Annotated in this window: 40 protein-coding genes and 1 pseudogene (1 of these 41 cut by a window edge); 21 read left to right on the forward strand and 20 right to left on the reverse strand. The window is 72.8% G+C overall.

The genetic code is table 11. The features are described 5' to 3' along the window. The 6 genes from ligA to gatB form a co-directional block, all read left to right on the forward strand. On the forward strand, positions 1-1,169 hold the 3' portion of the coding sequence (gene ligA, locus ABFY07_RS30780) for an NAD-dependent DNA ligase LigA (protein ID WP_346177634.1). Its footprint begins 1,018 nt before the window's first position; the window shows 1,169 of its 2,187 coding nt (coding positions 1,019-2,187); its start codon lies off the left edge, out of view; its stop codon occupies positions 1,167-1,169. A gap of 228 nt (positions 1,170-1,397) precedes the next feature. Then, positions 1,398-3,578 (forward strand): putative bifunctional diguanylate cyclase/phosphodiesterase, encoded by a 2,181-nt coding sequence (locus ABFY07_RS30785; RefSeq protein ID WP_346177635.1) that lies wholly within the window; start codon positions 1,398-1,400, stop codon positions 3,576-3,578. Between the two features lie 176 nt (positions 3,579-3,754). Beyond that, the gene (gatC, locus tag ABFY07_RS30790) at positions 3,755-4,051 is read left to right on the forward strand and encodes an Asp-tRNA(Asn)/Glu-tRNA(Gln) amidotransferase subunit GatC (protein WP_065964987.1); all 297 of its coding nucleotides are present in this window, start codon (positions 3,755-3,757) and stop codon (positions 4,049-4,051) included. A 5-nt stretch (positions 4,052-4,056) separates the two neighbouring features. Beyond that, on the forward strand, positions 4,057-5,550 hold the full coding sequence (gene gatA, locus ABFY07_RS30795; RefSeq protein WP_346177636.1) for an Asp-tRNA(Asn)/Glu-tRNA(Gln) amidotransferase subunit GatA: 1,494 nt from the start codon (positions 4,057-4,059) through the stop codon (positions 5,548-5,550). Continuing rightward, the gene (locus ABFY07_RS30800; RefSeq protein WP_065964991.1) at positions 5,547-5,786 is read left to right on the forward strand and encodes a hypothetical protein; all 240 of its coding nucleotides are present in this window, start codon (positions 5,547-5,549) and stop codon (positions 5,784-5,786) included. Before gatA ends, ABFY07_RS30800 begins: the two co-directional genes overlap by 4 nt. Positions 5,787-5,809: 23 nt before the next feature. Continuing rightward, entirely contained in the window at positions 5,810-7,318 is a 1,509-nt protein-coding gene (gene gatB, locus ABFY07_RS30805; protein WP_346177637.1) for an Asp-tRNA(Asn)/Glu-tRNA(Gln) amidotransferase subunit GatB, read from the forward strand. 143 nt (positions 7,319-7,461) lie between these two features. Here gatB and ABFY07_RS30810 read toward each other — a convergent pair whose 3' ends face one another. Then, entirely contained in the window at positions 7,462-9,003 is a 1,542-nt protein-coding gene (locus tag ABFY07_RS30810; protein ID WP_346177638.1) for a M81 family metallopeptidase, read from the reverse strand. Between the two features lie 285 nt (positions 9,004-9,288). On the opposite strand from ABFY07_RS30810, the gene ABFY07_RS30815 reads away from it, so the two are divergent. Further along, positions 9,289-11,583, forward strand: coding sequence for an MMPL family transporter (locus ABFY07_RS30815; RefSeq protein WP_346177639.1), 2,295 nt, complete (start codon positions 9,289-9,291; stop codon positions 11,581-11,583). On the opposite strand, the pseudogene ABFY07_RS30820 reads toward ABFY07_RS30815, so the two are convergent. Continuing rightward, positions 11,471-12,442, reverse strand: a pseudogene (locus tag ABFY07_RS30820) (ArsR/SmtB family transcription factor); the annotation flags it as partial. The gene ABFY07_RS30815 and the pseudogene ABFY07_RS30820 sit on opposite strands and share 113 nt — an antisense overlap. A 60-nt stretch (positions 12,443-12,502) precedes the next feature. Here ABFY07_RS30820 and ABFY07_RS30825 point away from each other — a divergent pair. The 3 genes from ABFY07_RS30825 (at position 12,503) to ABFY07_RS30835 (ending at position 17,311) form a co-directional block, all read left to right on the forward strand. Next, positions 12,503-13,768 carry an MFS transporter gene (locus tag ABFY07_RS30825; RefSeq protein ID WP_346177640.1) on the forward strand — a complete coding sequence of 422 codons (1,266 nt, stop codon included), beginning with the start codon at positions 12,503-12,505 and terminating at the stop codon, positions 13,766-13,768. A gap of 114 nt (positions 13,769-13,882) precedes the next feature. Continuing rightward, positions 13,883-14,077 (forward strand): hypothetical protein, encoded by a 195-nt coding sequence (locus ABFY07_RS30830; RefSeq protein ID WP_346177641.1) that lies wholly within the window; start codon positions 13,883-13,885, stop codon positions 14,075-14,077. A 156-nt stretch (positions 14,078-14,233) separates the two neighbouring features. Then, positions 14,234-17,311 (forward strand): helix-turn-helix transcriptional regulator, encoded by a 3,078-nt coding sequence (locus tag ABFY07_RS30835; RefSeq protein ID WP_346177642.1) that lies wholly within the window; start codon positions 14,234-14,236, stop codon positions 17,309-17,311. A gap of 128 nt (positions 17,312-17,439) precedes the next feature. On the opposite strand, the gene ABFY07_RS30840 is transcribed toward ABFY07_RS30835, so the two are convergent. The 3 genes from ABFY07_RS30840 to ABFY07_RS30850 all read right to left on the reverse strand — a co-directional run bounded on the left by ABFY07_RS30840 (position 17,440) and on the right by ABFY07_RS30850 (position 20,092). Next, positions 17,440-17,619, reverse strand: a complete 180-nt coding sequence (locus tag ABFY07_RS30840) for a DUF6191 domain-containing protein (protein ID WP_065965006.1) — start codon at positions 17,617-17,619, stop codon at positions 17,440-17,442. A 104-nt stretch (positions 17,620-17,723) separates the two neighbouring features. After that, positions 17,724-18,905 carry a PQQ-dependent sugar dehydrogenase gene (locus tag ABFY07_RS30845; RefSeq protein WP_346177643.1) on the reverse strand — a complete coding sequence of 394 codons (1,182 nt, stop codon included), beginning with the start codon at positions 18,903-18,905 and terminating at the stop codon, positions 17,724-17,726. Between the two features lie 188 nt (positions 18,906-19,093). Continuing rightward, positions 19,094-20,092, reverse strand: coding sequence for an aldo/keto reductase (locus ABFY07_RS30850; protein ID WP_076970727.1), 999 nt, complete (start codon positions 20,090-20,092; stop codon positions 19,094-19,096). A 73-nt stretch (positions 20,093-20,165) separates the two neighbouring features. Here ABFY07_RS30850 and ABFY07_RS30855 point away from each other — a divergent pair, with 73 nt between their 5' ends. The 9 genes from ABFY07_RS30855 to ABFY07_RS30895 all read left to right on the forward strand — a co-directional run bounded on the left by ABFY07_RS30855 (position 20,166) and on the right by ABFY07_RS30895 (position 33,336). After that, positions 20,166-21,143: a 2-hydroxyacid dehydrogenase gene (locus ABFY07_RS30855; protein WP_346177644.1), complete on the forward strand. Its 978-nt coding sequence runs from the start codon at positions 20,166-20,168 to the stop codon at positions 21,141-21,143. A gap of 276 nt (positions 21,144-21,419) precedes the next feature. Next, positions 21,420-24,395, forward strand: coding sequence for a putative bifunctional diguanylate cyclase/phosphodiesterase (locus ABFY07_RS30860; RefSeq protein ID WP_346177645.1), 2,976 nt, complete (start codon positions 21,420-21,422; stop codon positions 24,393-24,395). A 213-nt stretch (positions 24,396-24,608) separates the two neighbouring features. Next, the gene (locus ABFY07_RS30865) at positions 24,609-26,465 is read left to right on the forward strand and encodes an acetolactate synthase large subunit (protein ID WP_346177646.1); all 1,857 of its coding nucleotides are present in this window, start codon (positions 24,609-24,611) and stop codon (positions 26,463-26,465) included. 36 nt (positions 26,466-26,501) lie between these two features. Further along, positions 26,502-27,029, forward strand: coding sequence for an acetolactate synthase small subunit (gene ilvN / locus ABFY07_RS30870; protein ID WP_065965017.1), 528 nt, complete (start codon positions 26,502-26,504; stop codon positions 27,027-27,029). A gap of 131 nt (positions 27,030-27,160) precedes the next feature. Then, positions 27,161-28,159, forward strand: a complete 999-nt coding sequence (ilvC, locus tag ABFY07_RS30875; protein WP_065965018.1) for a ketol-acid reductoisomerase — start codon at positions 27,161-27,163, stop codon at positions 28,157-28,159. Between the two features lie 291 nt (positions 28,160-28,450). Then, the gene (serA, locus tag ABFY07_RS30880; RefSeq protein WP_346177647.1) at positions 28,451-30,055 is read left to right on the forward strand and encodes a phosphoglycerate dehydrogenase; all 1,605 of its coding nucleotides are present in this window, start codon (positions 28,451-28,453) and stop codon (positions 30,053-30,055) included. Positions 30,056-30,313: 258 nt separating this feature from the next. After that, positions 30,314-31,030 (forward strand): TetR/AcrR family transcriptional regulator, encoded by a 717-nt coding sequence (locus ABFY07_RS30885; protein WP_346177648.1) that lies wholly within the window; start codon positions 30,314-30,316, stop codon positions 31,028-31,030. A gap of 103 nt (positions 31,031-31,133) precedes the next feature. Then, complete coding sequence (locus ABFY07_RS30890) at positions 31,134-32,633, forward strand: MFS transporter (protein ID WP_346177649.1); 1,500 nt, start codon at positions 31,134-31,136, stop codon at positions 32,631-32,633. A 118-nt stretch (positions 32,634-32,751) separates the two neighbouring features. After that, a complete protein-coding gene (locus ABFY07_RS30895; RefSeq protein WP_346177650.1) occupies positions 32,752-33,336 on the forward strand; it encodes a Uma2 family endonuclease in 585 nt (194 codons plus the stop codon). Here the strand turns inward: ABFY07_RS30895 and ABFY07_RS30900 are convergent. Then, positions 33,314-33,670 (reverse strand): hypothetical protein, encoded by a 357-nt coding sequence (locus ABFY07_RS30900; protein ID WP_346177651.1) that lies wholly within the window; start codon positions 33,668-33,670, stop codon positions 33,314-33,316. The two genes, ABFY07_RS30895 and ABFY07_RS30900, sit on opposite strands and share 23 nt — an antisense overlap. Before the next feature lie 44 nt (positions 33,671-33,714). Next, the gene (locus ABFY07_RS30905) at positions 33,715-34,323 is read right to left on the reverse strand and encodes a TIGR03086 family metal-binding protein (RefSeq protein WP_346177652.1); all 609 of its coding nucleotides are present in this window, start codon (positions 34,321-34,323) and stop codon (positions 33,715-33,717) included. A 69-nt stretch (positions 34,324-34,392) separates the two neighbouring features. Here ABFY07_RS30905 and pdxR point away from each other — a divergent pair, with 69 nt between their 5' ends. Next, positions 34,393-35,817: a MocR-like pyridoxine biosynthesis transcription factor PdxR gene (gene pdxR, locus ABFY07_RS30910; RefSeq protein ID WP_346177653.1), complete on the forward strand. Its 1,425-nt coding sequence runs from the start codon at positions 34,393-34,395 to the stop codon at positions 35,815-35,817. Between the two features lie 13 nt (positions 35,818-35,830). Here pdxR and ABFY07_RS30915 read toward each other — a convergent pair whose 3' ends face one another. The 6 genes from ABFY07_RS30915 to ABFY07_RS30940 all read right to left on the reverse strand — a co-directional run bounded on the left by ABFY07_RS30915 (position 35,831) and on the right by ABFY07_RS30940 (position 41,949). Then, positions 35,831-36,331, reverse strand: a complete 501-nt coding sequence (locus ABFY07_RS30915; RefSeq protein ID WP_346177654.1) for a pyridoxamine 5'-phosphate oxidase family protein — start codon at positions 36,329-36,331, stop codon at positions 35,831-35,833. 50 nt (positions 36,332-36,381) lie between these two features. Continuing rightward, positions 36,382-37,860, reverse strand: coding sequence for an MFS transporter (locus ABFY07_RS30920; protein WP_346177655.1), 1,479 nt, complete (start codon positions 37,858-37,860; stop codon positions 36,382-36,384). Between the two features lie 123 nt (positions 37,861-37,983). Then, positions 37,984-38,463: a MarR family winged helix-turn-helix transcriptional regulator gene (locus ABFY07_RS30925; RefSeq protein ID WP_346177656.1), complete on the reverse strand. Its 480-nt coding sequence runs from the start codon at positions 38,461-38,463 to the stop codon at positions 37,984-37,986. A 53-nt stretch (positions 38,464-38,516) separates the two neighbouring features. Then, positions 38,517-39,017 (reverse strand): hypothetical protein, encoded by a 501-nt coding sequence (locus ABFY07_RS30930; RefSeq protein WP_346177657.1) that lies wholly within the window; start codon positions 39,015-39,017, stop codon positions 38,517-38,519. A gap of 42 nt (positions 39,018-39,059) precedes the next feature. Further along, positions 39,060-40,013, reverse strand: a complete 954-nt coding sequence (locus tag ABFY07_RS30935; protein ID WP_346177658.1) for a glycoside hydrolase family 6 protein — start codon at positions 40,011-40,013, stop codon at positions 39,060-39,062. 265 nt (positions 40,014-40,278) lie between these two features. After that, positions 40,279-41,949: an MFS transporter gene (locus tag ABFY07_RS30940; RefSeq protein ID WP_346177659.1), complete on the reverse strand. Its 1,671-nt coding sequence runs from the start codon at positions 41,947-41,949 to the stop codon at positions 40,279-40,281. Positions 41,950-42,058: 109 nt separating this feature from the next. Here ABFY07_RS30940 and ABFY07_RS30945 point away from each other — a divergent pair, with 109 nt between their 5' ends. After that, positions 42,059-42,715 (forward strand): TetR/AcrR family transcriptional regulator, encoded by a 657-nt coding sequence (locus ABFY07_RS30945; protein ID WP_346177660.1) that lies wholly within the window; start codon positions 42,059-42,061, stop codon positions 42,713-42,715. Positions 42,716-42,743: 28 nt separating this feature from the next. On the opposite strand, the gene ABFY07_RS30950 is transcribed toward ABFY07_RS30945, so the two are convergent. The 7 genes from ABFY07_RS30950 to ABFY07_RS30980 form a co-directional block, all read right to left on the reverse strand. After that, a complete protein-coding gene (locus ABFY07_RS30950; protein WP_346177661.1) occupies positions 42,744-44,096 on the reverse strand; it encodes an activator-dependent family glycosyltransferase in 1,353 nt (450 codons plus the stop codon). Positions 44,097-44,180: 84 nt separating this feature from the next. Next, positions 44,181-45,221, reverse strand: coding sequence for a polyprenyl synthetase family protein (locus ABFY07_RS30955; protein WP_346177662.1), 1,041 nt, complete (start codon positions 45,219-45,221; stop codon positions 44,181-44,183). Beyond that, positions 45,218-46,324 carry a terpene synthase family protein gene (locus ABFY07_RS30960; protein WP_346177663.1) on the reverse strand — a complete coding sequence of 369 codons (1,107 nt, stop codon included), beginning with the start codon at positions 46,322-46,324 and terminating at the stop codon, positions 45,218-45,220. The genes ABFY07_RS30955 and ABFY07_RS30960 overlap by 4 nt, the downstream gene beginning before the upstream one ends. After that, the gene (locus ABFY07_RS30965; RefSeq protein ID WP_346177664.1) at positions 46,321-47,721 is read right to left on the reverse strand and encodes a cytochrome P450; all 1,401 of its coding nucleotides are present in this window, start codon (positions 47,719-47,721) and stop codon (positions 46,321-46,323) included. Before ABFY07_RS30965 ends, ABFY07_RS30960 begins: the two co-directional genes overlap by 4 nt. A 97-nt stretch (positions 47,722-47,818) precedes the next feature. Then, positions 47,819-49,186 carry a cytochrome P450 gene (locus tag ABFY07_RS30970; RefSeq protein ID WP_346177665.1) on the reverse strand — a complete coding sequence of 456 codons (1,368 nt, stop codon included), beginning with the start codon at positions 49,184-49,186 and terminating at the stop codon, positions 47,819-47,821. 172 nt (positions 49,187-49,358) lie between these two features. After that, the gene (locus ABFY07_RS30975) at positions 49,359-49,955 is read right to left on the reverse strand and encodes a hypothetical protein (protein WP_346177666.1); all 597 of its coding nucleotides are present in this window, start codon (positions 49,953-49,955) and stop codon (positions 49,359-49,361) included. 217 nt (positions 49,956-50,172) lie between these two features. After that, on the reverse strand, positions 50,173-50,574 hold a 402-nt coding region (locus ABFY07_RS30980), incomplete at its 5' end, for a PucR family transcriptional regulator (RefSeq protein WP_346177667.1).

Genomic DNA, 50,574 nt, shown 5'->3' on the forward strand with positions numbered 1-50,574 from the left:
TCGGGCGCACCGGGCGGGTCACGCCGTTCGCCGTGGTCGAGCCGGTCACGGTCGCGGGCTCCGAAGTGGAATTCGCGACCCTGCACAATCAGGACGTCGTCAAGGCCAAAGGCGTGTTGATCGGCGACACGGTGGTGCTGCGAAAAGCGGGCGATGTCATTCCGGAAATTGTGGGGCCGGTCGTCGATCTGCGGGAGGGCGATGAGCGGGAGTTCGTGATGCCCGCCGAGTGCCCCGAGTGCGGCACCGCGCTTCAGCCGATGAAGGAGGGCGATGTCGATCTCCGCTGTCCCAACGCCCGGTACTGCCCGGCCCAGATCCGCGAGCGGATCTACTACCTCGCGGGCCGCAAGTGCCTGGACATCGAGAATTTCGGCTATGTCGCCGCCGGGGCGCTCACCCAACCGCTGGAGCCCGCCGAGCCGCCGTTGAAGGACGAGGGCGACCTGTTCGATCTGAAGGTCGAACAGCTTCTGCCCATCACGTCGTACGTATTGGACCCGGACAGCGGACTGCCCAAGCGCGACCCGAAGACCGGCGAGGAAAAGGTCGTCACCTTCTTCGCCAACCAGAAGGGCGAGCCGAAGAAGAACACCCTCGCCATGCTGGCCAACATCGAGGCGGCCAAGCAGCGCCCCCTGGCCCGGGTCATCACCGGTCTTTCGATCCGTCATGTCGGACCGGTCGCGGCGGCGGCGCTGGCCCGCGAGTTCCGCTCGCTCGACCGGATCGCCGAGGCGAGCGAGGAGGCCCTGGCCGCCGTGGAGGGCGTGGGGCCCACCATCGCGGCCTCGGTCAAGCAGTGGTTCGCCGAGGACTGGCACCGCGAGATCGTGGAGAAGTGGCGCCGGGCCGGAGTGCGGCTGGAGGAGGAGGCGGGCGACGACGAGGGGCCGCGGCCGCTCGAAGGGCTCACCGTCGTGGTGACGGGCACCCTGCAATCGCACACGCGGGACGGAGCGAAGGAGGCGCTGCAGAACCGCGGTGCCAAAGTCGCGGGTTCCGTTTCGAAGAAGACCGACTTTGTTGTGGTGGGCGACAATCCAGGATCGAAGTACGACAAAGCCATGCAGCTGAAGGTTCCTGTGCTCGATGAGGACGGATTTGCGGTCCTGCTCGAACAAGGTCCCGACGCCGCGCGAGAGGTCGCCGTCACGCCTTCGGAGTAGTCCCGGTCGAGCGGGTTCCGGTCCAACCTGGCCGGATTACGACTGGGAGCACTTCCCGGGCACAGCAAGCGGGCATCACCCTTACAGCGCATACCAGATGGTTATGGATCGTCGGGCGGCATTCGGGCAACCGTCGCCGATCGCCGCCCGTCAAAGCCATCTGCCGCCTACTGTTGATGGTGTGCGCCTGCCGTGGCGCTGGCACCGCCGGCTGTGAGAGGGACGGGTATGAAACCGACCGAAAGCGCCGCTCCGGCGTCACGGCTGCGCCGGCTCCTGCTGCCGGCGCTGCCCGCCGCGGCGGTCGCGATGGCCGCTTTCGCACTCGGCATCGGGGTATTCCGAGTGCTCGACGCGGGCCATGCGCTCTTTCCCGACGGCACGGTGGGCTGGTCCCTCGCCGTCCTCACCGGAATCATCGTCGGCCATCTGGTGGCCCTGGGCCGCGACCGCTGGTGGGGCGGCACCGGATCCGGCGCCGCGTTAACCCTGGCCGCGCTGCTGCTGTACGGCTGGCTCCCCGCCGGACTCGTCAGCCTCGCCGTGGTCGTCCTGGTCGGCGCCGCCCGGCGGCACCGCTGGCGGCAGGCGGCGCTGCACGGCGCGGTCGACATCCTCGGCGTCGGCACGGCCGCCCTGACCCTCGCCGCCTTCGGCACCGTCCCCACCGTCGAGGACCCCTGGCGGCCGGCGAGCTGGGAGATGTCCGCCGTCCCCCAGACGGTGCTGGCCGCCTTCGGCTATCTGGCGGTGACCCGCGCCCTGTTGTGGTACTCCCTCGCCCCGCCCGGCGCCGGACTGCCGACCCTCGCCCGCACCGCCCTCGTCCGGCAGGCCCTCGTCGGCATCGCGCTGCTCGGCATCGCCCCGCTGATCGTCGTCGTCGCCGACGAGATGCCCCTGCTGCTCCCGCTGTTCGCGGTGCCCCTGATCGCCCTCGACTCCACCCTCTGGATCGCCCGGGTGCGCGCCGAGGAGCAGCTGCGCGACCCGCTCACCGGACTGCCCAACCGCCAGTGGCTGCTGGAGCGCACCTGGACCGCGCTCGACGAGGCCGAGCGGGGCGGCACCCGCACCGCCCTGGTCCTCCTCGACCTCGACCGCTTCCGTTCGGTCAACGACACCCTCGGCCACCTCGCGGGCGACCGGCTGCTGCTGCAGATAGCCGAGCGGCTGCGGCTCGCCCTGCCGCGCGGCGCGGAGGTGGCCCGGCTCGGCGGCGACGAGTTCGCGGTGCTGCTCCCCACCACCGACTCCCTGACCAGCGCCCAGCGGGCGGCCCGCAGCCTCGTCGGCGACCTCGGCTCACCCCTGGACCTGGACGGGCTCACCCTGGTCCTGGAGGCCAGCGCCGGCGTCGCCGTCTACCCCGACCACGCGCTCGACGCCGAGGGGCTGTTGCGCCGCGCGGACGTCGCCATGTACCAGGCCAAGCGCGACCGCAGCGGCGTCGAGCTGTACGAGGCCCGGCGCGACGGCAACACCCCCGACCGGCTCGGCCTGCTCGGCGATCTGCGGCGGGCGCTGGACGCGGGCGAGGTCGAGCTGCACTACCAGCCCAAGGTCGGCTTCGACGGCCATGTCTCCGGCCTGGAGGCGCTCGTGCGATGGGTCCACCCCGACCGGGGACGGGTGCCGCCCGACGAGTTCATCTCCATGGCCGAGAGCTCCGGGCTGATGCCCCGGCTGACCGAGTACGTCCTGGAGACGGCGCTCGGCCAGGTCGCGCGCTGGCGCGCCGACGGCCTCGACGTGCCCGTCGCGGTCAACGTCTCGCCCCGCGATGTGCACACCCCCGGCTTCGCCGGCTCGGTCGCCGGCCGGCTGGCCCGCCACGGCGTCCCGGCGGGCGCCCTCCAGCTGGAGATCACCGAGCACGTTCTGCTCGAGGACCCCCAGCGGGCCGCCGACACGCTGGCCAGCCTCACCGGACACGGCGTGCGGATGTCCCTCGACGACTTCGGCACGGGCTACTCCTCGCTGGTCCACCTGCGGCGGCTGCCGGTGAGCGAGCTCAAGATCGACCGGTCGTTCGTGGCCCGGCTGGCCGTGGACACCGAGGACGCCGAGATCGTCCGCTGCACCGTCGACCTCGCCCATTCCCTGGGGCTGCTGGTCGTCGCCGAGGGCGTCGAGGACGACGAGACCTGGGAGCGGCTGCGGGACCTGGGCTGCGACGCCGTACAGGGCTGGCTGGTCGCGGCGGCCATGCCCCCCGACGAGACCACGGCCTGGCTGCGCGCCCGCGGCGAAGGCGGCTGGCGCCGGGAGGACTCCGCCACGCCCGCCGCGCCCGCCACGCCCGCCGCCCCGGCGGCCGCCCCCGCCCCGCTCACCGCCCCCTCCCCGGCCGCCACCACCGCGACGGCCGCCCCCGCCGAGGAGGACGCGGACCAGCCGGTGACGTGATCCGGCCCGGTGCCTCACCGCCCGCCCACCCCACCTCCGGCACGTGAGGACGCACGCGGCGCGGCCGCGGGCGATGGTGCGGAAGGGGCGGGGCGGGGAAAGCGTTTCGCCCGCAGCGTGGCCGGAGCCATAGGATTGGGGCGAAAACTCTCCACACTCACCCTGAGGATCGCTGCATGCCTGGCATCACGCGCGAGGAGGTCGTCCACCTCGCACGGCTGGCGCGTCTGGAGCTGAAGGACGAAGAGCTCGATCACTTCGCCGGACAGCTCGACGACATCATCGGCGCGGTGGCCCGCGTCAGCGAGGTCGCCGACCAAGACGTACCGCCGACCTCTCACCCGCTGCCGCTGACCAACGTCATGCGCCCGGATGAGGTCCGTCCGTCGCTGACCCCGCAGGAGGCGCTGTCCGGTGCCCCCGCCCAGGAGCAGCAGCGGTTCAAGGTGCCGCAGATCCTGGGGGAGGAGTGACCCACATGGCCGACCTGACCAAGCTCACCGCCTCCGGCCTCGCCGAGAAGATCGCCTCCGGCGAGGCCACCGCCGTCGAGGTGACCGAGGCGCACCTGGCCCGCATCGACGCCGTCGACGAGAAGGTGCACGCGTTCCTCCACGTGGACCGGGAGGGCGCGCTCGCCCAGGCCCGGGCCGTGGACGACAAGCGCGCCCGCGGCGAGAAGCTCGGCCCGCTGGCCGGCGTCCCGCTCGCACTGAAGGACATCTTCACCACCAAGGGGGTCCCGACCACCGTCGGGTCCAAGATCCTCGAGGGGTGGATCCCGCCGTACGACGCGACGCTCGTCACCCGCCTGAAGGCCGCGGACGTGGTCATTCTCGGCAAGACCAACATGGACGAGTTCGCCATGGGGTCCTCGACCGAGAACAGCGCGTTCGGCCCCACCGGCAACCCCTGGGACCTCACCCGCATCCCCGGCGGCTCCGGAGGCGGCTCCTCCGCCTCGCTGGCCTCCTTCCAGGCCCCGCTCGCGATCGGCACCGACACCGGCGGCTCGATCCGCCAGCCCGCCGCCGTCACCGGCACGGTCGGCGTCAAGCCGACGTACGGCGGGGTGTCCCGCTACGGCATGGTGGCCTTCTCCTCGTCCCTGGACCAGGGCGGCCCCTGCGCCAGGACCGTGCTGGACGCGGCCCTGCTGCACGAGGCCATCGCCGGGCACGACCCGCTCGACTCGACCTCCATCGACGCCCCGGTCCCGCCGGTCGTCGAGGCCGCCCGCAACGGCAGTGTGCGCGGCATGCGCGTCGGCGTGGTCAAGGAGTTCGCCGGCGAGGGCTACCAGGCCGGCGTGATGCAGCGCTTCAACGAGTCGGTGGAGCTGCTGCGCGAGCTCGGCGCCGAGGTCGTGGAGCTGTCCTGCCCGTCCTTCGACAAGGCGCTCGCCGCGTACTACCTGATCGCGCCGTCCGAGTGCTCGTCCAACCTGGCCCGCTTCGACGGCCTGCGCTACGGCCTGCGGACCGGCGACGACGGCTCGAGGTCCGCCGAGGACGTCACCGCGCTCACCCGCGCGGCCGGCTTCGGCCCCGAGGTCAAGCGCCGGATCATGCTGGGCACCTACGCGCTCAGCTCCGGCTACTACGACGCGTACTACGGCTCCGCGCAGAAGGTCCGCACCCTGATCAGCCGGGACTTCCAGCGCGCCTTCGAACAGGTCGACGTGCTGGTCTCGCCGACCACCCCCACCACCGCCTTCCCGATCGGCGAGCGCGTCGACGATCCGATGGCGATGTATCTGGCCGACCTGTGCACGATTCCCTCGAACCTCGCGGGAAACGCGGCCATGTCACTGCCCTGCGGCCTGGCGCCGGAGGACGGTCTGCCGGTCGGACTGCAGATCGTCGCCCCCGCCATGGCCGACGACCGGCTCTACAAGGTCGGTGCCGCGGTCGAGGCCGCGTTCATCGACAAGTGGGGCCACCCGCTGCTCGAGGAGGCACCGTCACTATGAGTGCGATCAAGAAGGCCAAGAACTTCAAGAAGTCCAAGGCCGGTACCTACCTGTCCATCGGCTCCTCGCTCTTCGGCGCGCTGGGCGTGGTCAAGCAGGTCAAGAAGGCCCGATCCGAGAACGACACGCTGCAGCTGGTCGACGCGGTGGTCTCGGCCGCCGCGATCGTCACGTCCGTCGCACTGCTCGTCCGCGAGCTCAAGCGCATGGGCGACGACGACATCCTCGCGGGCTGAGCGGACTGAGAGGTTAGTTTTCCGTGACCGTCACTGAACTGGTGTCGTACGAGGACGCCCTCGCCGCCTACGACCCCGTGATGGGGCTCGAGGTCCACGTCGAGCTCGGCACCAAGACCAAGATGTTCTGCGGCTGCTCCACGGCGCTGGGCGCCGAGGCCAACGCCCAGACCTGTCCCACCTGCCTCGGCCTGCCCGGCTCGCTGCCGGTCGTCAACGCGACCGGCGTCGAGTCCGCCATCAAGATCGGCCTCGCGCTGAACTGCGAGATCGCCGAGTGGTGCCGCTTCGCCCGGAAGAACTACTTCTATCCGGACATGCCGAAGAACTTCCAGACCTCGCAGTACGACGAGCCGATCGCCTTCAACGGCTATCTGGACGTCGAGATCGACGGCGGCGAGGTCTTCCGGGTCGAGATCGAGCGCGCCCACATGGAGGAGGACACCGGCAAGTCCACCCACGTGGGCGGCGCGACCGGCCGTATCCACGGCGCCTCGCACTCGCTCCTCGACTACAACCGGGCCGGCATCCCGCTCATCGAGATCGTCACCAAGCCGATCGTCGGGGCCGGGGAGCGCGCCCCGGAGGTCGCCAAGGCGTACGTCGCCGAGCTGCGCGAGCTCATCAAGGCGCTCGGGGTCTCCGAGGCGCGCATGGAGATGGGCCAGATGCGCTGCGACGTGAACCTGTCGCTGCGGCCGCAGGGCGCCGACAAGTTCGGCACCCGCTCCGAGACGAAGAACGTCAACTCGCTGCGCTCCGTCGAGCGCGCGGCCCGCTTCGAGATCCAGCGCCAGGCCGCCGTGCTCAGCGGCGGCGGCACGGTCATCCAGGAGACCCGCCACTTCCACGAGGAGGACGGCTCCACGACCCCCGGCCGGGTCAAGGAGGAGGCGGAGGACTACCGCTACTTCCCCGAGCCGGACCTGGTGCCGGTCGCCCCCTCCCGCGAGTGGGTGGAGAAGCTGCGGGCCGGGCTGCCGGAGCTGCCCCGGGTGCGCCGCAACCGGCTGCGCGAGGAGTGGGGCATCTCCGCCCACGAGATGCGGTCCGTCCTCAACGCGGGCGCGATCGACCTGATCACCGCCACGATCGACGCGGGCGCTGACGCCGCCTCGGCGCGCAAGTGGTGGATGGGCGAGCTGGCCCGCCGGGCCAACGAGGACGGCGTCGAGCTCGCGGCGCAGCCGATCACCCCGGCCCAGGTCGCGCGCGTGTGCGCCCTGGTCGCGGAGGGCTCGCTCAACGACAAGCTGGCGCGCCAGGTCATCGAGGGTGTGCTGGCGGGCGAGGGCGACCCGGACGCGGTCGTCGCGGCCCGCGGCCTGAAGGTCGTCTCGGACGAGGGCGCGCTCGGCGCCGCCGTCGACGAGGCCATCGCGGGCAACGCGGCCATCGCCGACAAGATCCGCGGCGGCAAGGTCGCGGCGGCGGGCGCGCTGGTGGGCGCGGTCATGAAGGCCACCCGCGGCCAGGCCGACGCGGCGCGCGTGCGCGAGCTGATCCTGGAGAGGCTCGGCGTCCAGGGCTGAGCGGTTTCACGGTGACGCGGGCGGGGGGGTGCCAGGCGCACCCCGCCGCCCGCTGATGACTTTGTGGTGAGTATGGGACAGCGACACGCCGACGCCACAGCGTGTCGCTGTCCCATACTCACCACAACTCAGGCTGTGGGCGGCTACAGCAGCTCCGGCGCGAGGTCCGGGGCCGGCATGCCGGGGTCGAGGGGGAACAGTGGGCGTTCGAGGCGGCGGTGGCCGAGCCGGGGGAGGTCCTGGTCGACGGCGCCCGGGGTGCGGGCCAGGCGCCAGTCGGCGGCCAGCTCCCGCAGCTCCGGTTCCGGGCGGCCGGTCTTGACGACGAGCAGGTCGTAGCCGCGCGGGTCCAGGCCGCCGAGGTCCGCGCGGGTGCGGACCGGCTCGCGGCGGCCGGCCAGGACCGCGGTCACCCCGCCGCGGCGTACGACGGCCAGGTCGCCACCGGCCGCGTCGCCCGGGTGGAGGGCCACGACCTCGCCGGTGAACTCGTACGGTTCGAACGGGGCGTATTCCGTGCCGGACCCCGCGCCCCCCTCGCCGTACGCCCCGCCGACCGACACCCTTACCGTCGCGCCGACGCCCGCCGCGAAGCACCGCGCGACCGTCGCCGGGGCGGTGATGCCGGGGAGCAGGGCGGTGGCGCGGCCGGTGGCCAGGGCCTCATGGGCGAGCAGCCGTCCCAGCATGTACGGGAGGTCGCCCGCGCCGCCGGCCGCCGGGTCGTCGCCGGAGTCGCCGATGAGGAACGGGCGGGCGGGGGAGGCCAGGGCCGCCTCGACGCACGCGTCGGCGTCCGCGGCGGGGCCGGGGGAGACGAGGTCGCGGCGCAGATCCCAGTACTCCTTGGCCAGCGAGCGGGCCTCCTCGACGGCGAGGACGGGGTCGTCGCCGGTGACCACCACGGCCGCCTTGCAGCGCGGCTCATCGGCCCAGGGGAAGCCGGCCCACACCGCCGCGTCCACGATGCCGTCCAGCTCCTCGATCGAGGCCGGCCGCCCGTACAGCGACCTGGCGGCCTCCAGCCGGGGGCCGGCCGGCTCGCCAGGCGGTACGGGCGGTAGGGGCGGTACGGGCAGCGAGGGCAGCAGCACCGGCACCTGCACCCAGGCCAGGTGCGGGCGTCCCTTGCCCGCCAGCAGGCGTTGGACGAGCTTGCGGGCGGCGCGCTCGAGGGTCGCGCCGGCGTCCTGGCGCGGGGCGAGGCGGTGCGCGGTGACCAGGTCGAGCCGGCCGGCGAGGCGGCGCGAGACATTGCCGTACGGGTCCATGGCGGCGGAGATCAGCGCGCGCGGGCCGAGGACCTCTCGCACGGCGTCGGTCAGATCGGCCTCGGCGTCGTCCAGGCCGACCACGCTCATCGCGCCGTGGATGTCGAGGACCAGGCCGTCGAGGGGGCCGGCCTGCCGGACCCGGTCGAGCAGCTCGGCCTTGAGCCGGCGGTACGCCTCCGGCTCGACGGGCCCGCCCGGCGGGGCCTCGGCGTGGAGCAGCGGCACCCACTCCACCGGGCCGCCGAGCGCGCCGTCCGGCCGCGCCCAGGGGTAGCGGGCCCGCAGCGCGGCGCCGCGGGTGACGCGGAAGTCGTCGTACCCGGTGCGGTGGAGGGTGAAGGTGCTGGACCGGACGGAGACGCCGCCGACGCCGACGCGCGGCCGGCGGGCGGCGGGGGAGGGCGTGCTCATGCGGTCGCGGAGTCCTTTCCGTCCACGCGGGACACCGACTCTAAGCGAACGGTGAACGGACGCCGGGGAGCGAGTCGCCCGCGCCACGCCGAGTCACGCGTGTGGTGAAGCCCACAAAAGGGACAAAGGATCTCTTCGGGCTGTCAGAGTGCAGGAGAAGTTCGCCGCCGGTCCAGTCGCAGCGCGGCGGCCCTTCACATGTTCAATCAGTGCGTTCGCCGCCACGGTCCCCGGCAGGCCGCCCCCGGGTCCCGCGAGTTCGGCGCGATACCCGGAAAGCAGACCATGGCCGGACTCGCCCGGTGGTGCCTCAGGCGCCGCTTCGCCGTCATCGCGCTGTGGCTGGCCGCCTTCGCGGGCGTATCCGTCGCGGCCGCGGTCACGGGGTCCGCGTACTCGCACGACTACGGCATCCCGGGCACCGACTCGGCGCGGGTCTCCGCGCTGATGGAACGGGAGTTCCCGCAGCGGGCCGGGGACAGCGACACCATCGTCTGGCAGACGGCGCCAGGCGCGGGCACGGTGCGCGCGGTGGACGTCCGGCAGCGCATGACGGCGGCGCTGGAGCGGGTCGGGGAACTGCCCGGCGTCGTCTCCGTCACCGGGCCGTACCAGCCCGACGGGACGGCGCCCGGCGAGACGGCGATGGACACCAGCCGGATCAGCGCCGACGGGCACACCGCCTACGCCACCGTCGTCTTCGACAAACCCGCCTCCGAACTCGGCGCGGCCCAGGTGCGCGAGGTGGTCCGCACCGCCCGCGCCGCGGCGGCCGACGGGCTGCGGGTGGAGATGGGCGGCGCGGGCATCGGCGCGGCGCAGGGGACCGGCTCCGCCCACCTCAGCGAGGCCATCGGAGTCGCGGCGGCCGCCGTCGTCCTCCTCCTCGCCTTCGGCTCGCTCGCGGCCGCGCTCCTGCCCATCGCCACCGCGGTGGTCGGCGTGGGCACCGCCTACGCGGGCGTCGGGCTGCTCGGCCACGCCATGACCGTCGCCGACTTCGCGCCCATGCTCGGCACGCTGATCGGGCTCGGCGTCGGCATCGACTACGCGCTGTTCATCGTCACCCGGCACCGCCAGGGGCTCCTGGCGGGGCTGCCGGTCGAGGAGGCCGCCCGGCGCGCGGTGGCCACCTCGGGGCGCGCGGTGATCTTCGCCGGGGCGACCGTCTGCGTGGCGCTGCTGGGCATGCTGGTGTTGCGTCTGGACTTCCTGAACGGGGTGGCGGTCGCCTCCGCGCTCACCGTCCTGCTCACCGTCGCCGCCTCGATCACCCTGCTGCCCGCGCTGCTCGGGCTGATCGGCACCCGGGCCCTGAGCCGGCGCCAGCGGCGCCGGCGGGCGGCGCGCGGGCCGCGGCGCAGGGCGCCCCGCGGGTTCGCCGTCCGCTGGTCCGCCCTGGTCGAGCGGCGCCCCAAGCTGCTCGGCGCGCTCGCCGCCGTGCTGATGCTGGTCCTCGCGCTGCCCACGCTCTCGCTCCGTCTCGGCACCTCCGACCAGGGCAACGACCCCGCCTCCGCCACCACCCGGCGCGCCTACGACCTGCTCGCCGACGGCTTCGGGCCCGGCTTCAACGGCCCGCTGACGCTCGTCGGCCGCATCGACGGCGCCGCCGACCGGCTCGCCTTCGGCAAGCTCCCCGAGACCCTGCGCGGCACCGAGGGAGTCGCCTCGGTGAGCCGGGCCGAGCCGAGCACCAGCGGCGACACGGCCGTGATCACGGTCGTGCCCACGACCGCCCCCCAGTCGCGGGCCACCTCCGACCTGGTGGCCCGGCTGCGCCACCAGGTGCTGCCCAAGGCCGCGGAGTCCACCTCGCTTCAGGTGTACGTCGGCGGGCTGACCGCGGGCTACGACGACTTCGCGACGGTGATCGTCGGAAAGCTGCCGCTGTTCGTGGGGGTGGTGGTGGGCCTCGGCGGCGTCCTGCTGCTGCTCGCCTTCCGCAGCATCGGCATCCCGGTCAAGGCGGCGGTCATGAACGTGGCCGCCGTCGCCGCGTCGTTCGGCGTCGTCGTCGCCGTCTTCCAGTGGGGCTGGGGGAGCGAGCCGCTGAACCTCGGCCGGGCCGGGCCGATCGAGCCCTTCCTGCCGGTGATCATGATCGCGGTGCTCTTCGGTCTCTCCATGGACTACCAGGTCTTCCTGGTCAGCCGGATGTACGAGGAGTGGCGGCAGACCCGCGACAACCGGGTCGCGGTGCGGGTCGGCCTCGCCGAGACCAGCCGGGTCATCAACTCCGCCGCCGTCATCATGATCGCCGTCTTCTCGGCCTTCGTGCTCAGCGGCGACCGGATCATCGCCATGTTCGGCATCGGCCTGGCCGCCGCCGTCGCCCTGGACGCCTTCGTCCTCCGTACGCTGCTGGTGCCCGCCCTCATGCACCTGCTGGGCGGCGCCAACTGGTGGCTGCCGCGCCGGCTGGACCGCCTGCTGCCGAGGATCAGCATCGAGGCGCCGTGGCCCGCCGGCTCTCCCCCTGAGCCGTCACCAGTACCTCTCCCGCGGCCGTCCGGTAGTACAACACCGACCGCCCGGCACGCCGCCGCCGCACCAGGTGGGCATCGAGAAGGACCTTGAGATGGCGGCCCACCGAGCCCAGGCCCTGGCCGGTCAGCGCGACCAGCTGGGTCGTGCTCTTCGGGGTGTCGAGCAGCACCAGCACCCCCGCCCGGGCCGGGCCGAGCAGCCGCCCCAGGGACTCGGGCACCGACGGCCGGCCCGCCTCGGCCAGCGCGCCCGAGCAGGCGTACACCACGGCGTACCGGTGCGGGGCGTCCCAGGAGACCCACCCCGCGCTCGGGGTGACCGGGACGAACAGCAGCCGCGCCCCCGAGATCTCCTGAGGCGGATAGTCGTGCGCGTTGATCTGGAGCCGGCTCTCCCCGAGCCACCGCATCCCCGGCCGCATGGCGTCCAGCACCGAGGCCCAGCCGCCCTGGCTCAGCTGCGCGGTGCGCGCCACGACGTCCGCCTCGATGATCCGCCGCCGCCGTTGCCAGGTCGGCAGCACCGTCTCGGACCACACCCACTCCAGGAGGTCGGCGGTGCGCTCGGCCACGTCGGAGCGGCGCAGCGGGCCGGGGAGCGGGCCGCGCAGCGATACGGTCAGGTCGGCCCGGGCCCGCTCGGGCGGGGTCGCGCGGACGCGGGCCAGCTCCTCCGCGAAGCCCGGCTCGCCCTCGCCGGTGGGGGTGGGGGTGAGGAAGTCCGCGAGCCAGCGGTGCCCCACAGCGGCCCCTATGGTCAGCGCGGTGAGCGGGTCGCGGGCCAGCCGGTCCCGGTAGGCGGGCAGATGGGCGTCGAGCCAGGCGCGCTCGCCCGGGTGCCCGGCCACGCCCCGCTGCAGGGCGAGCAGACACGCGGTGGCCTCGGCCAGCGGTGAGACGACGAACCGGCTCCCGGCGAGAGTGTCCGCGTTGACCAGCCACCAGCCCATCGTTTCGCCTCCGCGCGAAACTGTAACGCCCCCGGGCGGGGGCCGCCGAGACTCCCGGCCATGCGCACGTACCGAGAACTCTTCGCCGCGCCCGAGTTCACGCCCTTCTTCCTCACCGGCACCCTCCAGGTGGCCGCCCAGGCGGTGAGCGGGCTGGCCCTCGGCACCCTGGTCTACGCGGCGACCGGCTCACCGCTGCTGTCCGCCCTCAGCATGTTCGGCCCCAGCCTGGCCCAGGTGGTCGGCGCGACGGTGCTGCTGTCGGCCGCCGACCGGGTGCCGCCGCGCGCCGCGATGTGTGCCCTGGCGCTGTTCTCCGCGCTGGGCACCGCCGTCCAGGCCGTCCCCGGGCTGCCGGTGCCGGCCGTCTTCGCCGTCCTCCTGGTCCTCGGGGCGACCGCCTCGCTGGGCGGCGGGGTGCGCTACGGACTGCTCAACGAGATCGTGGCGCGGGACGGATACCTGCTCGGCCGCTCCGTCCTCAACATGTCCGCGGGCGCCACCCAGATCTGCGGCTACGCGATGGGCGGCCTGCTGGTGACCGCCCTGTCGCCGCGCGGCACGCTGCTCACCGCCGCCGCCCTCCACCTCGCCGCCGCGGCCGTCGCCCGCCTGGGCCTGCGCCGGCGGCCACCGCGCGCCGCCGGACGGCCGTCGGTCGCCGAGACCTGGCGCGGCAACGCCCGGCTCTGGTCGTCCGCGCCGCGCCGGTACGTCTACCTGGCGCTGTGGGTGCCCAACGGGCTGATCGTCGGCTGCGAGTCCCTCTTCGTCCCCTACGCGCCCGGCCACGCCGGGCTGCTGCTGGCCTGCGCCGCCCTGGGGATGCTCGTCGGCGACACCCTGGCGGGCCGGTTCCTGCCGCCCTGGTGGCGAGAGCGGCTCGGCGCCCCGCTGCGCCTGCTGCTCGCCGCCCCGTACCTGGTCTTCGCCGTGCAGCCGGCGCTGCCGCTCGCGGTGGCCGCGGTCGGCCTCGCCTCGGTCGGCTTCTCCGCCGGTCTGCTGCTCCAGGAGCGGCTGATGGCCCTGACCCCCGACGAACTGAGCGGGCACGCGCTGGGGCTGCACTCCTCGGGGCTGCTCACCATGCAGGGCGTCGGCGCCGCCCTCGCGGGCGCCGTCGCCCAGCGCACCTCGCCGGCGACCGCGATGGCCGTCATGGCGGCGGCCTCGGTCGCGGTCACCCTGGCGCTGGCCCCCGGGCTGCGACCGGAGAAGCCCAGCCCTGAGGTACCGGGCCCCGGGGGCGGCAGGCCGAAGGCCGGGGGTCTAAGTCCCACCGGCCGCCCTAAGGCCCCCGCGGAAGGCGGGGCTCAGGAGGTCTAAGGCCCCCGCACCAGCGGAGATCGGGCACTCGCCCGATGCGCGGCACCCCCCTTGCGGACGAAGGTTGAGGGCGTTGAAAGACACGTCACCCACAGCTCTCTGAAGGAGAAGACGATGTTCCACTACGAACTGCACAAGGTCCGCGAGGCGGAGGCGCTGCGTGAGGCCGCCGAGTACCGGCTGGCCCGCCGGGCCCGGCGCACGGGCGCCGACCGATCCCTCGGCGAGGAACCAGGAAGGCGGGTGAAGACCGTGGACCGGCGGGACGGCGGCCGCCGTTCGCCGCGGGCGTTCGGCACCGCCGCCTGACCTCCGGACCGTGCCGTGCCGCCCCTGCCGAGCACCGCCCCCGGCCGCCGGGTCACCCCGGCGCCCGGCCGTCCCGTCGCCGCGGCACCCGTCCGTGCCCTCGCCCCGGTCCACGGCGCCCCCCGAGCCCGTATCGGGCTGTCGGACCCTTGTGCGATGCTCGACGACGTGCACCACATGTCTGTCAGCCCGGTGTTCGTCGGCCGCGCCGAGGAACTGGCCACTCTCACCGACGCGCTCGCCCGCGCCACCGCGGGCGAGCCGCAGGTGCTGCTCGTCGGAGGGGAGGCGGGAGTCGGCAAGAGCCGGCTGGTGGACGAGTTCCTGACCCGGGCCACCGCCGCCGGGGCCGCCGCCGCCGTCGGCGGCTGCGTCGAGATCGGGGTCGACGGCCTGCCGTTCGCCCCCGTGTCCACCGTGCTGCGCTCGCTGCGCCGCAAGCTGGGGGACGAACTGGACCGGGCCGTCGCCGGACAGGAGGGCGAGCTGGCCCGGCTGCTGCCCGAACTGGGCGAGACTGCCCGCGAATCGCGGGAGGAGGACAGCCGCGCCCGGCTCTTCGAGCTCACCGTCCGGCTGCTGGAGCGGCTGGCCACCGACCGCACCCTGGTCGTCGTCATCGAGGACCTCCACTGGGCCGACCGCTCCACCCGCGAGCTGCTCGGCTATCTCTTCCGCTCCCTGATCAGCTCCCGGCTGCTGGTCGTCGTCACCTACCGCTCCGACGACATCCACCGCCGCCACCCGCTGCGCCCCTTCCTCGCCGAGATCGACCGCATGCGGGCGGTGCGCCGCGTCGAGCTGCGCCGCTTCAACCGCTCCGAGGTCCGCGCCCAGATCGCGGGGATCTACGGCGCCCGGCCGGAGCGGGCGCTGGTCGACCGGATCTTCGAGCGCAGCGACGGAAACGCCTTCTTCGTCGAGGAGATCGCCCGCAGCATCAGCGAGGGCTGCGCCACGGGGCTCAGCGAATCGCTGCGCGACCTGCTGCTGGTGCGGGTCGAGGCGCTGCCCGAGGAGGCCCAGCGGGTGGTCCGCATCCTGGCCGAGGGCGGCTCCACCGTGGAGTACGAACTGCTGCGCGCGGTCGCCCGGCTCGGCGAGGACGATCTCATCGAGGCGCTGCGCGCCGCCGTCGGCGCCAACATCCTGCGGCCCACGGGCGACGACAGCGGCTACCGCTTCCGCCACGCCCTGGTCCGCGAGGCCGTGATGGACGATCTGCTGCCCGGCGAGCGCTCCCGCATCAGCCGGCGCTACGCCGAGGTGCTGGAGGCCGACCCCACGCTGGTGCGGGCCGACGAGCGCGCCGCCCGCCTCGCCAGCTACTGGTACCACGCGCACGACCCGGCCAAGGCCCTGCCCGCCGTGCTGCGGGCCGCCGTCGAGGCCCGTCGGCGGTACGCCCACGCCGAGCAGCTGCGGCTGCTGGAGCGCGCCATGGAGCTGTGGGAGGACGCCCCCCAGGAGATCCGCGAGGTGCAGCGGCCCCTCGACTACGCCGAGGCCTATCCCGCGTGCGCCCGCGAGGACGGCGCGCTGCGCCATCTGGACCTGCTGGCCGAGGTGGTGGTGGCCGCCTACCGGTCGGGTCAGCGGGAGCGGGCGCTGGCCGTCGCCCGGCGGGCGCTGCGCACGCTGGACGAGAGCGAGGACCCGCTGCAGGCCGCGTGGTTCTGGACCCAGCAGTCCAAGCTCATCAGCTCTCTGGGGCGGGGCGACGGCTGGGCCGAGCTCAGCCGGGCCCAGGAGCTGGTGCGCGGCCTGCCGCCGTCCGCCGTGCACGCGGACGTGCTGGCGCAGGCGGCCGGCTGGAACATGGTCCGCCGGCCGGGCCCGGAGGGGTTCGCCGTCGCCGAGCGGGCGGTGGAGCTGGCCCGGCTGGTCGGCGCCCACAGCACCGAGCTGCACGCCCGGCTGACGCTGGGCTACTTCATGGCCGAGTCCGGGGACGTCGAGGCCGGCCTCGCCCAGATGCGGGAGGTCTGCGAGGCCGCGATCGAGATGGGCGACGTCAGCATCGTGGGGCGCTGCTTCGTCAATCTGACCTCCGGGCTCGAGGGGCTCGGCCGGTCCGCCGAGGCGGTGGAGGTCGCCGAGAAGGGCGTCCGGATGCTGGACCACTTCGGCCTGACCGACTCCCTGGCGTGGGTGTTCGGCAACATGGCCGAGTCGCTGCTGTCGCTGGGCCGCTGGGCCGAGGCGGAGGAGGCCGCGGCCTCCACCCGGCGCCTGGCGATCGGCAACAAGGCGCATCGCCTGGCGGTGAACCGGTTGGCCAGGCTGGCGCTGAGCCGGGGCGACTGGGACACCGCGGAGCGCGAGCTGGCGGAGGCCCGCGAACAGCAGCACCTCATCGGCGAGCCGCAGTTCACCATCCCCTTCGCCCACCACTGCCTGGACCTCGCGGCGGCCCGCGGCCGGATCCTGGAGGTCCGCTCGCTTCTCGGCCAGGTCCTGGAGGACGGCTTCCGGGCCGGGATGCATCGCTACACCTGGCCGCTGCTGGTGGCCGCCACCGCGGCCGAGGCGGACGCCCGCGGCCTGCCCGCGGCCGAGCCGGGCCGCGCCGAGGCCCTGGCCCGGATCCGGGCGGCGGCCAAGCGGGTGGCGCAGCCGGTGCCGGTGTGGCAGGCCTACGGCCGGCTGCTGGACGCCGAACTGGCCCGCGCCGAGGGGCGCGACGACGCCGAGCGCTGGGCGGCCGCGGTGGCCGCCCTGGAGCGGCTGGACCGCCCGCACCCCCTGGCCGGGGCCCGCTTCCGCTGGGCGGAGGCGCTGCTGGACTCCGGCGCGCCCCGGGAGCGGGTCGCGGAGCCGCTCGCGGCGGCGCACACCACGGCGGTCCGGCTGGGGGCGCGCCCGCTGCGCGAGGGGATCGAGTTGCTGGCCCGCCGCGCCCGGCTGCCCCTGCCATCCGGCCCGGACGCCACCACCACCGCCCCGCTCGCCGCCCTCCCCGCGACCCGCTCGCCGGAGCCCGCCGCCGAGCCCGCCGACCCGGCCGCGGCCCTCGGGCTCACCCCCCGGGAGCGCGATGTGCTGCGGCTGGTGGCCCTGGGGCGCAGCAACCGTCAGATCGCCGAGGAGCTGTTCATCTCGCCGAAGACGGCGAGTGTGCACGTGTCCAACATCCTGGCGAAGCTGGAGGTGTCGGGCCGTGGCGAGGCGGCGGCGGTGGCGCACCGGCTGCGGCTGGTGGACGGCCTGGTGGACGAGGCGATGGCGCGCTGAGCCGGCTCCGGGGCGAGCCGGCCCCGCGCCGGCGGGACGATGCCCGGCCCGGCGGGGCGGTGTCTTCGACCGTGGCGAGGTTCAGGCCTGGCGGGAAGCTGTGACTCAGGCCTGAGGGAGGCTGGGGCTCAGGCCTGGCGGGGGCGGACGACCACCCGGCCCGAGTCCAGGTCGATCGGCCCCCGCCACGGGTTGTCGCCGTCGCCCACGTCGTCCACGGTCAACTCCAGCCGGTTGCGCTCTTCCTCGGTGTTCCGCCGACCCGGCGAGAACAGTTCCTCGATGATGTTGAACACGGCGACCCCCAAGGGCGAGCGACTCCCGCCAGTCTAGGCGCTGCCCCGCCGATCTCCCCTGGCCGGTCAGGAGATCCTCCCCTCCGGAAGCTTCCCTCTCTGGAGTTCCCCGCCCGTCAGGAGATCTTGAGCCGCAGGATCCGGTCGTCCTCCTTTCCCGGCTTTCCCCGCCCGTCCGTATTGCTCGTCGTCACCCACAGCCCGCCGTCGTCCGTGGCCACCACCGACCGCAGCCGCCCGTACTTCCCGACGAGGAACGACTGCGGCTTCCCCGCCGCCCGGGTGCCGGCCAGGGGGATGCGCCACAGCCGCTCCCCGCGCAGCGCGGCCATCCAGATCGAGCCCTTGGCGTACGCGATGCCGCTGGGCGAGGCCTCCTTGGGCTTCCACTGCTCGACCGGGTCGACGAACCCCTTCTCGCCGGCCTTGCCCTCCGCCTCGGGCCAGCCGTAGTTCTTGCCGGGCCGGATGAGATTGAGCTCGTCCCAGGTGTCCTGTCCGAACTCCGAGGCCCACAGCCGCTTGTCGATGTCCCAGGCCAGGCCCTGCACATTGCGGTGGCCATGGGAATAGACCACGGAGTCCGCTTCGGGATTGCCGTGGGCGGGCTCGCCCTCCGGGGTCATCCGCAGGATCTTGCCGCCGAGCGAGTCCTGGTCCTGGGCGAGCCCGCGCTCGCCGCTGTCGCCCGTGCCCACGTAGAGCATCTTGTCCGGGCCGAAGGCGATCCGCCCGCCGTCGTGAAGCGCGCCCTTGGGGATGCCCTTGAAGATGGTGTCCGGGGCGCCGAGCTGGGAGCCGGCGGGGCGCTTGTCGTCATAGGACATGCGGGCGATGCGGTTGTCCGAGGCGGTGGTGAAGTACGCGTACACCATCGGGTTGGCCCCGTAGTCGGGGGAGACGGCCAGGCCCAGCAGCCCGCCCTCGCCGCCGGGGGAGACGCCCGGGACGGAGCCGACCTCCGTCTTCTTCCCGCTCTCCGCATCCACCTCGAAGATCTTGCCGGTGTCCCGGGAGGAGACCAGCAGGTTTCCGTCGGGCAGGGGGGCCAGCCCCCACGGCGAGTCCAGCTTGGTGGTGAGCGTGCGCACCACCTTCGCCGTGCCCTTGCTGGGGGCGGCCGGGGCCGAGGGAGAGGGGGAGGGCTTGCCCGAGGACGAGGGATCCCGGCCGGGCCCGGTCTTCGCCGGGCCGGAGGTGCTGGGGCGGCGGCCGAAGGAGGGGGCGGTCGCGCCGTCATCGGACGAGCAGCCCGCCACGAGCAGCAACGCGGCAGCGGAAGCGAGCACAGGGGTCACACCAGGACGTCGCACCTTCGGTTCCTCTCCGTGGGCACATGTGCCTCGGCACGGCACTGTTTCTTATACACCGCTGCTCCGCCACCGGTTCCCGTGACCAGTTCCCGCCACCGGTCCCCGCCACCGGCCCCCGCCACCGGTCCCCGTCACCGGTTCTCCGTCGCCGGTTCCGCCACCGGAGCCCGAACCTAGTCCCATGACCCCTGGGCCGGCGGCAGCGCCGCTATCTCCGCGAAGTCCTCGTCCGTCAGCCGCAGTTCGGCCGCCGCGCAGTTCTCCACCGCCCACCGCGCCCGCTTGGTCCCCGGCACCGGGACCACGTGCCGCCCCTGCCCCAGCAGCCACGCCAGCGCCACCTGCGCCGCCGTGACCGAGTCCCCGTGCCGCCGCGCCACCCGGCGCAGCCCGGCCACGATCGGCTGGTTCGCCGCCATCATCTCGGCCGTGAAGCGCGGGTGCCGGGCCCGTACGTCGTCCGGCTCGAAGCCCTGACCCGGCGTCAGGGTCCCGCTCAAAAAGCCGTTTCCCAGCGGCATCGCGGCCAGGAAGCCGACCCCGCGCGAGGCGCACCACGGCACCAGCGCCTCCAGCGCCTCGGGCGACCACACCGAGAGCTCCGCCTGCACACAGCTGACCGGGAAGACCTGCTGCACCCGCTCCAGCTGCCGCACGGTGGCGTCGTGCATCCCCGCCCCGGCCCGCCGCTGTGCCCGTGCCCCCAGCGCGCACAGCCCCAGCGCCCGTACTTTCCCGGCCGCGACCAGCTCCGCCATCGCGCCCCAGGTCTCCTCTATCGGCACCTCCGGGTCGGCCCGGTGCAGCTGGTAGAGGTCGATGACGTCGGTCCGCAGCCGCCGCAGCGAGGCGTCGCAGGCCCGCTTCACATAGCTGGGGTGGCCGTTGGCCACGATGTGGGTCTCGCCCACCAGCAGCCCGCACTTGGTGGACACGAAGGCGTCCTCGCGCCGCTCCTTGAGCACCCGCCCCACCAGCCGTTCGTTGATGAACGGCCCGTACATGTCGGCGGTGTCCAGCAGGCTCGCGCCCGCGTCGAGCGCGGCGTGCACGGCGCGCAGCGAGCCCTCGCCGCTGCGCTGGGAAGCGGTGTACGCCCAGCTCATGGGCATGCATCCGAGGCCTATCGCGCCCACCTCGAGCGTCGCCGCTCCGATTCTCCTGCGCTCCACCTGGCCTGACCCCTCCCGTTTCTCGCACCAAACTAACGTCTGAGTCCGGGTGCTGATCGCATAGCCTCCAGGCATGAGCGCAGATCACAGCGACACCCCCGAGATCCCCGAGCACCCGCGCCCCCTCGCGTGGCTGCCGTTTCCGGCGGACGAGATCGGCGGGCTCCCCGACGGCCTGGAGTACGCCCACTGGGACGGCGAGTCCGACTACCCCACGGACCCCGCCCGCTGCGCGTTCTACTGCCTGCCGTACATGAAGAACAAAGAGGGGGTGCGGCCCCTGCCCGCCATGAGGAACCTGCGCGTGGTGCAGACCCTCACCGCCGGCATAGACCATGTGCAGCCCCACCTCGCGGAGCTGCCGTCCGGGGTGCGGCTGTGCAACGCGCGCGGGGTGCACGACGCGAGCACCGCCGAGCTGGCCCTGACCCTCGTCCTCGCCTCGCTGCGCGGCATCCCCGACTTCGTGCGCGCCCAGGACGCCGGGCGGTGGAGCCAGGGCTTCCGCCCCGCGCTCGCCGACCGGACCGTGCTGATCGTCGGCTACGGGTCCATCGGCGGCGCGATCGAGGACCGGCTCGTGCCGTTCGAGTGCGAGCGGGTACTGCGCGTCGCGCGCTCCCCGCGCACGACCGAGCGCGGTCCGGTGCACCCGATCGACGACTTGCCCCGACTGCTTCCGGAAGCCGACGTGGTGGTGCTCGTCACCCCGCTCACCCCTGCCACCCGGGGCCTGGCCGGGGCGGACTTCCTGGCCCGGATGAAGGACGGCGCGCTGCTGGTGAACGTGGCGCGCGGTCCGGTGGTGGACACCAAGGCGCTCCTCGCCGAGCTGGAATCGGGCCGGCTGCGGGCCGCGCTGGATGTGACCGACCCCGAACCGCTGCCCGCCGGGCATCCGCTGTGGCACGCTCCAGGAGTGCTCATCACCCCGCACGTGGGGGGTCCGTCGTCGGCCTTCCTGCCCCGTGCGAAGCGGCTGCTGCGCGACCAGCTGCGCCGCTTCGCGGCCGGTGAACCGCTCAGTCATATCGTCACAACGACCGGATGAAATGCCCGTGGCACCACATACAGACACGGTATGACTGCACTCCGTATATACAACGCCGTTGTCGGTTACGGTGTGTAGATGACCTATGTCCCTGAGTGACCAGTCTGGTGTATCGTCCCGAGCGGGGGCTGCGCCACTGACCGAACGGCGTCAGCGATGGACCGGAACTCAAGGGGGGCGACGGGCGATGCATGGCCAATGGACCCACGACCCGACGCGGCTCAGGCGTCGACTGCTAGCTTCCCGCGCCCTCGCGCGGCGCTCGAGGGCCGTCCGGTGAGCGCCACCGGAGCGGTGCTCGCCAGGCCGTCGGTCTCCGGCGGCCGGGCGGGGCTGCTGCCCCAGGTCGTCCTCGCCCTGGTCTGCGGGGGGTACGCGGCGGGCGCGGCGCTCGGCTGGGGATCGCCCGAACTGGCCTTGTGCATGGGTGACTTCGGGCTCAGCGCCGCCGCTCTGACCGCCACCGTCTCCTGCCTGTGGCACGGCCGCACGCGCTCCGGGCGGCTGCGCCCCGCCTGGCTGCTGTTCGCGGCCTCCTCCTTCATGGCGGCGCTCGGCAACGGCGTATGGGGCTGGTACGAGGTGGTGCTCGGCCGCCCGGTGCCCAGCCCCTCGGCCGCCGACTTCTGTTTCCTGCTCTTCGCCCCGCCCGCCATCGTCGGGATGCTGGTGCTCGCCAAGCGCCCGGCCACCCGCGCCGGCTGGATCTGTCTGGCGCTGGACGCCTGGCTGATGGCCGGATCGCTGCTGACCCTCTCGTGGAGCCTGGCGCTCGCCCACACCGGCCCGTTCGGCGGGGGCGGCGAGCCCGTGGCGCGCAGGGCCTTCTCGCTCGCCTACCCGCTGCTGGACATCGTGCTGATCAGCATGGTCGTCGCGGTGCACTTCCGGCGGTCCTCGGCCAACCGCTCCGCGATCAACACCGCGATCGCCGCCTTCGCGCTGACCGTGCTGTGCGACGCGCTGTTCACCTCGCCCCTGCTGCGCGAGGGCTACCGCTCCGGACAGATCCTTGACGCCGGGTGGTTCGCGGGCTCCATACTGCTCGCGTACGCCCCCTGGGTGGCCCGGCGCGAGGCCGCCCAGGCCCCGCCGGCCGCGCTCCGCCGCCCCGCCCAGCCCAGCCGGACCAGCGCGGGCTCGCTCGCCGCCCTCGCGCCGTACCTCGCCGCCGCCGTCTGCACCCTGGGGATCCTCTACAACGTGATGGACGGCCGACCGATCGACGGGGTGATGCTCTTCACCGCCTGCGCGGTCGTGCTGGCCCTGGTCGTCCGGCAGGCCATCATGCTGCTCGACAACATCGCCCTCACCCAGGAGCTGGCGGAGAAGGAGAACCACTTCCGCTCCCTGGTGCAGAGCTCCAGCGACGTCATCATGATCGCCGCGCCCACCGGCATACTGCGCTACGTCAGCCCGGCCGCCTCCGGGGTCTACGGCCGCGACGCGGACGAGCTGGTCGGCTCCGAGCTGGCCTCCCTCATCCACCCCGAGGACCTGGGCTCGGTCGTCCACGAGGTGCGGCGCTTCCTCGCCGCCTCGCCGGGGGAGGAGCCCACCACCCGCATCGAGTGCCGCTTCCGCTCCGGCTCCGGCGACTGGCTCAACGTCGAGTCGACGATCAACCGCCACCAGGGCGGCCTCATCTTCAACAGCCGGGACGTCACCGAGCGGGTGCGGCTCCAGGCCCAGCTCCAGCACAACGCCGAGCACGACCCGCTCACCGACCTGCCCAACCGCTCCTTGTTCACCAAGCGGGTCGGCCACGCCCTCGGCGGGCGGCGCCGCACCGACGCGGGCACCGCGGTGCTCTACATCGACCTCGACGGGTTCAAGGCCGTCAACGACACCGTCGGCCACCAGGCGGGCGACGAACTGCTGGTCCAGGCCGCCCGCCGGCTTCAGGAGTCCGTGCGCTCCGGGTCCGGGGACTGCGCGGCCCGCCTCGGGGGCGACGAGTTCGCCGCGCTGATCATCGGCGACGGGGACGGCGACCAGGACGCCGCCGCCCGCGAGTGCCGCATCCTGGAGATCGCCGACCGGCTGCGCCTCAGGCTCTCCCAGCCGTACCAGGTCGTGGGCGGCACCGAGGTGCGGGTGGCCGCCAGCATCGGCGTCGCCTTCGCCGAGCCGGGTGTCAGCCCCGGGGCCCTGATGCGCAACGCGGACCTGGCGATGTACCGCGCCAAGTCCGCGGGCAAGAACCGGGTCGAGCTGTACGCGCCGCAGATGCAGGCCGACGTGGCGCGGCGCGCCGAGTTCGCCTCCCGGCTGCGGACCGCCCTCCACGACGGCGAGTTCGTCCTGCTGCACCAGCCCGTCGTGGAGCTCGCCGGCGGCCGGATCACCGCCGTCGCGGCCCAGCCCCGCTGGCGCTCGGCGCAGGGCATCCTGTTCACCCCGGCGGAGTTCCTGCGGGTCGCCGACAGCGGGCGCGGCGGCGGCGAGGACGCGGCCCGCACCGCCGAGCTGGCCCGCTGGACGCTGGAGACGGCCGTCGAGCAGGCCGCCGAGCGCCGCCGCGACGGATTCCCGGTCCCGGTGTGCGTGCGGCTCCCCGCCGGCCGCCTCGTGGACAAGTCGATGCCGCCCAAGAGCGTCGAGACCCTGCTGGTCCGCCACGGCCTGCCCTCCGGCGCGCTGATCCTGGAGCTCACCGACAGCGACCCCCGGGTGCCGCTGGACGAACTGGAGCACCGCCTGAGCGCGCTGCGGCGCCTCGGCGTGCGCATCGCCCTCGACGGCTTCGGCAGCGGGTACGCCGCCATCCGGGCGCTGCGCAGGCTCCCCATCGACATGCTCAAGCTCGACCGGGGGCTCGTGGAGGGCGTCGTCGAGTCCTCCCGGCTGCACAAAATCACCTCGGGACTGCTGCGGATCGCCGGCGACCTGGGCATGCAGTCCCTCGCGGAAGGGGTCGACCTGCCCGAGCAGATCGCCGCCCTGCGGGCCATGGGGTGCACCCACGCCCTGGGGACGGCCTTCTCCGGTCCGCTCGACGAGCACCGGCTGCGCCGCGCCCTGAACCGCGGCTCGTACCCCGTGCCGCGCTCGGACAGCCCGGTCCTGGTCGGCGGGGCGCTGCCGGCCCGGCACCTCGGCCACATCCCGGCACATGCCTCGGCGCACGGCCCGGGCCATGGCGCGGCTCACAGCGCAGCCCACGGCGGGGGGCACGGGCCGCGACGGGCGGAGTCTCACACCCACCCGGCCTCCCGCTCAAATACTGAGACGCCCGTCCCACCCACTTGACACCCGGTGCGCGCCGGGGGGAGGGTCGGAGCCATGCGCACCCGAATTCTCGTACTTGGAAAGCGCGTCGGCTGAGCAGGGCCCCATACCAGCCCTGCGGACCCCACCGGCGCGCTCCCCTCGCTTGCCTCACGGCACGAGGGGTTTTTTGTTGCACCGACACAAGTCGTACCGCTCTCCCACTCCCCGCACAGACCCTCATCCGAGAAGAGAATGCCGATGACCGAGCAGGCCACCGGGGCCCACCATCCCCAGCCGCGGCCCCGTAACGGCGGTTCCCAGCCCGCCCCCGTCGAGCACGTCACGGGCGCGCAGTCCCTCATCCGCTCGCTCGAGGAGGTCGGCGCCGACACCGTCTTCGGCATCCCCGGCGGCGCCATCCTGCCGGCGTACGACCCGATGATGGACTCCTCCAAGGTCCGGCACGTGCTCGTCCGCCACGAGCAGGGCGCGGGCCACGCCGCCACCGGCTACGCCCAGGCCACCGGCAAGGTCGGCGTCTGCATGGCGACCTCGGGCCCCGGCGCCACCAACCTGGTCACCCCGATCGCCGACGCGCACATGGACTCCGTGCCCATCGTCGCGATCACCGGTCAGGTCGCCTCCAAGGCCATCGGCACGGACGCCTTCCAGGAGGCGGACATCTGCGGCATCACCATGCCGATCACCAAGCACAACTTCCTGGTCACCCGAGCCGAGGACATCCCCAGGACGATCGCCGAGGCGTTCCACATCGCCTCCACCGGCCGCCCCGGCCCGGTCCTGGTCGACATCGCCAAGGACGCCCTCCAGGCGCAGACCACCTTCTCCTGGCCGCCGCAGACCGACCTGCCCGGCTACCGCCCGGTCACCAAGCCGCACGCCAAGCAGATCCGCGAGGCCGCCCGCCTGATCACCCAGGCCGAGCGCCCGGTGCTGTACGTGGGCGGCGGCGTCCTCAAGGCCCACGCCACCGCCGAGCTGAAGGTGCTGGCCGAGCTGACCGGCGCGCCCGTCACCACCACGCTGATGGCGCTGGGCGCCTTCCCCGACACCCACCGCCAGCACCTGGGCATGCCCGGCATGCACGGCACCGTCGCCGCCGTCACCGCCCTGCAGAAGGCCGATCTGATCGTCGCCCTCGGCGCGCGCTTCGACGACCGGGTCACCGGCAAGCTGGACTCCTTCGCCCCGCACGCCAAGGTGGTCCACGCCGACATCGACCCGGCCGAGATCGGCAAGAACCGCACGGCCGACGTGCCGATCGTCGGCGACGCCCGCGAGGTGATCGCGGACCTGGTCGTCGCGGTCCAGGCCGAGCACGACGCCGGCCACGTCGGCGACTACTCCGGCTGGTGGGAGGACCTGGACCGGTGGCGGGAGACCTACCCGCTGGGCTACGAGCAGCCGCAGGACGGCAGCCTGTCCCCGCAGCAGGTCATCCAGCGGATCGGGCAGCTCGCGCCGGAGGACACGATCTTCGCCGCGGGCGTCGGCCAGCACCAGATGTGGGCCGCCCACTTCATCGACTACGAGAAGCCGGCCACCTGGCTGAACTCCGGCGGCGCCGGCACCATGGGCTACGCGGTCCCGGCCGCGATGGGCGCCAAGGCCGGCACCCCGGGCCGTACGGTCTGGGCGATCGACGGTGACGGCTGCTTCCAGATGACCAACCAGGAGCTGGTCACCTGCGCGCTGAACAACATCCCGATCAAGGTCGCGATCATCAACAACGGCGCGCTGGGCATGGTCCGCCAGTGGCAGACGCTGTTCTACAACCAGCGCTACTCCAACACCGTGCTGCACTCGGGACCGGACGCCCCCGCCCCGACCAGCGCCGGCACCCGCGTCCCCGACTTCGTCAAGCTCGCCGAGGCCATGGGCTGCATCGGCATCCGCTGCGAGGACCCGGCCGACCTGGACGCCGTGATCGAGAAGGCCAACGCGATCAACGACCGGCCGGTGGTCGTGGACTTCATCGTCCACGAGGACGCCATGGTCTGGCCGATGGTCGCCGCCGGCACCTCCAACGACGAGATCCAGGCGGCGCGCGGCGTCCGCCCGGACTTCGGCGACGGCGAAGACGACTGAGGCCGGGACAGCAGAGAGAAGAGAGACTTCACGCCCATGTCCACCAAGCACACGCTCTCCGTCCTGGTCGAGAACACCCCCGGCATCCTGGCCCGGATCGCCGCGCTGTTCTCCCGCCGCGGCTTCAACATCGACTCGCTCGCGGTCGGGGTCACCGAGCACCCCGACATCTCCCGGATCACCATCGTGGTGAATGTCGAGGAGCTGCCGCTGGAGCAGGTCACCAAGCAGCTCAACAAGCTCGTCAACGTCCTGAAGATCGTCGAGCTGGAGGACAGCCAGGCGATCCAGCGGGAACTCGTCCTGGTGAAGGTCCGCGCCGACAACGAGACCCGCTCCCAGATCGTCGAGATCGTCCAGCTGTTCCGCGCCAAGACCGTGGACGTCTCCCCGGAGGCCGTGACCATCGAGGCCACCGGCAGCAGCGACAAGCTCGAAGCCATGCTCAAGATGCTGGAACCGTACGGCATCAAGGAGCTGGTCCAGTCCGGCACCATCGCCATAGGGCGCGGCGCCCGCTCCATCACCGACCGGAGCCTGCGCGCGCTCGACCGGACCGCCTGACCAGCGGCACCGGGTGCCGGGCGGCCGATCACGGCAGGCCTGGGGCCCGTATGGCGAGACCCCGAAACCTTCCGTCGCCCGCCCGTCATACGGTGGGACGCACAACCCGAAAAAGCTAGGAGAACCCCGAAGTGGCCGAGCTGTTCTACGACGACGACGCCGACCTGTCCATCATCCAGGGCCGCAAGGTCGCGGTCCTCGGCTACGGCAGCCAGGGCCACGCCCACGCGCTGTCGCTGCGCGACTCGGGCGTCGACGTCCGGGTCGGCCTGCACGAGGGATCCAAGTCCAAGGCCAAGGCCGAGGAGGAGGGGCTGCGCGTGGTCACCCCGGCCGAGGCGGCCGCCGAGGCCGACGTGATCATGATCCTGGTCCCGGACCCGATCCAGGCCCAGGTCTACGAGGAGTCGGTGAAGGCCAACCTGAAGGACGGCGACGCGCTGTTCTTCGGCCACGGCTTCAACATCCGGTTCGGCTTCATCCAGCCCCCGGCCGGCGTGGACGTCTGCATGGTCGCCCCCAAGGGCCCGGGCCACCTGGTCCGCCGCCAGTACGAGGAGGGCCGCGGCGTGCCGTGCATCGCGGCCGTCGAGCAGGACGCCAGCGGCAACGCCTTCGCGCTCGCCCTCTCGTACGCCAAGGGCATCGGCGGCACCCGCGCCGGCGTCATCAAGACCACCTTCACCGAGGAGACCGAGACCGACCTCTTCGGCGAGCAGGCGGTGCTGTGCGGTGGCACCTCCGCGCTGGTCAAGGCCGGGTTCGAGACCCTGGTCGAGGCCGGCTACCAGCCGGAGATCGCGTACTTCGAGTGCCTCCACGAGCTGAAGCTGATCGTGGACCTGATGTACGAGGGCGGCCTGGAGAAGATGCGCTGGTCGATCTCCGAGACCGCCGAGTGGGGCGACTACGTCACCGGCCCGCGGATCATCACCGACCAGACGAAGGCCGAGATGAAGAAGGTCCTCGCCGAGATCCAGGACGGCAGCTTCGCCAAGAACTGGATGGACGAGTACCACGCGGGCCTGCCGAAGTACAACGAGTACAAGAAGGCGGACGCCGACCACCTGCTGGAGACCACGGGCAAGGAGCTGCGGAAGCTCATGAGCTGGGTCGACGACGAGGCGTGAGCCCTTGTGGCCTCGGGTGTGACGGGGAGCCTCGTCACACCCCGGGCCGTTACGGACCGGCCCCCGGGCCCGCACCTCGGGGGGCCCGGTCCGCGTCTTGTCCATCATGCAAGACCACGTGCGGGTGATCCTGCCGCTATGGCGCAAAACGCCTACCGGACGCCACTACACTGCAGGGAACAAGCGCGTCAGGGCTCACAGCGTCGTGCGTCTTTCACGCGGCTGCCCCCCTTCACGCCTGCGGCCGTCGGGACGGCCGTCCGCATAGGACTAGTGAGGACTGAAGACCACGTGAGCACTGCCTCCACGGGTAAACCCGTCGTACTCATCGCCGAAGAGCTCTCTCCCGCCACGGTGGACGCCCTGGGCCCGGACTTCGAGATCCGCAGCTGCAACGGCGCGGACCGGGCCGAGCTGCTGCCCGCCATCGCCGACGTGGACGCGATCCTGGTGCGCAGCGCGACCAAGGTCGACGCGGAGGCCATCGCCGCGGCGAAGAAGCTGAAGGTGGTCGCCCGCGCCGGCGTCGGCCTGGACAACGTGGACGTCTCCGCCGCCACCAAGGCCGGCGTCATGGTCGTCAACGCCCCCACGTCCAACATCGTCACCGCCGCCGAGCTGGCCTGCGGCCTGCTGGTCGCCACGGCCCGCAACATCCCGCAGGCGAACGCGGCGCTGAAGAACGGCGAGTGGAAGCGCAGCAAGTACACGGGCGTGGAGCTGAGCGAGAAGACCCTCGGCGTCGTCGGCCTCGGCCGCATCGGCGTGCTGGTCGCCCAGCGGATGTCCGCCTTCGGCATGAAGATCGTCGCGTACGACCCCTATGTGCAGCCGGCGCGCGCCGCCCAGATGGGTGTCAAGCTGCTGTCGCTGGACGAGCTGCTCGAGGTCTCCGACTTCATCACGGTCCACCTCCCCAAGACCCCCGAGACCGTCGGCCTGATCGGCGACGAGGCGCTGCGCAAGGTCAAGCCCGAGGTCCGGATCGTCAACGCCGCGCGCGGCGGGATCGTCGACGAGGTGGCGCTGGCGGCGGCCCTCAAGGAGGGCCGGGTCGCGGCGGCCGGTCTGGACGTCTTCTCCAAGGAGCCGTGCACGGACTCCCCGCTCTTCGAGTTCGACAACGTGGTTGTCACCCCGCACCTGGGCGCCTCCACCGGCGAGGCCCAGGAGAAGGCGGGCATCGCGGTGGCCCGCTCGGTGCGCCTCGCCCTGGCCGGCGAGCTGGTCCCGGACGCGGTGAACGTGCAGGGCGGGGTCATCGCCGAGGATGTGCGCCCCGGGCTGCCGCTGGCCGAGAAGCTCGGCCGGATCTTCACCGCCCTCGCGGGCGAGGTCGCGGTCCGGCTGGACGTCGAGGTGTACGGCGAGATCACCCAGCACGACGTCAAGGTGCTCGAACTCTCCGCGCTCAAGGGCGTGTTCGAGGACATCGTCGACGAGACCGTGTCGTATGTGAACGCCCCGCTGTTCGCGCAGGAGCGCGGTGTCGAGGTGCGCCTGACGACCAGCTCGGAGTCCTCGGAGCACCGCAATGTGGTGACCGTGCGCGGCACCCTCTCCGGCGGCGACGAGGTCTCGATCTCCGGCACCCTGGCCGGCCCCAAGCACCAGCAGAAGATCGTCGCGGTCGGCGAGTACGACGTGGACCTGGCGCTCGCCGACCACATGGCCTTCCTGCGCTACACCGACCGCCCGGGTGTGGTCGGCACGCTGGGCCGCATCCTGGGCGAGGCGGGGATCAACATCGCCGGCATGCAGGTCTCGCGTTCGGCGGCGGGCGGTGCGGCGCTGGTCGCGCTGACCGTGGACGACACCATTCCGCAGCCGGTCCTCACCGAGATCGCCGAGGAGATCGGCGCCACCTCGGCCCGCTCGGTCAACCTGGTGGACTGAGCCCCGCAGGGTCCCACGAGGCCCGGCCCCCGCTTCGGCGGGGGCCGGGCCTCGTCGCGTTTCCGGGCGTCTTCCGGGGCTCGGGCCGGGGTGTGGCGCGACGCGCCGGGGCCTTTTTCATCACGTGTTGAATATCGCGGGTCCGGTGGCTACGCTGAAACAGCTAAGTGGAGAAAAACTCTCCACCTAGCTCGTCCATGTGTCGTGCGCGTGTGCCGCTCCGTGCTGCTGCCGCGCGCTGCTCGCGGGAGGCCCGCCGTGTCCACCACCCCTCGTTCCGAGCCGGCCGACGCCCTCGGTGCCCCCGCCGACCGGCCCCGGCCGCCCCGGATGCGGGCCGACGCCCGCCGCAACCGCGAGCAGATCCTGCGCGCCGCCCGCGCCGTCTTCGCCGACCAGGGGCCGGACGCCCCCCTCGACGAGATCGCCCGCCGGGCCGGCGTCGGCATCGCGACGCTCTACCGGCGGTTCCCCGAGCGCGCCGACCTGATCCGGGCCGTGGCGATCGATGTCTTCACCGCCCTGGTCGAGGCCGCCCGCGAGGCGACCGGCGGCGGCCGCGATCCGCTGGACGCGCTGCGCCGCTTCATGCACGCGGCCCTCGACCTCAAGATCGGCTCGGTGATGCCCACCCTCGTCGGCCGCGTCACGATCGACGAGATCCTGGAGGCCGTCCGCCGGGACGCCGCCGACCCCGTGGAGGAGCTGCTCCGGCGGGCCCATGAGGCCGGCCTGATCCGGCCCGACATCGTCTTCGGCGACATCACCATGATGATCGTCCGGCTGTCCCGTCCGCTGCCCGGCGGCGGCATCCCGGACGACGAGGCCCTCGCGCACCGCCAACTGGACGTATACGTCGACGGCCTGCGCCCCGCCGGCAGCGCGCGGCCCAACACCCGGCTGCCCGGCCCGGCGCTGGACGCCGCCGCGTTCAAGCGCTTCAGAGGGCGGGTGATGGGCGGCGGGTCCGGCTGACCCGTCCGGCCGCTTCCGGAGCGATCCCGCGCCCGGCGAAACCCGCCGGGGGAACACCTCACCAAGCCCGCAATCTTCAGATAAGCCTCAGAAAGGCGTCGTCATGTCCCAGCCCCTCGACACGCAGCCCGCGGTCAATCCCCGGCGCTGGCTGGCACTGCTCTTCATCGGCCTGGCCCAGCTGATGATCGTCCTCGACATCACCATCGTGAACATCGCTCTGCCCTCGGCCCAGCAGGACCTCGGGATCTCCGACGGCGACCGGCAGTGGGTCATCACCGCCTACACCCTGGCTTTCGGCAGTCTGCTGCTCCTCGGCGGCCGGATCGCCGACTACACCGGCCGCCGGCGCTCCTTCCTCATCGGCCTGATCGGCTTCGCCGCGGCCTCCGCGCTCGGCGGGGCGGCCCCCGGATTCGGCGTGCTGCTCGCGGCCCGCGCGCTGCAGGGCGCGTTCGCCGCGTTGCTCGCCCCCTCCGCGCTGTCCCTGCTCGCGGTGAGCTTCACCGAGCCGCGCGAGCGCGCCAAGGCCTTCGGCATCTTCGGCGCCATCGCGGCGGGCGGCGGCGCGATCGGCCTGGTCCTGGGCGGGGTGCTGACCGAGTACCTGGACTGGCGCTGGTGCCTGTACGTGAACGTGCCCATCGCCGTCGTCGCCGCCTTCAGCTGGTACGTCCTGCCCGTCGACGAGCCCGCCGAGGGCGGCCGCGGCCGCTTCGACCTCCCCGGCGTGCTGCTGGCCGTCTCCGGGCTGGTCGCGGTGGTGTACGGGTGCAGCGAGGCCGAATCCAAGGGCTGGGACTCGCTGACCGTGACCGGTCTGCTGACCCTGGGCGTGGTCCTGCTGGCCGCCTTCGTCCTGACCGAGCGCAGCGTCCCGCGCCCGCTGCTGCCGCTGCGGGTCGTGGCGGACCGCACGCGCGGCAGCGCCTACCTCGCGGTCGGCCTGTCGGTGGTCGGCATGTTCGCGATGTTCCTCTTCCTCACGTACTACATGCAGCGCGTCAAGGGCTACTCGGCGCTGGTCACCGGCGTGGCCTTCCTCCCGATGACCGCGGCCGTGCTGGCGGCGGCGGGCGGCCTCGGCGCCCGCCTGATCCCCAAGGTGCCGCCGCGCGTCCTGGTCGCCCCGGGCCTGCTCATCGCGGCCGCCGGCGTGGCGCTGCTGATCCCCCTGGAGCCCGGCAGCTCGTACGCCGCCGGGGTGCTCCCCGCCGAACTCCTCGTCGGCTTCGGCATGGGCCTGGTGATGGCCCCGTCGATGAACTACGCCACCCACGGCGTCCAGGCCCAGGACGCGGGCATCGCCTCCGCCACGGTCAACACCGCCCAGCAGATCGGCGGCTCGATCGGCACGGCGATGCTCAACACGATCGCCGCCAGCACCACCAAGGACTACCTGGCCCCGGCGATCCGGGAGCGCCGGGTGACCCCGCAGCTGGGCAAGGAGGGGCTGGTCGAGGGCTTCTCCCACGCCTTCGTCTGGTCCTCGCTGATCCTCGCGGCCTCGGCGGTCGTGGTGGGCCTGCTGATGAACACCCCGCGGCCGAGCCGCGAGCAGGGAGCGGACCAGGCGGCGCCGCTTCCGGTGCACCTGGGGTAGGCCGCCCCGAAGCGGCGGTCAACGCCGGGGCTGCCCCTCACTCGTGTGAGGGGCAGCCCCGGCGATCTGGCCCGCTACGCTTGGCGACGCGGCCAGAATCCCGTCCATGGGAGGAACCATGACTGCTGAACCGCTGCCGGCCTGGGCCTTTCCGCCCCCGGGCGGATTCACCGCGGACGACCTCGACCGCATCCCGGATCTCCCGCCGCACACTGAGCTGATCGACGGGAGCCTCGTCTTCGTGAGCCCGCAGAAGTATTTCCACATGACGGTCCTGTACCTGCTGGAGCATGCTCTGCGAACGTGGGCGCCGAAGTCGCTGCGGGTGTGCCGCGAGATGAACGTCACCCTCGGTCAGGACAACTGTCCTGAACCGGACCTTTCGGTGGTGCGCGCTGGGGCTGAGCGTATTGGTGCGGACAGGACCAGGTTTGACGCCGCCGATGTCGTGCTTGCGGTGGAGGTGGTGTCGCCGGAGTCGAGGACGCGCGACCGCAAGCGCAAGCCGCAGCTCTACGCCGAGGCGGGAATCCCGCACTTCTGGCTGGTCGAGCAGGGCGAGGGCGACCGCCCGGTTGTCCACGTATTTGAGCTTGACCCGGTGACCCACACGTACGTGCCGTCCGGGATCCACCACGACCGGCTCAAGGTCCCGGTGCCCTTCACCATCGACATCGACCTCACCGAGATCGACCAGATGTAGCTCCGGAGCCGGTGAGCAGACGGTAGGCCTCCCGCCAGATATCCGTCTCGTCGAACCGGGGAGCGACCCAGGTCGTCGCCTCGGCCGTGCCGCGCCCGCGGTACTTGCGCATGATCGCGACGTGTTCCGGCAGACCCACGAATCCGTGCAGGGCCTCCTCGCCCGTCCACAGGGACACCGCGCCGCAGCGCCGGGCCAGCGGCGCGGTCCACAGCCACAGGCCGACCGCCCCGTCGAGCGTCGGCCAGGCGCGCCGCAGGCCGGCGGCCGCGCGGGCGATGCCGAAGAGGTCCCGGCGCCTGGTGACGGTGAAGTCGGTGACGCTGACGAGCACCGGGCCGTCCGTGGCCGAATCCGGCCCCGGGCGCCAGCCCGTTCTCAGCACGGGCCACCCGCCCAGTGCGGGTCACGGCCGAGCAGGGCGAGCAACCGGTGGTGCGGTGGGGCGCCGTCCGGGGAAGGGGCGCGCCGTTCGAAGGCGGCGCCGGGGCCGCGGCCCTCGTCCGGGACCCGCTCGGCGATGAGCAGCGCGGCGGCGGTCAGCTCTTCGCCGGGTTCCCATGGGGCGCCGATCGTCGCCGCGACGTCCCAGGCGTGGACGACGTAGTCCAGGACGTGGAAGCCGATCGCGACGCGGCCGGGGAAGGAGCCGCCGTCCCGCACCTCCGCGAGGGCGAAGGGCCGCTCCAGCACGCCGGCTTCCGCGAACGCCTCGCCGACCAGCGCGGCTGACGCGTCGTAGGCGGCGCGCGGGTCGTTGCCCAGGTCGCCGTCGCGCCAGACGGAAAGGGATCCGCCGGCGCCGCGCGCCGCGGCGGCGAACCCCTCGTTCTGGCTGACGAGATGGCGGAGCAGACCGTGCAGCGTCCAGTCCGGGCAGGGGGTGGGGAGGGGCAGCTGGTCGTCCTTCACCTGGGCGACGATCCCGCCGGTAAGCGCCAGCGCCCGGCGGTCGAGCTCTTGGATGTCCAGCTCTCGCACGTTCATGATCCGCAGCCTAGAAACGGGTAATGGCTCAGTACCAGGTCCAATAAGCCCGCATATGATTGAGCCAATATGGAGGTCCACGTCAGCCTCGACGGGCATCGCGACCTGTCCGGCCAGATCTACCGACAGGTCCGCGCCGCGATCCTCGACGGGCGGCTGCGCCCGGGCGATCCGCTGCCGCCGACCCGGGAGCTGGCCCGGCGGCTCGCGGTGGCCCGGAACACGGTCGGCGTGGCCTATGACCGGCTGGCGAGCGAGGGCTATCTGGACAGCCGGGTCGGCGCGGGCACCTTCGTGCGGGCGGTCGGCCGGACGCCGGGCGCCGCCACCACCGCCTCCGCCCTGCGACCACGCCCCGTCTGGGCCGGGATCTCCCCCTGGCCGGGCCCGATCGACGCCGAGCTGACGTCCGTCGCGTACGACCTGCGCGTAGGGCTGCCGGACGCCCGGCTGTTCCCGTACCAGACCTGGCGGCGGCTGGTCGCCCGCGAGTCGCGCCCCTCGGCCGCGCTCGCGCGGGGTTCCGGCCGTCCGGAGGGCCACGGCGGGCTGCGCGCGGCGATCGCGCGCCACATCGGCCTCTCCCGGGGGGTGCGGGCCGGCGCCGACGACGTGGTCGTGACCAACGGCATCCAGCAGGCCCTCGACCTGATCTGCCGGGTGATGACCGAGCCGGGTGATGTGGTCGCGGTGGAGGAGCCCGGCTATCCGCCGGCCCGTATGCTCTTCCGCTCGCTGGGCGCCAAGGTCGTGGGGGTCCCGGTGGACGCCGAGGGCCTGTGCGTGGACACCCTCCCGGACCGGGCCCGCGTCGTGTACGTGACGCCCTCCCATCAGTTCCCCCTGGGAATGCCGATGTCGCTGCGGCGCCGGATGGCGCTCGTCGCGTGGGCCGAACGGCACGGCGCCGTCGTCATCGAGGACGACTACGACAGCGAGTTCCGCTACGGCGGGCGGCCGGTCGACCCTCTGCAGAGCGTGGACCGGGCCGGGCACGTGATCTATGTGGGCTCGTTCTCCAAGGTCATGCTGCCCTCCCTGAGGATCGGCTTCCTCGTCGCGCCCGCCCCGCTGCGGGACGCGCTGCGCGCGGCGAAGTACGTCACCGACTGGAGCACCGCCCTCCCCACCCAGGCGGCGCTGGCCCGCTTCATCGACGACGGCCTGCTCGCCCGCCACATCCGCCGGATGCGGCAGGAGTACGCCGCACGGCACGAGCTGCTCACGGCCGCGCTCGCCGGGGCGTACGCGGACCGGGTCGAGGTGGTCCCTTCCTCGGCCGGTCTGCATGTGACGGCCTACGCCACGGGTGACCTGGCCGAGCCCGCCCGCCTCGCGGAACTGGCGGCGCGGGCCCGCGCCTCGGGGGTGGCGCTCTACACCCTGCCCGAGGTGGCCATGTGCGGCTCCGTACGCCCGGGGCTCGTCTTCGGCTACGGCGCGATCGCAGCGCCGGACATCGGCCCGGCGCTGCGGCGGCTGTTCGGGGACTGAGCGAACGGCGGGGTCAGTCGCCCGTGGGGATGTCGAGGGCCGTTCCGTACAGGCGGGACACCCGGATCCGGATCACCACCCGCCGGTCAGCCACCATCTGCTCCAGGAAGGCCGCCTCGTCCTTCGGGTCGTCGAAACCGGGGGTCAGGGAGAGCAGTTCCCGACCGACCGCGTCACCGGGCACGGTCGTCACCTCGGATATCTCCGCCTCGCCCTCGGCGACGGCGAACGACCAGACGTTCGGCCCGCCCACGTGGAGGGCGGTATGCGGGTCGCGGCGCAGTTGACGCACCTTGAGGCGGTCGGCCGTGGTGGAGATCCGGACGACGCGCTCCTTGGGGTCCCAGCGGTAGAGGACGGTCGACAGGTGGGGGTGGCCGCTGCGCTTGACCGTGGCGAGCACCGCGAACTGCTGCTCTTCCAGCAGCCGGGACAGTTCCTCGTCGGTGAGTGCCCGGGGCGCGGGTCCGGCGCCCGGCTTCTGCTCTTCTTCGTTCGCCACGTGGGTGTTCATGGGGTGGGGCCTTTCGCTGCTGGTGAGGGAGGGCGGGGAAGGAGGGGCTGTCAGGCGGCCGTGACGTGCGTGGTGGCCGGGTCGGCCTCGCTCGGGGCCGGGTGCGGCCGCCGCTTCGACGGGGTGAGCACAGTGAAGGTGACGACGAAGGCGGCGACGAGGAGGCCCGTGCCGACGGCGAAGGCCAGGTGGTAGCCGCCGGTCAGCGCCTCGGCCCGGCTCTCGCCCGCCGCGAGCAGGCGGTCGCTGCGGGAGGCAGCCAGGGTGGACAGCACCGCGACGCCCAGGCTCATGCCGATCTGCTGGGTGGTGTTGAACAGTCCGGAGGCGAGCCCGGCGTCGTCGGCCTTGGCGCCGGACATGCCGAGGGTGGTCAGCGCCGGGAGCGCGAGCCCGAAGCCGGCGGCGAGCAGCATCACGGGGAGGAGGTCGGTGAGGTAGTCGGCGTGGACGGGCACGCGGGTGAGCAGCCCGAGGGTGCCCATCAGCAGCACGAGCCCCGTCAGCAGCACATTGCGTTCGCCGAAGCGGGCGTTGAGCCGGGCGGAGACGCTCAGGGAGACCACGCCGATGACGGCGGCGGCCGGGAGCATGGCCAGGCCGGTCTCGGCGGCGCCGTAGCCCTGGACCTTCTGCAGGTAGAGCGCGACGACGATCTGGAAGGAGAACAGGGCCGCCACCATGAGCATCTGGATGAGGTTGGCCCCCGCGACGCTGCGCGAGCGCAGGATCCGCAGCGGCATGAGCGGGGTGCGGGCGGTGGCCTGGCGGACGACGAACGCGGTGAGCAGGAGGAGCGAGAGTGCGCCGAAGCCGAGCGTGGGTACCGCGGTCCAGCCGTGTTCCTCGACCTTGACGACGGTGTAGATCCCCAGCATCAGCCCCGCCGTGACGAAGAGCGCGCCGATGACGTCGGCTCCGGCGCGGAGGCCGATCCCGCGGTCGGCGGGCAGGACGGGGACGGCGATCGCCAGGGCCGCGACGCCGATGGGCAGGTTGATGAGGAAGATCCAGTGCCAGTTGAGGGCGTCGGTGAGGACGCCGCCGAGCACCTGTCCGATCGAGGCGCCGGCCGCCCCGGTGAAGCTGAACACGGCGATCGCCTTGGCGCGCTCCTTGGGCTCGGTGAACAGCGTCACGAGAATGCCCAGGCTGACGGCGGAGGCCATCGCGCTGCCGATCCCCTGCAGGAACCGGGCGGCGATCAGGACGGCGGGGGAGGTGGCGGCGGCCGCCAGGAGTGAGGCCGCGGTGAACACCGCGGTGCCGGCCAGGAACATGCGCTTGCGGCCGATCAGGTCGCCGAGCCGCCCCGCGAGCAGGAGCAGGCTGCCGAACGCGATCAGGTAGGCGTTGACGACCCAGCTCAGGCCGGCGGGCGAGAAGCCCAGGTCGTCCTGGATGGCCGGCATCGCCACGGTCACGATGGAGCCGTCAAGGATGATCATCAGCATCCCCGTGGCGATGACCCCGAGGGCGAGCCGACGTGAGCGGGAAACGGCGGGAGGGGAGGCGGAAACAGCGGACATAACGGTCTCTCCTGTCACGGATGACGCCGACTGGCGCGACAAGAAAGACCGTAGCAGATAGTTCTGTTGCAGACGATCTCTTTCGGTCCTGTTCGGGCCCTGGTCCTGTCCTGTCGGCCCCCTCTACTGGCGCGCCCGCCGGGCCGGCCGGGGGGTCTCCGCCGGGGTGGCCAGGTGTCCTTCGGCGAGCTGGTTCAGGCCCCGCAGCAAGGTGGCCCGGTCGGAGGCGGGGAGGGAGGCCAGTGCCTCCCGGTGCACCCGGTCCACGATCTCCTGGCTGCGCTCGGCGACCCGGGCGCCCTCCTCGGTGACGGCGATGATCCGGGCTCGCCGGTCCCGGCTGGAGGGGCGGCGCTCGGCGAGGCCGGCCTCCTCCAGGGTGTCCACCGTCACCACCATCGTGGTCTTGTCCATGTCTCCCAGCTCGGCGAGCTGGGCCTGGGTGCGCTCCTCCTCCAGGGCGTGGACCAGGACGCAGTGCATCCGCGCCGTCAGCCCGATCTCGGCGAGCGCCGCAGCCATCCGGGTCCGCAGGACGTGGCTGGTGTGGTCCAGGAGGTACGACAGGTCCGGTTCATTGCGCGTGGGTGCCATGGCGGTCATGCCTGCCAGGGTAACAATTCGATCCGTGGCGGATTATCCGGAAGAAGACTGAGTCAGCCCCGGCCGCTCCCCACGTCGGCCCGCATGGCGGAGCGCAGGGCGGCTATCGCGTCGATGTACTCGCGGTGGGCGCCGTCCCACTCGGCGGCCCCAGGCCCGCCGCCCTCCGGTGCGCCGCGCCGGCCGAGGCTGACCTCGGTCGTGCCTATGAGGTTCCGCATCGCACGCAGCGCGCGGTACGCCCTGTCGGCGGCGTCGGCGACGGGCGGGGGAGCGACGAGCGCGATCTCGTAGTTCAGGGCGAGCAGGGAGTGGCCGCGCCAGGCGGCCCGCAGATCGACCTCGTCCACGGGGGTCCGCTGACGGACGGCGAGCAGTTGCAGCTCGCCGTCCGTGCTGGTGAGGGCCTCGAGATAGCGCGCGTACAGCTGCTGCCTGAGCTGGTCCAGCTGATGGCCCCGCTCGCGTTTCGAGCGGACGGTCTCACCCAGCAGCGTCGATCCGACCCCCACCATCGCGCCGATCAGCGTGCTCACGGGCGTAGTCCAGTCCATGGGCCGTAAGCGTAGGCCGAAGGCGCGGGGAGACACCTCTGGCTAGCCCGCCAACTCGTACGCGTAGTCGGGCGAGAAGCTGCCCGCCGGGCCCGCGCAGCCGTCCAGCTCGCCGGGCAGCTTGATCCACAGGTAGGCGTCGATGGCCGGGTCGCCGGTGTTCGCCGTCGGGTTCTCGCCCAGCTTGCGGCCGTGCGGGTCGCACCAGGCGTTGTCGGGGGCGGGGCCGTTGCCGTTGCGGCTGGTGTCGATGACGGCGGTCAGGCCCGAGCCGCCGAGCCGGCCCAGCACGCTCTTGGCGAAGGCGACCTCATTGGCGGTGCGCTGGTAGTTGGAGACATTGCTGTAGATGCCGTCGCCGCTGGTCAGCACGCCCGCGGCGCGCAGCCGGGAAGCCTGCGTGGCGGCGCTGTTCCACGCGGAGTGCCCGGCGTCGAAGTAGACCCGGGCCTTCGGGTTCGCGGCGTGGATGGCGTTCGCGGCCCGGGTGAGCGAGGCGTAGCGGCCGCTCAGCTCGCCGGCCGACAGACAGCTGATGAGCGCGATCGAGTCCGGTTCGAGGATGACGATCGAGGAGCCGGTGCCCAGCCCGGCGGCGAAGTCGCGCGCCCAGGCGTCGTACGCGGCGAGGTCGGGGGCGCCGCCCGCGGAGGCGCCGCCGCAGTCCCGGTTGGGGATCATGTAGGCGACGAGGACGGGTACCTGGCCCTTGGCGGCCGCCGCGGAGGTCACCTTGCGGACGTCCGCGGTGACGGTGGAGGGGGAGTAGCGGGCGAACCAGACGGCCTGCGGCTGGCCGGCTATCCGCGAGGCTATGCGCGGTTGGCGGGAGTCGTTGGGGTTGGCGGCGACCCACTTGTTGACCTGGGAGTCGGGGTCGGTGAAGAACGTCGTACCGCCGGGCAGTTCACCCGCGACGGCTCGGGGTGCGTGACCCGCCCCCACCAGGAACACGGTGGCGAGGGCGGCGGTCACCAACGCTCGGGCGAGGCGCACGGGGCATCAGTCCTCTCGGGGAATGCGGGGGCGTCGAAGACGTCAGGGGACGGTGCGAAACGAGGGGCGCTCTGCGCTCTGGTTGCCGCCGTGCGGCGGAAGGTTGCCGTCGGATGCGACGAGGATTCGAGTCAAGTTCCAGGTAGCCCCGAGAGGTTGGGGCGGCGGGGGCGGGGTCGGCCCCGGAACGGCGGCGACCCCGCCGGGGGGTGGGCGGGGTCGCGACCGACTGGATCTGGGGTGGGTGTGGTGCTGCGGTGCGGGGTCAGCTGTTCGCGACCGTCTCGGGCCGTCCGAGTTCGCGCGGTGCCGTCTCCCGCGCGGCACCGGGCCCGTACGGCTCGCCGTGCGGCTCCGCGCCCGCACCGGCCGCTTCTGCCCCGTCGGCTCCCTCTTCCCCGGCGGGCGCCGCGACGCGTACGTGCCGCAGGGCGACGGCCGCCAGGACCGCGGCCGCGACCAGGACCAGCGCCCCGGCCACCGCGGCCACCCGCATGCCCTCGGTGAACGCCTCGCGCGCCGCGCCCAGCACCTCGTCCCCGGTCCGTCCGGACAGCCGGCCCGCCACGGCCACCGCGCCGCCCAGCGTCTCGCGCGCCGCGTCCAGCGCCTGGGACGGCAGGCCGGATCCCGCACCGGAGGGCAGCTCGTCCGCCATCTCGTGGCGGTAGACGGCGTTGCCCACGACACCGAGCAGGGCCATCCCCAGCGCCCCGCCGAACTCCTGGCCGGTCTCCAGCAGGGACGAGGCGGAACCCGCCTTCTCCGCCGGGGCGGTGCCCATCGCCATGTCGGTGACCAGCGACATCACGGTGACGATGCCGGAGGCGAGGACACCCGCCGCGATCAGCACGAGCCACAGCGAGTCGGTGCCGGCGAGGGTCAGCAGCCCGAAGCCGGCGGCCGCGACGAGGAAGCCGCCGCCGATGACGTACGCGCGGTTCACCTTCCGTGCGATCGCGGCCGACGCGGGACCGGCGGCGCCCACCATGACGGAGGGCAGCAGGCTCCACAGCGCGGCCTCCAGGGGGCCCTTGCCGAGCACCGACTGGAGGTACTGGGTGGTGAAGAGGGCGGAGCCCATCATCGCGAACGAGGCCATGAGGTTGAGCCCGATCGAGGTCCCGAAGCCGCGGCCGCGGAAGAGCCCGGGGCTGATCATGGGGTGCGCGTGGGTGCGCTGGCGGTGTACGAAGACCGCGCCGACGACCAGCCCGGCCGCGATCCACAGCGCGCGCGGCCCGCTGAACCCGTGGGCCGCCGTCTCCTTCAGCCCGGAGATCACCGGCAGCACCGCGCCCATGGACAGCGGCACGCCCAGCAGGTCGAAGCGTCCGGGGGCCGGGTCCTTGAACTCCGGGATCAGGACCGGGGCGAGCACCAGCAGCAGCACCATCACCGGGGTGTTGATGAGGAAGACCGAACCCCACCAGAAGTGGCTCAGCATCACCCCGCTCAGCACCGAGCCGAGCGCCACCCCGCCGGCCATGGCACCGGACCAGATGCCGATCGCGGTGGCACGCTGCGCCGGGTCCTGGAAGAGGTTGCGGCTGAGCGCCATCGTCGAGGGCATCAGGGTCGCGCCGCCGACGCCGAGCAGCGCGCGGGCCGCGATCAGCATCTCGGCGCTGTCCGCGTAGGCGGCCGCGACCGAGGCGACGCCGAAGGCCGCGGCGCCCATCATCAGCAGCTTCCGCCGCCCGATCCGGTCGCCGAGCGACCCCATCGTGATGAGCAGCCCGGCGAGGGCGAAGCCGTAGATGTCGAAGATCCACAGCTGCTGGGTGGAGCTGGGGTGCAGCTCCTCGCTGATGGCGGGGAGAGCGAAGTACAGCACCGAGACGTCCATGGACACCAGGAGCAGCGGAAGCATCAGGACCGCGAAGGCGGTCCATTCCCGGCGCCCGGCACGTGGGTGGGCGGAAGTCGAAGTCATGACGAGGACTATACGAGCGTCTTAAACGGTTGTCTAGTACGGCCGTATGAGACGGCCGTATTGGACGGTCGTCTTGGACGCTCGTATGGCGTCCGGATAGGGTGAGGGCATGGGACATCGTGAGGATCTGCTGGCCGGCGCCAAGCGCTGCCTGCTGGAAAAGGGCTGGTCGCGCACCACGGCGCGGGACATCGTGGCCGCCTCGGGCGCCAATCTGGCGTCCATCGGCTACCACTACGGCTCCAAGGACGCCTTGATGAGAGAGGCCCTGTTCGCGGCCATGAGCGACTGGGCGGACGACGTCGAGCGGTCCTTGCGGGAGGAGGCGTCCTCACCCGCGACCGCCGCGGGCCCGGCGGCGGAGTTCGAGGCGGGGTGGACCCGGGTGCTCGAACTGTTCGGCAAGCACCAGGCGGTGTGGCGCGCCCAGCTCGAGGCGGTCATGCGGATCGAGGGGGACCCGGAGCTGCGCGAGGCCTTCGGGCGGGCGCAGCCGGAGGGGCACAGCGGGCTGGTGGCCCTGTTCCACGGGATCCCGGAGGAGGAGGTCGACGAGGAGACCGCGCGGATCATGGGCTCGTTCTATATGACGCTGATGGCCGGCATGGCCGTCCAGATGGCCATCGACCCCGCCAGCACTCCCAGCGCCCGGGACCTGACGGAGGCGATGCGCCGCATCGTGTCCGGGCCGCGCCCGGGCCCGGCGGCGGACGCGGGCCCGGCGACGGATCCGGATCCGGCGGCGGACGCGGGCCCGGCCGACTGACGCGGGCCCGGCCGCCTGACGGCTGGTCCTACGGCGCGACCCCCGGCCCGTCCCCTCGGAAGTCGCGGGTCAGCTTCTCCAGCGTGGGGACCAGGTCGTTGGGGGTCGGCGCGTCAAGCATCTCCCGCCGCAGCCGCGCGGCCGACTCCCGGTACGACGGCTCTTCCAGCAGTCGGACCAGCCCCTCGCGCAGGGTCTCGGCCGTCACCTGGGAGGCGTGCAGATACGCGCCGCCGCCCTGGGCGTCGAGCACGGCGGCCTTGGCCCACCAGTCCGAGAACCGGATCGGAAGCAGGAACTGCGGCACACCGTGCAGCAGCGCCGCCGACCAGCCGCCGAAACCGCCGTGGTGGACGACCGCGGAACAGCTCGGCACGATCGTGTGGAGGGGCACGAAGTCTACGATCCGGGTGTTGTCCGGCACCCGCCGCAGGCTGCCGGACTCCTGGGGCGGGAGCGAGGCGACGAACTCGATGTCGAGGTCGGCCACGGCGTCCAGGATCTCCGGCACGGGCAGGTGGGAGGCGCCGATGACCGAGGCCGTGGAGGATCCCGGGCTGAAGCACACCCGGGGCCGGTCGGGCGCGCGCCGCACCCAATCGGGCTCCACCGACGGGCCGTTGTAGGGCGCGTAGCGCACCGCCACGCGCCGGACGCCCAGGGGCAGTTGAAGACTCGCCGGGCCCTGGTCGATGGTCCACTGGCCGGTGGTGACCTCCTCCGCGAAGTCGCTGCCGTGCCGCCGGAGATGGCCGGTCAGCCAGTCGCCGAGCGGATCCTCGGAACGCTCCGCGGGCTGCCGCCCCGCCAGTTCGAGGAACACCTCGCGCATCGCCGAGTAGATGTCCACGTTCCACAGCAGCCGGGCGTGGGCCGCGCCCACGACCCGGGCCGCCACCGCCCCCGCGTAGGCGAGCGGCGACCAGATCACCAGGTCGGGCCGCCAGGAGCGGGCCAGCTCCACCAGGTCGTCGACCATGGAGTCGTTGTACACGCGGTACAGCCGTTCCACGTTGACCTGGTATTTCGTCAGCACGCTCGGCCAGGTCTCCCGCTCCACACCGGGCTCGGACCAGTCCATGGCCTCGTTCTCCAGGAGGCCGTACAGCGTGCGGTACAGCTCCCTGGCCCCGGCGCGGTCGTCCCGCTTGCGGGCGTCGATGATCCGCGCGGACAGCTCCCGGTAGGGGGCGAAGGCATCGCCCATCCGGTGGTCGGTGCCGACGGGCGTCGCGGTGAGACCGGAGTGGGTGATGGCGTCGGTGACGGCCGGATTGCCGGCGACCCGCACCTCGTGCCCCGCCGTCGTCAGGGCCCAGGCCAGCGGAACCATCGTGTACAGATGTGACTTCTCGGAAACCGTCGCGAACAGCACGCGCATCGGTGGCGTTCCTTCTCTCGTGAGTGCGGCCGTGCTCCGGCGCCGCGGGGCGGGCGCCGGAGCACGGGCCGTGGGGCGCGTCGGTCAGCTGCTGCGGTGCGTGGCCAGGTCCACCAGCGACCGCAGACCGTGGGCGGCGTCCGGGTCGAGGGTGACCTCGGCCAGCCGGTCCAGCGCCAGGGACCGCTGCCGGTCCGCCTCCGCCAGCGCCCAGTCGCGCCCGCCGGCCTGCTCGACCAGCGCGGTCGCGCGCGCGACGCCGGTCGGCTCCAGCGGGCGCTCGTCCTGGTACAGCTCGGCCAGCCGCCGCCCCGCGGGCGTACCGCTGCCCAGCGCCGCGACGACCGGCAGGGACTTCTTGCGCCGGCGCAGATCGGCCCCGACCGGCTTCCCGGTCGCCCGGGTGTCCCCCCAGATGCCCAGCAGGTCGTCCACGAGCTGGAAGGCCAGACCCAGGTGGTGTCCGTAGCCCCGGAGCGCCTCCACCTGGGCCGGGCCGGCGTCGGCGGCGAGCGCGCCGAGGCCGCAGGCCCCCGCGAACAGGGCCGCCGTCTTCCCGGCGGCCATGGTCAGGCACTCGTCGAGGCCCACGTCGGCGCGCTCCTCGAAGGCGAGGTCGGCGCTCTGGCCGGCGACCAGTGCCAGCAGCGCGCGGCAGAGCTCCCGGGTGCCCGCGACATGCCGGGCGGGGGGCGGGGAGGAGGCCAGCTCCTCCATGGCCAGGACCAGCATCGCGTCCCCGGCGAGCAGCGCCTGGGCGCTGCCGAACACCGTCCAGGCCGTGGACCGGCCGCGGCGGGTGGCGTCCTGGTCCATGACGTCGTCATGGAGCACCGAGAAGTTGTGCACCAGCTCCACCGCGGCGGCGGCGCCGAGCGCCTGCCCGGGCCCGGCGCCCACGGCCTGCGCGCCGCCGAGCACCAGCGCGCCCCGCAGCCCCTTGCCCCACCCGGCGTCGGCGGGCCGGCCGTCCGCGTCGCACCACCCGAAGTGGTAGCGGGCGACCGTACGCACCGGCTCGCTCAGCCGGTCCAGGGCCAGGCGGATCCGCGGACCGGTCAGTTCGGCGGTCCGGCGCAGTACCTCCCAGGATTCCGAGGTGTCCGTCGTCAGCGCGGTGGTCATCGGTCGGCCACCACCAGGTCGGGCTCCAGGTACAACGCGGGCCGCGGCGCCGAGCCGCCGTCCGGCGACTGGTACCGCTTGGTGCGGCTGGACCAGTCGAGATTGCCGCGGATCCAGGTGCGCATGCCGGCCAGATACGGGGTGAGCAGGGCGGAGTGCTCCGGGTACCGGCGCAGCAGCCGCTCCTCCAGGGCCAGATAGCGCCGGGTCTCCTCCGAGGTGGCCGCGCACACGTGGGCCAGCGCCCGCCCCTGGTCCAGCTCGCGGTGGTGCTGGACGACGTAGACCAGGTTGTGCACCTCGCCCAGGGACCGCTCCTTCTCCAGCGAATAGATGTCGTTGGTCCAGCAGACCACGTTGCAGGCGGCGTCCAGCGTGGCCCGGAACTCCTCGCTCTGGTACAGCTCCCCCGGCATGTCGAGGCGCTCGACCACGTCGATGAGGTCCATGCACACGTAGATCGCCCCGGTGTGGCGCCGGTTCTCGATGTAGTCGTCCTCTTCGGGGACGATCCCGCGCGTCCGGTTGCCCGCCTCCCAGACGGCGGCCGCCGCGAGGCACTCCTCCAGGTGGCGTACGAAGCGGCGCCGCCAGGCTTCGGTCATTCCGGTCGCGGTGCGCCGCCACAGGTCCGCGAGGGAGGAGACCGCGGTCGGCAGGTCGGGGCGGCGGGCCGCCGCGGCGCCGTGGTCCGGGCTCTCCAGCACCGCGCGCATCTCGGCGAACACCTGTCCCGCCCGCCGGGGGTCGCGGCCGAAGTCACCGTCGTCCAGCTGGTCGTCGACCAGGAAGAGCCAGGCGAACCAGTCGGCCATCAGGGCGATCCGCTCCTCGTCGGCCGTCGGGTAGACCATCGAGGCGAACCAGCCGAAGTCGGCGTGCTCGAAGCGGCGCCGGGCCGACTCCCGCTGGATGAGGCCCACCGTCCCCACCCATTGGCTCAGGTGCCGGCGCGCCTGCTCGGCGTGCGGGTTCACCCGGTGCGGGAAGGGGCAGTGGAGCTCCGGTATCCGCGGGGCTCGCGCGTCGTTCCCCTGCTCCGCGGCCATCTGCTGCCCTGTGGCCATCGGCTGTCCTGGGGCCATCGGCTGTCCTGTGGTCATCGGCGCTCCTCCAGCCGCAGGTGGATACCGCCCTCGGGATGCAGGGTGATCAGTGCCTGGGGGTGCACCTCGGGCGTCGCCTCGGGGAGCGCCAGCCGATAGCGGCGGGCCACCGTCGACAGGACCAGCACCAGCTCGGTGAGGGCGAAGTGCTTGCCGATGCAGATCCGGTGCCCGGCGCCGAAGGGCGTGTAGACGTGCTTGGGGCGGGCGGCGATCGCCTCGGGGGTGAACCGCTCGGGGACGAAGCTCTCCGGGTCCTCCCAGAAGTCCGGGTGCCGGTGCAGGAAGTAGCTGTTGATCAGGACGTTGGTGTTCGCCGGAACCCGGTAGCCGTCGACCACGTCCTCCTCGCGCGCCCGGCGCATGAACTGGTAGGCGGGGGAGTAGATCCGCAGGGTCTCGTCGATCACCATCCGGGTGTACGTCAGCCGGGGGAGGTCCTCGAAGGACGGTATGGACCGCTCGCCCAGCACGGCGTCCACCTCGGCGTGCAGCTTCGCCTCCACCTCGGGGTGCCGGGCGAGCAGGTAGAACGCCCAGGAGAGGGTGTTGGTGGTGGTCTCGTAGGCCCCGATGCAGATGTTCAGCACCTCGTGGTGCAACTGCTCCAGGTCCATCCCCTTGCCGTCCTCCTCGTCCACGGTGTGGAGCAGCAGGGTGAGCAGGTCGGCCTCGTCGCCGGCGGGGACGTCCGCCCGCAGCCTGGCCTGGATGAAGTCGGAGACGAAGGTGTCCATGTCGTCGATCGCCCGATGCAGCTTGCGGTTGCGGGGCGTCGGGAAGTTCAGCGGCGGGAAGGGGAAGCGGAAGAAGGCGCCGAGGATGGCGTTGGCCGTCTGGAAGGCCCGCTCGAACGCCTGTGCCGTCCTGCCGACCTCGGCGCTGAACAGCGACCGGTTGACGATGCGCAGCGCGAGCTGGCCGATCTCGTCGGTGACGTCCAGGACCTGGCCCTCACGCCGCTCCCAGCGCTGGAGCATCTGCGCGGTCTCGTCGGTCATGTTGCGGGCGAAGTGGCTGACCGTGCGCGGGGTGAAGTGCGGCGCCATCATCCGCCGCTGCCGGCGCCACAGCTCCATGTCGGCGTTGGCGATCAGGCCCTTGCGCAGCACCGGGCGGACGACGCGGAAGAGCATCGCGTCCTTGTCGTAGCTCTCGCCCTTCTCGACCAGGATGTGCCGGATGTAGTCGGGGTGGTTGACCAGCACGATGGGGATGCCCAGCGGCCGGAAGCGGAAGATGTCCCCGTACCGGTCGAGGCCGGCTCCGAGGAAGTGGAGTTGGTCGTTACGAAAGGCCAGGGCCCCGCCGATGCCGTCCTTGCGGCGGATCGTCGGTATCTCTCGGGCGCCTGGCGGCCGGCCCACATCGGGCACGGTCGGTGCTGAAGACATCGGTTGTCCGTTCATCGATGCGGTGACAGCCCAGGACGTCGGTCACACGCCGTGGGCTCGTAAGAGGAAGGGGCGCCGCTCGCGCGGGCGCGGTCGGCTACCGGCGCGCGAGGCGCAGCCGGATCCCGCCCTTGGGGTGCAGGGTGACCAGCGGCGCGAAGCCGACCGGCCGCTGCCCCGGCGGCACCGTCAGGGTGAAGGTCTGCGCGAGCATCGCGACGACGATCTGCATCTCGGTGAGGGCGAAGTACTTGCCGATGCAGTAGCGCGGCCCGCTGCCGAAGGGCTGGTAGACGTTGCGGGGCCGCTTCGCGGCGTTCTCGGGAGCGAAGCGCTCGGGGTCGAACCGGTCCGGGTCGGGCCAGAATTCCGGGTGGCGGTGATAGGTGAGGAAGTTCAGGTAGACGCTGGACCCCTGGGGGATGCGATATCCGCCGATCTCGTCGTCGGCAATGGCCCGGCGCATGGTCTGCCAGGCGGGGGTGTGCAGTCGCAGGGTCTCATCGATGACCATACGGGTGTAGGTCAGTTCGGACAGGGACTCGAGAGTCGGTGCCCGTCCGTCCAGGACCCGGTCGACTTCCTCCTGCACGCGGCGCTGGATTTCCGGGTGCCGGGCCAGCCGGTAGAAAACCCAGGCCATGGAATTGCTGGAGGTCTCATAGCCGGACACGATGGTGGAGAGGATCTCGCCGAGCAGTTCCTGCCGGGTGAGGTTCACCCCGCTCGTGTGGTGGGTCATGGCCAGCAGCGCGGAGAACAGGTCGCGCCGCTCGGCCGGGTCCGCCTCGCGGTCCGTCACGAGCCGGTCGACGAAGCCGTCCATGTCCTGGATGAGCGCGCGCAGCCGGGGACGCCGGCTCAATGGCGGGAAGGGAAAGCGGAAGAAATTGCCGATGATGGTGTTCAGCTCGAGGAAGTTGCGCTCGAACGCGGCGACATCGGCTCCGGCCTCCACGCCGAACAAGGAACGGAGGGCGATCTTCAGGGCGAGGTCGCGGATGTCCGCGGAGACGTCGACCACCGCGTCCGGATCGTCCCGGGCGGCCCACCTGTCGAGCAGACGGCCGGTCAGGTCGGTCATGCCGGGGGACAGGTCCACGATGCTGCCCCGGTTGAAGGAGGGCTGCATCATGCGTCGCCGTGCGCGCCAGCGCTCTCCGCCCGGATTGGACACCAGCCCGCCCCGGAAGACGGTCTGGACCGCCCGGTAGAGGAAGTTGTCCTTGTCGTAGTTGGCGTGGGCGTCCACCAGCACGTGCTGGAAATGGTCGGGGTGGTTGACGAGAACCATCGGAAGGCCACCCAGGCGCAGCCGGACAATGTCTCCCCGGGTGGCGGCATACTGAACGAAACTCAACTGGTCACGGCGGGCGCCGAGAATTCCGGATAAGTTTTCTCTTAAACTGAGGCTCGGTGGGGAGGAATTTTTGAGTGGCGCTTTGTTGCTTGTCGGTGCGGTCATTCAATACCCCCGATTGTGCATTAGCGTACTCTATGCCCTTGGAGTATGCCAGCCTTTGCTTTGCGTTGTCGACCCTCCAAATGATCGGCATTTGGTCGATTTTATCCCGCCGTGTGGAGGGATTCGCGTGTGTTAAGGCGATGTGACGCGGCATGCGGCCCCGCGCAGGACCTCAGAACTTGCCGGTCTGCTCCCCGGTGCGATGCCCCAGCCGCTCGGCGAACTCCGCGAGGAAAGCGGCGCCGAGCGGCGGCCAGTCCCAGAAGTCGAACGCGAGCGCGCCCAGGTCGAAGCCGGGCCCGAACCGCCACTCGGTCACCGGGACAAGCGCCCCGCAGGCGGAACAGGCCACGCCTCCCGCGCCCGTCCTTCTCCACGCGGCGATGGCGTCGCGGAACGGCCGCCAGACCTCCTCGTCCGCCTCGAACTCCTCCGGATAGTCGATGACCACCGTCTTCGCGTCGCAGCGGGGGCAGATCGCGCAATCCGCCTCGTCCTCGCCCTGGCCGCCGACGTAGTAGTCCCGCCCGGTCATGACCGCCACCGGGCCCGGCGGCCAGCCCGGCTCGGCGGGGCCCGCCACGGCCCGGTCCCAGCGGGGGCCGGGCACATACCCCTCGTCGGCGCTCTGGCTGTAGACGCCCTCGCCGGACGTCTCGCGCGTGATCACGCCTTCGGAGATCAGCCAGTCGACGATCCGCTCCGCGAGCGGCCCCGCCTCCTCCTCGGTCGCCTCGGCATCCACGATCCGCTGGAAGTGGTCACCCATCAAAGCCCCCGTCCGAGTCCCCGTCATCCGCCGTCGCCGGCCCTCGTCGCCCACTGTGCCACCGCCCACCGACAGCCAGTCCCGCCACGCCCGGCCCCCACACACCCCGGCCCCCACACACCCCGGCCCCCACACACCCCGGCCCCCACACACCCCGGCCCCCACACACCCCGGCCCCCACACATCCCAGCCCCACCCGCGACCGGCCGGGCCCAGGTCACAGGCGCGCGGACTTGAGCGCCATGTGCAGCAGCAGCCGGTCCTCGCCGGCGTCCAGGTCGAGCCCGGTCAGCTGCTCGACGCGGGAGAGCCGGTAGTACAGCGTCTGCCGGTGGATGCCGAGCGCCTGGGCGGTGCGGCTCGCCTGGCCCGCGCAGTCCAGGAACGCCTCGGCGGTGCGGGCGAGTTCGGCGTGCGAGGGCTCCAGCAGGGCCCGCACCGCCGGGTCGGGCCCGGCCGCGGCGGGCAGCGCGGCCAGCAGCCGGTACGGGCCGATGGCGGACCACTCCGCGACCGGGCCGAGCCGCGCGTCCGCCCGGGCGGCCCGCGCGGCGGCCAGCGCCTCGGGCCAGGCCGCGGGCAGGTCGTCCAGGCCGCGGCGCGGCGCGCTGACACCCGC

This window comes from Streptomyces sparsogenes subsp. cuspidosporus, assembly GCF_039532705.1.
Classification (GTDB): Bacteria; Actinomycetota; Actinomycetes; order Streptomycetales; family Streptomycetaceae; genus Streptomyces; species Streptomyces sparsogenes.

What these genes read in the sequence shown, in the direction of transcription:
- ABFY07_RS30915 (WP_346177654.1), bottom strand. Translation starts at nt 36,331, where the DNA reads ATGAACACCCACGTGGCGAACGAAGAAGAGCAGAAGCCGGGCGCCGGA.
- ABFY07_RS30965 (WP_346177664.1), bottom strand. Translation starts at nt 47,721, where the DNA reads ATGTCTTCAGCACCGACCGTGCCCGATGTGGGCCGGCCGCCAGGCGCC.
- ABFY07_RS30945 (WP_346177660.1), top strand. Translation starts at nt 42,059, where the DNA reads ATGGGACATCGTGAGGATCTGCTGGCCGGCGCCAAGCGCTGCCTGCTG.
- ABFY07_RS30800 (WP_065964991.1), top strand. Translation starts at nt 5,547, where the DNA reads ATGAGTGCGATCAAGAAGGCCAAGAACTTCAAGAAGTCCAAGGCCGGT.
- ABFY07_RS30975 (WP_346177666.1), bottom strand. Translation starts at nt 49,955, where the DNA reads ATGGGTGACCACTTCCAGCGGATCGTGGATGCCGAGGCGACCGAGGAG.
- ilvN (WP_065965017.1), top strand. Translation starts at nt 26,502, where the DNA reads ATGTCCACCAAGCACACGCTCTCCGTCCTGGTCGAGAACACCCCCGGC.
- ABFY07_RS30960 (WP_346177663.1), bottom strand. Translation starts at nt 46,324, where the DNA reads ATGACCACAGGACAGCCGATGGCCCCAGGACAGCCGATGGCCACAGGG.
- ABFY07_RS30890 (WP_346177649.1), top strand. Translation starts at nt 31,134, where the DNA reads ATGTCCCAGCCCCTCGACACGCAGCCCGCGGTCAATCCCCGGCGCTGG.
- ABFY07_RS30855 (WP_346177644.1), top strand. Translation starts at nt 20,166, where the DNA reads ATGAGCGCAGATCACAGCGACACCCCCGAGATCCCCGAGCACCCGCGC.
- ABFY07_RS30830 (WP_346177641.1), top strand. Translation starts at nt 13,883, where the DNA reads ATGTTCCACTACGAACTGCACAAGGTCCGCGAGGCGGAGGCGCTGCGT.
- ABFY07_RS30920 (WP_346177655.1), bottom strand. Translation starts at nt 37,860, where the DNA reads ATGTCCGCTGTTTCCGCCTCCCCTCCCGCCGTTTCCCGCTCACGTCGG.
- ABFY07_RS30865 (WP_346177646.1), top strand. Translation starts at nt 24,609, where the DNA reads ATGCCGATGACCGAGCAGGCCACCGGGGCCCACCATCCCCAGCCGCGG.
- pdxR (WP_346177653.1), top strand. Translation starts at nt 34,393, where the DNA reads ATGGAGGTCCACGTCAGCCTCGACGGGCATCGCGACCTGTCCGGCCAG.
- ABFY07_RS30955 (WP_346177662.1), bottom strand. Translation starts at nt 45,221, where the DNA reads ATGACCACCGCGCTGACGACGGACACCTCGGAATCCTGGGAGGTACTG.
- gatC (WP_065964987.1), top strand. Translation starts at nt 3,755, where the DNA reads ATGCCTGGCATCACGCGCGAGGAGGTCGTCCACCTCGCACGGCTGGCG.
- ABFY07_RS30905 (WP_346177652.1), bottom strand. Translation starts at nt 34,323, where the DNA reads ATGAACGTGCGAGAGCTGGACATCCAAGAGCTCGACCGCCGGGCGCTG.
- ABFY07_RS30895 (WP_346177650.1), top strand. Translation starts at nt 32,752, where the DNA reads ATGACTGCTGAACCGCTGCCGGCCTGGGCCTTTCCGCCCCCGGGCGGA.
- ABFY07_RS30785 (WP_346177635.1), top strand. Translation starts at nt 1,398, where the DNA reads ATGAAACCGACCGAAAGCGCCGCTCCGGCGTCACGGCTGCGCCGGCTC.
- ABFY07_RS30925 (WP_346177656.1), bottom strand. Translation starts at nt 38,463, where the DNA reads ATGACCGCCATGGCACCCACGCGCAATGAACCGGACCTGTCGTACCTC.
- ABFY07_RS30930 (WP_346177657.1), bottom strand. Translation starts at nt 39,017, where the DNA reads ATGGACTGGACTACGCCCGTGAGCACGCTGATCGGCGCGATGGTGGGG.
- ABFY07_RS30810 (WP_346177638.1), bottom strand. Translation starts at nt 9,003, where the DNA reads ATGAGCACGCCCTCCCCCGCCGCCCGCCGGCCGCGCGTCGGCGTCGGC.
- gatA (WP_346177636.1), top strand. Translation starts at nt 4,057, where the DNA reads ATGGCCGACCTGACCAAGCTCACCGCCTCCGGCCTCGCCGAGAAGATC.
- ABFY07_RS30950 (WP_346177661.1), bottom strand. Translation starts at nt 44,096, where the DNA reads ATGCGCGTGCTGTTCGCGACGGTTTCCGAGAAGTCACATCTGTACACG.
- ABFY07_RS30815 (WP_346177639.1), top strand. Translation starts at nt 9,289, where the DNA reads ATGGCCGGACTCGCCCGGTGGTGCCTCAGGCGCCGCTTCGCCGTCATC.
- ABFY07_RS30940 (WP_346177659.1), bottom strand. Translation starts at nt 41,949, where the DNA reads ATGACTTCGACTTCCGCCCACCCACGTGCCGGGCGCCGGGAATGGACC.
- ABFY07_RS30970 (WP_346177665.1), bottom strand. Translation starts at nt 49,186, where the DNA reads ATGACCGCACCGACAAGCAACAAAGCGCCACTCAAAAATTCCTCCCCA.
- ABFY07_RS30835 (WP_346177642.1), top strand. Translation starts at nt 14,234, where the DNA reads ATGCTCGACGACGTGCACCACATGTCTGTCAGCCCGGTGTTCGTCGGC.
- ABFY07_RS30825 (WP_346177640.1), top strand. Translation starts at nt 12,503, where the DNA reads ATGCGCACGTACCGAGAACTCTTCGCCGCGCCCGAGTTCACGCCCTTC.